51 protein-coding genes, 2 pseudogenes and 1 riboswitch (2 of these 54 cut by a window edge) are annotated in these 56,282 nt (G+C 72.0%); of the genes and pseudogenes, 31 read left to right on the top strand and 22 right to left on the bottom strand.

Annotated features, from left to right (window positions below; genetic code table 11):
- Together LWJ43_RS26030 and LWJ43_RS26025 are read right to left on the bottom strand one after the other, a co-directional pair.
- Positions 1-417: the 5' end (the start) of an alpha/beta hydrolase family protein gene (locus LWJ43_RS26030; protein ID WP_277334628.1), read on the bottom strand. 723 nt of this gene lie to the left of the window's left edge; 417 of the gene's 1,140 nt are visible here — the first part of the coding sequence; the start codon lies at positions 415-417; the stop codon falls past the left edge of the window.
- Between the two features lie 68 nt (positions 418-485).
- Entirely contained in the window at positions 486-1,145 is a 660-nt protein-coding gene (locus LWJ43_RS26025; RefSeq protein ID WP_277334627.1) for a class II aldolase/adducin family protein, read from the bottom strand.
- Between the two features lie 246 nt (positions 1,146-1,391).
- On the opposite strand from LWJ43_RS26025, the gene LWJ43_RS26020 reads away from it, so the two are divergent.
- The 7 genes from LWJ43_RS26020 (at position 1,392) to LWJ43_RS25990 (ending at position 9,876) form a co-directional block, all read left to right on the top strand.
- Positions 1,392-2,642, top strand: a complete 1,251-nt coding sequence (locus tag LWJ43_RS26020) for an inorganic phosphate transporter (protein WP_277334626.1) — start codon at positions 1,392-1,394, stop codon at positions 2,640-2,642.
- 12 nt (positions 2,643-2,654) lie between these two features.
- Entirely contained in the window at positions 2,655-2,876 is a 222-nt protein-coding gene (locus LWJ43_RS26015; protein WP_277334625.1) for a hypothetical protein, read from the top strand.
- A 186-nt stretch (positions 2,877-3,062) separates the two neighbouring features.
- A riboswitch (cobalamin riboswitch) is annotated at positions 3,063-3,191 on the top strand.
- Positions 3,192-3,319: 128 nt separating this feature from the next.
- Positions 3,320-4,264: a cobalamin biosynthesis protein gene (locus LWJ43_RS26010; RefSeq protein ID WP_277334624.1), complete on the top strand. Its 945-nt coding sequence runs from the start codon at positions 3,320-3,322 to the stop codon at positions 4,262-4,264.
- Complete coding sequence (locus LWJ43_RS26005) at positions 4,261-5,886, top strand: cobyric acid synthase (protein ID WP_277334623.1); 1,626 nt, start codon at positions 4,261-4,263, stop codon at positions 5,884-5,886. Before LWJ43_RS26010 ends, LWJ43_RS26005 begins: the two co-directional genes overlap by 4 nt.
- Positions 5,883-7,928, top strand: a complete 2,046-nt coding sequence (locus LWJ43_RS26000) for a putative cobaltochelatase (protein ID WP_277334622.1) — start codon at positions 5,883-5,885, stop codon at positions 7,926-7,928. Before LWJ43_RS26005 ends, LWJ43_RS26000 begins: the two co-directional genes overlap by 4 nt.
- Positions 7,928-8,536, top strand: coding sequence for a cob(I)yrinic acid a,c-diamide adenosyltransferase (gene cobO / locus LWJ43_RS25995; RefSeq protein ID WP_277334621.1), 609 nt, complete (start codon positions 7,928-7,930; stop codon positions 8,534-8,536). Before LWJ43_RS26000 ends, cobO begins: the two co-directional genes overlap by 1 nt.
- Positions 8,530-9,876: a cobyrinate a,c-diamide synthase gene (locus LWJ43_RS25990; protein ID WP_277334620.1), complete on the top strand. Its 1,347-nt coding sequence runs from the start codon at positions 8,530-8,532 to the stop codon at positions 9,874-9,876. Before cobO ends, LWJ43_RS25990 begins: the two co-directional genes overlap by 7 nt.
- Before the next feature lie 38 nt (positions 9,877-9,914).
- On the opposite strand, the gene LWJ43_RS25985 is transcribed toward LWJ43_RS25990, so the two are convergent.
- On the bottom strand, positions 9,915-10,637 hold the full coding sequence (locus LWJ43_RS25985; RefSeq protein WP_147964332.1) for a ZIP family metal transporter: 723 nt from the start codon (positions 10,635-10,637) through the stop codon (positions 9,915-9,917).
- 136 nt (positions 10,638-10,773) lie between these two features.
- On the opposite strand from LWJ43_RS25985, the gene cobC reads away from it, so the two are divergent.
- The gene (gene cobC, locus LWJ43_RS25980) at positions 10,774-12,285 is read left to right on the top strand and encodes an Rv2231c family pyridoxal phosphate-dependent protein CobC (protein ID WP_277334619.1); all 1,512 of its coding nucleotides are present in this window, start codon (positions 10,774-10,776) and stop codon (positions 12,283-12,285) included.
- Between the two features lie 17 nt (positions 12,286-12,302).
- On the opposite strand, the pseudogene LWJ43_RS33125 reads toward cobC, so the two are convergent.
- Both LWJ43_RS33125 and LWJ43_RS25970 read right to left on the bottom strand, forming a co-directional pair.
- Positions 12,303-12,701, bottom strand: a pseudogene (locus LWJ43_RS33125) (hypothetical protein); the annotation flags it as partial.
- A 62-nt stretch (positions 12,702-12,763) separates the two neighbouring features.
- The gene (locus LWJ43_RS25970; protein ID WP_277334618.1) at positions 12,764-13,864 is read right to left on the bottom strand and encodes an amidohydrolase family protein; all 1,101 of its coding nucleotides are present in this window, start codon (positions 13,862-13,864) and stop codon (positions 12,764-12,766) included.
- A 103-nt stretch (positions 13,865-13,967) separates the two neighbouring features.
- Between LWJ43_RS25970 and LWJ43_RS25965 the strand changes: the two genes are divergently transcribed.
- The 5 genes from LWJ43_RS25965 to thpD all read left to right on the top strand — a co-directional run bounded on the left by LWJ43_RS25965 (position 13,968) and on the right by thpD (position 18,674).
- A complete protein-coding gene (locus LWJ43_RS25965) occupies positions 13,968-15,074 on the top strand; it encodes a pyridoxal-phosphate-dependent aminotransferase family protein (RefSeq protein WP_277334617.1) in 1,107 nt (368 codons plus the stop codon).
- Positions 15,075-15,426: 352 nt separating this feature from the next.
- On the top strand, positions 15,427-15,951 hold the full coding sequence (gene ectA, locus LWJ43_RS25960) for a diaminobutyrate acetyltransferase (protein WP_277334616.1): 525 nt from the start codon (positions 15,427-15,429) through the stop codon (positions 15,949-15,951).
- A 98-nt stretch (positions 15,952-16,049) separates the two neighbouring features.
- Entirely contained in the window at positions 16,050-17,312 is a 1,263-nt protein-coding gene (gene ectB / locus LWJ43_RS25955; protein ID WP_277334615.1) for a diaminobutyrate--2-oxoglutarate transaminase, read from the top strand.
- Between the two features lie 66 nt (positions 17,313-17,378).
- Positions 17,379-17,777, top strand: coding sequence for an ectoine synthase (locus tag LWJ43_RS25950; RefSeq protein WP_099176037.1), 399 nt, complete (start codon positions 17,379-17,381; stop codon positions 17,775-17,777).
- A 3-nt stretch (positions 17,778-17,780) separates the two neighbouring features.
- Complete coding sequence (thpD, locus tag LWJ43_RS25945) at positions 17,781-18,674, top strand: ectoine hydroxylase (RefSeq protein ID WP_277334614.1); 894 nt, start codon at positions 17,781-17,783, stop codon at positions 18,672-18,674.
- A 260-nt stretch (positions 18,675-18,934) separates the two neighbouring features.
- Here thpD and LWJ43_RS25940 read toward each other — a convergent pair whose 3' ends face one another.
- Complete coding sequence (locus LWJ43_RS25940) at positions 18,935-19,195, bottom strand: hypothetical protein (RefSeq protein ID WP_277334613.1); 261 nt, start codon at positions 19,193-19,195, stop codon at positions 18,935-18,937.
- 106 nt (positions 19,196-19,301) lie between these two features.
- Between LWJ43_RS25940 and LWJ43_RS25935 the strand changes: the two genes are divergently transcribed.
- The 4 genes from LWJ43_RS25935 to LWJ43_RS25920 all read left to right on the top strand — a co-directional run bounded on the left by LWJ43_RS25935 (position 19,302) and on the right by LWJ43_RS25920 (position 22,050).
- On the top strand, positions 19,302-20,138 hold the full coding sequence (locus LWJ43_RS25935; protein WP_277334612.1) for a helix-turn-helix domain-containing protein: 837 nt from the start codon (positions 19,302-19,304) through the stop codon (positions 20,136-20,138).
- Positions 20,135-20,341, top strand: coding sequence for a DUF397 domain-containing protein (locus tag LWJ43_RS25930; RefSeq protein WP_277334611.1), 207 nt, complete (start codon positions 20,135-20,137; stop codon positions 20,339-20,341). The genes LWJ43_RS25935 and LWJ43_RS25930 overlap by 4 nt, the downstream gene beginning before the upstream one ends.
- 90 nt (positions 20,342-20,431) lie before the next feature.
- Positions 20,432-21,445 carry a VOC family protein gene (locus tag LWJ43_RS25925; RefSeq protein ID WP_277334610.1) on the top strand — a complete coding sequence of 338 codons (1,014 nt, stop codon included), beginning with the start codon at positions 20,432-20,434 and terminating at the stop codon, positions 21,443-21,445.
- Positions 21,446-21,555: 110 nt separating this feature from the next.
- Entirely contained in the window at positions 21,556-22,050 is a 495-nt protein-coding gene (locus LWJ43_RS25920; RefSeq protein ID WP_277334609.1) for a MarR family winged helix-turn-helix transcriptional regulator, read from the top strand.
- A gap of 70 nt (positions 22,051-22,120) precedes the next feature.
- Here the strand turns inward: LWJ43_RS25920 and LWJ43_RS25915 are convergent, their stop codons facing one another.
- Together LWJ43_RS25915 and LWJ43_RS25910 are read right to left on the bottom strand one after the other, a co-directional pair.
- The gene (locus LWJ43_RS25915; protein ID WP_277334608.1) at positions 22,121-23,680 is read right to left on the bottom strand and encodes a glycoside hydrolase family 53 protein; all 1,560 of its coding nucleotides are present in this window, start codon (positions 23,678-23,680) and stop codon (positions 22,121-22,123) included.
- A gap of 49 nt (positions 23,681-23,729) precedes the next feature.
- Positions 23,730-25,775, bottom strand: a complete 2,046-nt coding sequence (locus LWJ43_RS25910; RefSeq protein ID WP_277334607.1) for a beta-galactosidase — start codon at positions 25,773-25,775, stop codon at positions 23,730-23,732.
- A gap of 188 nt (positions 25,776-25,963) precedes the next feature.
- Between LWJ43_RS25910 and LWJ43_RS25905 the strand changes: the two genes are divergently transcribed.
- The 4 genes from LWJ43_RS25905 to LWJ43_RS25890 are packed head-to-tail and all read left to right on the top strand — an operon-like array spanning position 25,964 to position 30,134.
- Positions 25,964-27,277 carry an extracellular solute-binding protein gene (locus tag LWJ43_RS25905; protein WP_277334606.1) on the top strand — a complete coding sequence of 438 codons (1,314 nt, stop codon included), beginning with the start codon at positions 25,964-25,966 and terminating at the stop codon, positions 27,275-27,277.
- Positions 27,274-28,200 (top strand): carbohydrate ABC transporter permease, encoded by a 927-nt coding sequence (locus LWJ43_RS25900; RefSeq protein ID WP_277334605.1) that lies wholly within the window; start codon positions 27,274-27,276, stop codon positions 28,198-28,200. Before LWJ43_RS25905 ends, LWJ43_RS25900 begins: the two co-directional genes overlap by 4 nt.
- Positions 28,197-29,057 (top strand): carbohydrate ABC transporter permease, encoded by an 861-nt coding sequence (locus tag LWJ43_RS25895; RefSeq protein ID WP_277334604.1) that lies wholly within the window; start codon positions 28,197-28,199, stop codon positions 29,055-29,057. The genes LWJ43_RS25900 and LWJ43_RS25895 overlap by 4 nt, the downstream gene beginning before the upstream one ends.
- 42 nt (positions 29,058-29,099) lie before the next feature.
- A complete protein-coding gene (locus LWJ43_RS25890) occupies positions 29,100-30,134 on the top strand; it encodes a LacI family DNA-binding transcriptional regulator (protein ID WP_277334603.1) in 1,035 nt (344 codons plus the stop codon).
- Between the two features lie 49 nt (positions 30,135-30,183).
- Here the strand turns inward: LWJ43_RS25890 and LWJ43_RS25885 are convergent.
- Both LWJ43_RS25885 and LWJ43_RS25880 read right to left on the bottom strand, forming a co-directional pair.
- A pseudogene (locus LWJ43_RS25885) lies at positions 30,184-30,639 on the bottom strand (GNAT family N-acetyltransferase); the annotation flags it as partial.
- Between the two features lie 185 nt (positions 30,640-30,824).
- Positions 30,825-31,895: an alkene reductase gene (locus tag LWJ43_RS25880; protein ID WP_277334602.1), complete on the bottom strand. Its 1,071-nt coding sequence runs from the start codon at positions 31,893-31,895 to the stop codon at positions 30,825-30,827.
- Between the two features lie 146 nt (positions 31,896-32,041).
- Between LWJ43_RS25880 and LWJ43_RS25875 the strand changes: the two genes are divergently transcribed.
- Positions 32,042-32,545, top strand: coding sequence for a MarR family winged helix-turn-helix transcriptional regulator (locus tag LWJ43_RS25875; protein WP_277334601.1), 504 nt, complete (start codon positions 32,042-32,044; stop codon positions 32,543-32,545).
- A 38-nt stretch (positions 32,546-32,583) separates the two neighbouring features.
- Here LWJ43_RS25875 and LWJ43_RS25870 read toward each other — a convergent pair whose 3' ends face one another.
- Together LWJ43_RS25870 and LWJ43_RS25865 are read right to left on the bottom strand one after the other, a co-directional pair.
- Entirely contained in the window at positions 32,584-33,645 is a 1,062-nt protein-coding gene (locus tag LWJ43_RS25870) for an aminotransferase class V-fold PLP-dependent enzyme (protein ID WP_277334600.1), read from the bottom strand.
- A 70-nt stretch (positions 33,646-33,715) separates the two neighbouring features.
- Positions 33,716-34,453 (bottom strand): DsbA family oxidoreductase, encoded by a 738-nt coding sequence (locus tag LWJ43_RS25865; protein WP_277334599.1) that lies wholly within the window; start codon positions 34,451-34,453, stop codon positions 33,716-33,718.
- 530 nt (positions 34,454-34,983) lie between these two features.
- On the opposite strand from LWJ43_RS25865, the gene LWJ43_RS25860 reads away from it, so the two are divergent.
- Positions 34,984-36,615 carry a protein kinase domain-containing protein gene (locus LWJ43_RS25860; RefSeq protein WP_277334598.1) on the top strand — a complete coding sequence of 544 codons (1,632 nt, stop codon included), beginning with the start codon at positions 34,984-34,986 and terminating at the stop codon, positions 36,613-36,615.
- A gap of 223 nt (positions 36,616-36,838) precedes the next feature.
- Here LWJ43_RS25860 and LWJ43_RS25855 read toward each other — a convergent pair whose 3' ends face one another.
- Together LWJ43_RS25855 and LWJ43_RS25850 are read right to left on the bottom strand one after the other, a co-directional pair.
- Positions 36,839-37,453 (bottom strand): DUF1349 domain-containing protein, encoded by a 615-nt coding sequence (locus LWJ43_RS25855; protein WP_277334597.1) that lies wholly within the window; start codon positions 37,451-37,453, stop codon positions 36,839-36,841.
- Positions 37,450-38,970 carry an aldehyde dehydrogenase (NADP(+)) gene (locus LWJ43_RS25850; protein WP_277334596.1) on the bottom strand — a complete coding sequence of 507 codons (1,521 nt, stop codon included), beginning with the start codon at positions 38,968-38,970 and terminating at the stop codon, positions 37,450-37,452. Before LWJ43_RS25850 ends, LWJ43_RS25855 begins: the two co-directional genes overlap by 4 nt.
- A 154-nt stretch (positions 38,971-39,124) precedes the next feature.
- Between LWJ43_RS25850 and LWJ43_RS25845 the strand changes: the two genes are divergently transcribed.
- From LWJ43_RS25845 to LWJ43_RS25825, 5 genes are all read left to right on the top strand, one after another.
- A complete protein-coding gene (locus LWJ43_RS25845; RefSeq protein ID WP_277334595.1) occupies positions 39,125-39,895 on the top strand; it encodes an IclR family transcriptional regulator in 771 nt (256 codons plus the stop codon).
- Between the two features lie 110 nt (positions 39,896-40,005).
- Positions 40,006-41,025, top strand: coding sequence for a hypothetical protein (locus tag LWJ43_RS25840; protein WP_277334594.1), 1,020 nt, complete (start codon positions 40,006-40,008; stop codon positions 41,023-41,025).
- On the top strand, positions 41,022-42,281 hold the full coding sequence (locus tag LWJ43_RS25835; protein WP_277334593.1) for a sensor histidine kinase: 1,260 nt from the start codon (positions 41,022-41,024) through the stop codon (positions 42,279-42,281). Before LWJ43_RS25840 ends, LWJ43_RS25835 begins: the two co-directional genes overlap by 4 nt.
- Positions 42,278-42,937, top strand: coding sequence for a response regulator transcription factor (locus LWJ43_RS25830; protein WP_277334592.1), 660 nt, complete (start codon positions 42,278-42,280; stop codon positions 42,935-42,937). The genes LWJ43_RS25835 and LWJ43_RS25830 overlap by 4 nt, the downstream gene beginning before the upstream one ends.
- Before the next feature lie 104 nt (positions 42,938-43,041).
- The gene (locus tag LWJ43_RS25825; protein WP_277334591.1) at positions 43,042-44,493 is read left to right on the top strand and encodes a peptidoglycan D,D-transpeptidase FtsI family protein; all 1,452 of its coding nucleotides are present in this window, start codon (positions 43,042-43,044) and stop codon (positions 44,491-44,493) included.
- Positions 44,494-44,546: 53 nt separating this feature from the next.
- Here the strand turns inward: LWJ43_RS25825 and LWJ43_RS25820 are convergent, their stop codons facing one another.
- Positions 44,547-46,055, bottom strand: coding sequence for an NCS2 family permease (locus LWJ43_RS25820; protein ID WP_277334590.1), 1,509 nt, complete (start codon positions 46,053-46,055; stop codon positions 44,547-44,549).
- Positions 46,056-46,462: 407 nt separating this feature from the next.
- On the opposite strand from LWJ43_RS25820, the gene LWJ43_RS25815 reads away from it, so the two are divergent.
- The 3 genes from LWJ43_RS25815 (at position 46,463) to LWJ43_RS25805 (ending at position 48,728) form a co-directional block, all read left to right on the top strand.
- Complete coding sequence (locus LWJ43_RS25815) at positions 46,463-47,035, top strand: SigE family RNA polymerase sigma factor (RefSeq protein WP_277334589.1); 573 nt, start codon at positions 46,463-46,465, stop codon at positions 47,033-47,035.
- A complete protein-coding gene (locus LWJ43_RS25810) occupies positions 47,035-47,760 on the top strand; it encodes a hypothetical protein (RefSeq protein WP_277334588.1) in 726 nt (241 codons plus the stop codon). The genes LWJ43_RS25815 and LWJ43_RS25810 overlap by 1 nt, the downstream gene beginning before the upstream one ends.
- Positions 47,761-47,894: 134 nt before the next feature.
- Positions 47,895-48,728: a pectate lyase gene (locus LWJ43_RS25805; protein WP_277334587.1), complete on the top strand. Its 834-nt coding sequence runs from the start codon at positions 47,895-47,897 to the stop codon at positions 48,726-48,728.
- A 161-nt stretch (positions 48,729-48,889) separates the two neighbouring features.
- On the opposite strand, the gene LWJ43_RS25800 is transcribed toward LWJ43_RS25805, so the two are convergent.
- The 7 genes from LWJ43_RS25800 to LWJ43_RS25770 form a co-directional block, all read right to left on the bottom strand.
- Positions 48,890-49,180: a dienelactone hydrolase family protein gene (locus LWJ43_RS25800; protein WP_346771994.1), complete on the bottom strand. Its 291-nt coding sequence runs from the start codon at positions 49,178-49,180 to the stop codon at positions 48,890-48,892.
- Entirely contained in the window at positions 49,177-50,280 is a 1,104-nt protein-coding gene (locus tag LWJ43_RS25795; protein WP_277334586.1) for a pectinesterase family protein, read from the bottom strand. Before LWJ43_RS25795 ends, LWJ43_RS25800 begins: the two co-directional genes overlap by 4 nt.
- A gap of 95 nt (positions 50,281-50,375) precedes the next feature.
- Positions 50,376-51,704, bottom strand: a complete 1,329-nt coding sequence (locus LWJ43_RS25790; RefSeq protein WP_277334585.1) for a pectate lyase family protein — start codon at positions 51,702-51,704, stop codon at positions 50,376-50,378.
- Positions 51,705-51,781: 77 nt separating this feature from the next.
- Positions 51,782-52,606: a rhamnogalacturonan acetylesterase gene (locus LWJ43_RS25785; protein ID WP_277335993.1), complete on the bottom strand. Its 825-nt coding sequence runs from the start codon at positions 52,604-52,606 to the stop codon at positions 51,782-51,784.
- A gap of 126 nt (positions 52,607-52,732) precedes the next feature.
- Complete coding sequence (locus LWJ43_RS25780; protein ID WP_277334584.1) at positions 52,733-54,067, bottom strand: ABC transporter substrate-binding protein; 1,335 nt, start codon at positions 54,065-54,067, stop codon at positions 52,733-52,735.
- Between the two features lie 191 nt (positions 54,068-54,258).
- Positions 54,259-55,806 carry a glycoside hydrolase family 43 protein gene (locus tag LWJ43_RS25775; RefSeq protein ID WP_277334583.1) on the bottom strand — a complete coding sequence of 516 codons (1,548 nt, stop codon included), beginning with the start codon at positions 55,804-55,806 and terminating at the stop codon, positions 54,259-54,261.
- Positions 55,803-56,282, bottom strand: the 3' portion of a protein-coding gene (locus LWJ43_RS25770) for a DUF6807 domain-containing protein (RefSeq protein WP_277334582.1). The gene runs 345 nt beyond the window's last position; the window shows 480 of its 825 coding nt (coding positions 346-825); its start codon lies beyond the right edge, outside the window — the gene reads right to left on this strand; its stop codon occupies positions 55,803-55,805. The genes LWJ43_RS25775 and LWJ43_RS25770 overlap by 4 nt, the downstream gene beginning before the upstream one ends.

Here is a 56,282-nt window from a genome sequence, read left to right as displayed (position 1 = left end):
CTCCTTGTACGCGAGCCCGAGGGCGGCGAGCGGGTCGCCGCGGTGGAGCTCGGGGGTGAGGCGGACCCTGGTGCCCGGTTTCAGGCTTCCGAGGGTGACGCGCTCCAGCCGGCGCACGACGGTGTCGGCGGAGACCGCGGGGCCGTCGGGCGGCTGTTCGGCCACCGGGCCGACGACCGCGTGCACATCGCGGCCGGTCAGTCCGTACGTGCCGGGCCGCAGGGCCGAGAAGGAGCGGGTCAGGGTGACCTGCCCGGCCGCGGTGGCGTGCACGGTGAGACGGCGGTCGGCCGGGAAGGGACGTGGCGACGGCGCCCCGAGGGCGGCGTCGCTGGCGTAGCGTCCGGCGGCGACCGCTGCCGCGCCGACGCCGAGGACCGATGTGGCGGCCACTGCCGCCGCTGTTGCCGGGCGCACGGCTCCAGTCTCCCGGGCGGCGGCGCCGACGGCCAGTGGGCCTCGGCCGTACGGTGCGGGGGCCCCGCTCAGCCGGGCTGGCCGTACCCCTCCAGGGCGTCCTGCACGTCGCGCAGCTGGGCCGGGGTGAGGAGACTCGGGCGGTGGCCGGGCACGGAGCTCGCGGTGAGCCAGAGCCTGCACATCCACTCGAGCTGGGCGGTGCGGTCGTAGGCCTCGTCGAGGGTGCTCCCGTAGGTGACCGTGCCGTGGTTCCGCAGCAGGCAGCCGGTGCGGCCGCGCAGGGCGGTCAGCATGTTGCCGGCGAGCTCCCGCGTTCCGTAGCGCGCGTACGGAGCGGTGCGGACGGGGCCGCCGAGGACGGCGGCGGCGTAGTGGACGAGCGGCACCTCGGGGACGAGGGTGGAGACGGCCGTGGCGTGCACGGCGTGGGTGTGGACGACGGCCGCGGCGTCGGTGTGGCGGTAGACGGCCAGGTGCAGCGGGAGCTCGCTGGTGGGGACCATGTCGCCCAGGACCTGCCGTCCTTCGAGGTCGACGCCGACCGCGTCCCCGGGCCCGAGCCGGTCGTAGGACACCCCGCTGGGGGTGACCAGGACGACGTCACCCACCCGGGCCGACACGTTGCCCGAGGTCCCGACGACCAGACCCTCCGCCGCGGTCCGCCGGGCCGTCGCGACGACACCGTCCCACGCCTGCCCGATCGCGCCCTTGTCCACGTCACTCATGCGGGGATCCTAAGGCGACGTGACCGATGTCTCGCCAACGGGGCAAATCGGTCGCAGCACGGACGTTCCCGCCGGGCGGCAGCCGGGCCCCGCACCGCCCGCCGGGGCGCGGCCCACTCCTCGCGCACACAAGCGGAACCCGCCCACGCGATTGGGGTCACCGTGTCGCCCTGCCCAGTTCATCTTCCGTTCATCCAGGTTGCTTACGTTCCCCGTGCCAATGACGTCGAACGATTGCCTGGGTAAATGGAACACATCACGCTGCTGCTTGCGATTGTGGTCGTGACAGCTCTCGTGTTCGATTTCACGAACGGTTTCCACGACACCGCCAACGCGATGGCGACCACCATCTCGACCGGCGCTCTCAAGCCCAAGACAGCGGTGGCCATGTCCGCCGTCCTCAACCTCGTCGGCGCGTTCCTGTCGGTGGAGGTCGCCAAGACGATCTCCGGCGGGATCATCAACGAGGACGGCCTCAGAACCGAGGTCATCTTCGCCGCGCTCGTCGGCGCGATCCTGTGGAATCTGCTGACCTGGCTGGTCGGCCTGCCCTCCAGTTCCTCCCACGCACTCTTCGGCGGCCTCATCGGCGCCGCGGTGATGTCGGCCGGCTGGTCCTCGATCGACGGCGGCACCGTCGTCACGAAGGTCCTGCTGCCCGCGATCGCCGCGCCCCTGGTGGCCGGTGTCGCCGCGCTGCTGGCCACGAAGCTGACGTACCGCCTCAACCGGAAGATCACCGACGAGGCCCAGCTCAAGTCGACGGCCAAGGGATACCGCGCCGGCCAGATCGCCTCGGCCGGCCTGGTCTCGCTCGCCCACGGCACCAACGACGCGCAGAAGACCATGGGCATCATCACCCTGGCCCTGGTCACCGGTGGCGTCCTCGCCCCCGGCTCCAACCCTCCGGTCTGGGTCATCGCCTCCGCCGGTATCGCGATCGCCCTGGGCACCTACCTCGGCGGCTGGCGCATCATCCGCACCATGGGCAGCGGCCTCACCGACCTGCGTCCGCCGCAGGGCTTCGCGGCCCAGACGAGCGCGGCCACGGTCATCCTGGCCTCCTCGCACCTCGGCTTCTCCCTGTCGACCACGCAGTCCTGCTCCGGTGCCGTCATGGGCGCGGGCCTCGGACGCAAGGGGGGCGTGGTCCGCTGGTCCACCGCCACCCGGATGTTCGTCGCCTGGGGTCTGACCCTGCCGGCCGCCGGTCTGGTGGGCGCGGGCGCCGAGTTCCTGACCAAGCAGGGCCCCTGGGGCGTCGCTGTGGTCGCCGTCCTGCTCGTCGCGGGGTCCGGCGCCATCTGGCTGCTGTCGCGCCGCAAGCCGGTCGACCACACCAACGTGAACGCGGACGGGGGCGAGCCCGCGGGCGTCGTCACGACGGCCATGGCGGCCGTCAGCCCGCCGCCCGTCGGCGTGGCCGTCCCGGACCTCAAGACCACCATCCACGCCCCGGCGTCCGAGACCCCGGCCGACCGGCCGGCCACGGTGTAAGGACAGATCCGTATGAACATCGACTGGGCAGCTCTCGCGTCCGTCTTCGGCGTCAGCCTCGTGATCACCGTCGCGCTGGTCGGCCTCTTCACCCTCGGCGTCACGGGCCTCGCCAGGCAGACGGCGACGGCACAGGGCGGCGGTGGTGGCATCGTGGCGCGCACCGGCGCGTACGCCTGCTTCGCGCTGTGCGTGGCGGCGGTCGCCTACGGGATCTATCTGATCGTCGCCTGACCCACCGGACGGGCACCCGCGTCGGGCCGGACACACCTCGCGTGTGTCCGGCCCGATGTGCGTCTGAGCACACTGAAGCCTCGCAGGTCAACGGCAGGTTGACGGGCGTTCGCGCAGCGTGATGGACTGCCGGAGCCATTTAGGCCGACCGGCACCCCGTGTGCCGGCCGGTCCTACGGCGACAGAGAGGAAGCCGGTGCGAATCCGGCGCGGTCCCGCCACTGTCACCGGGGAGCAGCCTCCACACGGAAGTCACGGTCCGCCACCGCGGACTGGAAGGCCGGAGGAACTGCCGATCCGGGAGCCAGGAGACTCTCGTCGCCGGTCACGTCGAACCAGGGCGCGGACCCTGAGTGAGGACATACGCCATGTCTGGCTGCCCTGCGTCGGTCACCGCACCACCTTCCGAGAAGGCCCTTCGAGGCACGACGGCCGGCTGAGCGGTGCGAGCCGACCGCGTCTTCGCGTACGGCGCCACCGCCGGGCTGATCGGCGACCTGCTGCTCGGTGACCCCCGGCGGGGCCACCCCGTCGCCGCCTTCGGGCGTGCCGCGGCGGGCGTCGAGAGCCTGCTGTGGCGCGATCACCGCGGCTGGGGTGCCCTGCACACGCTCGTCTGCGCCGGGGGCGCCACGGGCGCCGCCGCGCTGGCCGCCCGTGCCGTGCGCCACCGTCCCGCCGCCGCGGTGGCGCTGACGGCCGCCGCCACCTGGTCCGTCGTCGGGGGCACGTCGCTGGGCCGCGAGGCGCGTGCCGTCGGCGGGGCACTGGCCGCCGGGGACATCGAGCTGGCCCGGGAGCGGCTGCCGCACCTGTGCGGCCGGGACCCCCAGGCACTGGACGGTCCTGGCATCGCCCGCGCGGTGGTGGAGTCCGTCGCCGAGAACACCTCCGACGCCGTCGTGGGGGCCCTGGTGTGGGGGGCGCTCGGCGGAGTGCCGGGGCTGGTCGGCTTCCGTGCCGTCAACACGCTCGACGCGATGGTCGGGCACAAGTCGTCCCGCCACCGGCGCTACGGCTGGGCCTCGGCCCGGCTCGACGACGTCGTCGGCTGGCCCGGGGCCCGGCTGACCGCCGCCCTGGCCGTGGCCGCCGGTGGACGCCCGTGCGAGGCCGTCCGGGCGTGGCGGGCCGACGCGCGCCGGCATCCCAGCCCCAACGCGGGCCCGGTGGAGGCCTCGTTCGCGGGGGCGCTCGGCGTACGGCTCGGCGGGACCCTCGCGTACGGCGGGCGGGTGGAGCACCGGCCGGTGCTCAACGGCGGGGCCGGCCGGGACGTGCGGGTCACGGACATCGAACGGGCGGTGCGGCTGTCGCGCCGGGTGAGTGTGCTGGCCCTCGCCGTGTGCGCGGCGGGGCGGCTGGCCAGGGGACGGAGAGCCACATGAGCGGCGGGTTGCTGGTCGCGGGTACCACGTCGGACGCGGGCAAGAGCGTGGTCACCGCGGGGATCTGCCGGTGGCTGGTGCGCCGGGGGGTGAAGGTCGCGCCGTTCAAGGCGCAGAACATGTCGCTGAACTCGTTCGTGACCCGGGAGGGGGCGGAGATCGGCCGGGCGCAGGCGATGCAGGCGCAGGCCGCCCGGGTGGAGCCGTCTGCCCTGATGAACCCGGTGCTGCTCAAGCCCGGTGGCGACCGCTCCAGCCAGGTCGTCCTGATGGGGAAGCCGGTCGGCGAGATGAGTGCGCGCGGCTACCACGGGGGGCGCCAGGAGGCGCTGCTGGGGACGGTCACGGACTGTCTGGAGCAGCTGCGGGGGACCTATGACGCGGTGATCTGCGAGGGCGCGGGCAGTCCGGCCGAGATCAATCTGCGGCGTACGGACATCGTGAACATGGGCATCGCGCGGGCCGCGCGCTTCCCGGTGCTGGTGGTCGGCGACATCGACCGGGGCGGGGTGTTCGCCTCGTTCTTCGGCACGACGGCGCTGCTGAGCCCGGAGGACCAGGCGCTGATCGCCGGGTACCTCGTCAACAAGTTCCGTGGTGACGTGTCGCTCCTGGAACCCGGTCTCGACATGCTGCTGGGGCTCACGGGCCGGCGGACGTACGGGGTGCTGCCGTACGCCCACGGTCTGGGCATCGACGAGGAGGACGGGCTGCGGGTGTCGATGCGCGGCGCCGTGCGGGAGTCGGTCGTCGCGCCGCCGCACGGCGAGGACGTCCTGCGGGTCGCGGTGTGCGCGGTGCCGCTGATGTCGAACTTCACCGACGTGGACGCGCTGGCGGCCGAGCCGGGTGTGGTGGTGCGGTTCGTGGACCGCGCGGAGGAGCTCGTCGACGCGGATCTGGTGATCGTGCCGGGGACGCGGGGCACCGTGAAGGCGCTGGCGTGGCTGCGGGAGCGCGGTCTGGCGGACGCCCTGCTGCGGCGGGCCGCCGAGGGGCGGCCGGTGCTGGGGATCTGCGGCGGGTTCCAGGTACTGGGCGAGCGCGTCGAGGACGACGTGGAGTCGCGGGCCGGGCTCGTCGAGGGCCTCGGGCTGCTGCCGGTGCGGGTCCGTTTCGGCCGCGAGAAGGTCCTGGCCCGGCCGGTCGGAGAGGCTCTCGGGGAGCCGGTGGAGGGGTACGAGATCCATCACGGGGTCGCCGAGGTGGGCGGCGGCGAGCCGTTCCTCGACGGCTGCCGGGTGGGCGCGGTGTGGGGGACGCACTGGCACGGGTCGCTGGAGAGCGACGCCTTCCGGCGGGCGTTCCTGACCGAGGTCGCGCGGGCCGCCGGGCGCCGGTTCACCCCGGCGCCGGACACGAGCTTCGGGGCCCTGCGGGAGGAACAGCTCGACCGGCTCGGGGACCTGATCGAGGAACACGCCGACACGGACGCGTTGTGGCGGCTGATCGAGACCGGCGCGCCGGAGGGGCTCCCGTTCCTCGCACCGGGCGCGCCGCCCATGCCCGGCCTCGCCCCTGGAGCGCCCGAGGAGCCCGGGAGACCCGCTCCGGACGGGCCGGGGCTCGCCGGGGCCGGACGTGAGAGTGCAGATGTGACCGTTACAGAGGAGGCTCCGTGAGTACGCCGTATCCCTTCACCGCCATCGTCGGGCAGGACGATCTGCGGCTCGGGCTGCTGCTCAACGCCGTCAGTCCCGCCGTGGGCGGGGTCCTTGTCCGGGGTGAGAAGGGCACCGCGAAGTCCACCGCGGTGCGGGCGCTGGCCGCCCTCATGCCCGAGGTCGCGGTCGTGGCGGGGTGCCGTTTCTCGTGCGACCCGGGGGCGCCCGACCCGGCGTGTCCCGACGGCCCCCATGACGCGGGGGCGGGCGTGTCGCGCGCGGCGCGGACCGTGGAGCTTCCGGTCGGCGCGTCGGAGGACCGGCTGGTGGGTGCGCTGGACATCGAGCGGGCCCTCTCGGAGGGCGTGAAGGCCTTCGAGCCGGGGCTCCTCGCCGACGCCCATCGCGGGATCCTGTATGTCGACGAGGTCAATCTGCTTCATGACCACCTGGTGGACCTGCTGCTCGATGCCTCAGCCATGGGTGCCTCGTACGTCGAGCGGGAGGGTGTCTCGGTCCGCCACGCGGCCCGGTTCCTGCTGGTCGGAACGATGAACCCGGAGGAGGGCGAACTCCGGCCGCAGTTGCTGGACCGCTTCGGGCTGACCGTCGAGGTGGCCGCCTCGCGGGAGACCGACCTGCGGGTGGAGGTCGTGCGGCGGAGGCTCGCGTACGACGACGATCCGGCCGGGTTCGCGGCACGGTGGGCGGACGAGGAGACGGCGCTGCGTGAGCGTATCGTCGCCGCGCGCGCCCTGCTCCCCCGTGTGGTGCTCGGTGACGGCGTGTTGCGGCAGATCGCGGCGACCTGTGCGGCGTTCGAGGTCGACGGGATGCGCGCCGACATCGTCATGGCGCGGACCGCGACGGCGCTCGCGGCGTGGGCGGGGCGCGAGGAGGTCGTCGCGGACGACGTGCGGCAGGCCGCGCTCCTGGCACTCCCCCACCGGCGCAGGCGCAATCCGTTCGACGCGCCCGGGCTGGACGAGGACAAGCTGGACGAGGCCCTCCAGGATGCCGCGGACGAGCGAGGCGGCGACGACGATCCCGGCCCCGACGGGCCCGGCGGCGGGGTGCCCCCGCAGGGCGACGGGCCCGAGAGCGACGGCGGCGGCCCGGATGGGGGCGGCGCCGACGACGGAAGTACAGATGACCCAGGCGCCGACGGGCCCGGCCGGGAGGACACCGGGAGCGGGGACGCGCCCGCGCCGGGCGGCGGCGGTGAGCAGCGGCCCGTGCGGGCCGGCGAACCGTTCCGGACGAAGACGCTCAACGTGCCGGGTCTGGGCGAGGGCGCGGCGGGGCGGCGGTCCAAGGCACGCACCGAGCACGGCCGGACCACCGGTTCACGGCGGCCCGAGGGGGCGCTGACGAAGCTGCACCTGGCGGCGACCGTGCAGGCGGCGGCGCCGCACCAGCGGGCACGCGGGCGGTCGGGCCGGGGTCTCGTCGTACGGCGTGACGATCTGCGGCAGGCGACGCGGGAGGGGCGCGAGGGCAATCTCGTGCTGTTCGTGGTGGACGCCTCCGGGTCGATGGCGGCCCGGCAGCGCATGAGCGCGGTGAAGGGGGCGGTGATGTCGCTGCTGCTGGACGCGTACCAGCGCAGGGACAAGGTCGGTCTGGTCACCTTCCGGGGGAAGGAAGCCGGGGTGGCGCTGCCCCCGACCTCGTCGGTGGACGCGGCCGCCGCCCGGCTGGAGTCGCTCCCGACAGGCGGGCGCACCCCGCTGGCCGCCGGACTGCTGAAGGCGCACGACGTACTGCGGGTGGAGCGGATGCGTGATCCGTCGCGACGGGCGCTGCTCGTCGTGGTGACGGACGGCCGGGCGACCGGGGGCGTGGATCCGGTGGCGCTGGCGGGGCGCGCCGGGCGGCTGCACGCCTCGGAGGGCACCGCGTCGGTCGTCGTGGACTGCGAGTCGGGGTTCGTGCGCCTCGGCCTCGCCGCACAGCTCGCCCGGGATCTGGGAGGCAGCGCGGTCACGCTCGACGAGCTGCGGGCCGACTCGATCGCCGGGCTGGTCAAGGACATCACTGCTGCCGGGAGGGCCGCGTAATGCCACAGGGACAGCCTGTATCGGTACCGGACGACGGGCTGACGACGCGTCAGCGCCGCAATCGTCCACTGCTGTTCGTCCACACGGGCGTCGGCAAGGGCAAGTCGACGGCGGCCTTCGGGCTGGCCCTGCGGGCCTGGAACCAGGGCTGGCCGATCGGGGTTTTCCAGTTCGTGAAGTCGGCGAAGTGGAAGGTCGGCGAGGAGAACGCGCTGAAGGTGCTCGGCGCGAGCGGCGAGGGCGGCAGCGTCGACTGGCACAAGATGGGCGAGGGCTGGTCGTGGGTCCAGAGGGGCATCCACGGTGACAACTCCGACAACGAGGAGAAGGCCCGCGAGGGGTGGGAGCAGGTCAAGCGTGACCTGGCCGCCGAGACGTACAAGCTGTACGTGCTCGACGAGTTCGCCTATCCGATGCACTGGGGCTGGATCGACACCGACGAGGTCGTCGAGGTGATGCGCGGCCGTCCGGGGACGCAGCACGTGGTGATCACGGGGCGGAACGCACCGCAGAAACTGATCGAGGCCGCCGACCTGGTGACGGACATGTCCAAGGTCAAGCACCCGATGGACGCCGGTCAGAAGGGCCAGAGAGGCATCGAGTGGTGAGTGTTCCTCGTCTGGTCATAGCCGCACCCGCTTCGGGCAGCGGCAAGACCACGGTCGCCACGGGCCTGATGGCGGCCTTCTCGGAGCGTGGCCTCGCGGTGTCCCCGCACAAGGTGGGGCCGGACTACATCGACCCGGGTTACCACGCGCTGGCCACCGGCCGGCCGGGGCGCAACCTCGACGCCTACATGTGCGGGCCCGATCTGGTCGCCCCGCTGTTCGCGCACGGGGCGAGCGGCTGCGACCTGGCCGTCGTCGAGGGCGTGATGGGGCTGTACGACGGGGCGTCGGGGCAGGGCGAACTGGCCTCGACCGCCCAGGTGTCCAAGCTGCTGCGGGCGCCCGTCGTCCTGGTCGTGGACGCGTCCTCGCAGTCGCGGTCGGTCGCGGCGCTCGTGCACGGCTTCGCCTCCTGGGACCCGGAGGTGCGGATCGGCGGCGTGATCCTGAACAAGGTGGCCTCCGACCGTCACGAGGCGTTGCTTCGGGAGGCGCTCGACGAGTCCGGGCTGCCGGTCCTCGGGGTGCTGCGGCGGGCCCCTCAGGTGGCGACCCCGTCACGTCATCTGGGCCTGGTCCCGGTGGCCGAGCGGCGGACCGACGCCCTCGACGCCGTGCGCGCGATGGGCGACCGTGTCCGCGAGGGCTGTGAGCTGGACGCCCTGATGGCGCTGGCCCGCTCCGCACCGGACCTGCCCGACGAGGCGTGGGAGCCGGAGCGGCATCCGGCACCGGGCACCCGGCCCGTGGTCGCCGTGGCGGGTGGCGCTGCGTTCACCTTCGCCTACGCGGAGCACGCCGAGCTCCTGGCGGCGGCGGGCGCGGAGGTGGTCGTCTTCGATCCGCTCCACGACGAGAAGCTGCCCGCGGGCACGGCGGGGCTCGTCATAGGCGGCGGCTTCCCGGAGATGTACGCCCCCGAACTGTCGGCCAACGAGCCGATGCGCGGGGCGGTGACCGGTCTCGCGCTGTCCGGTGCCCCGGTGGCGGCGGAGTGCGCCGGGCTGCTCTATCTGGCCCGTGAGCTGGACGGCCGCCCGATGTGCGGGGTGCTGGACGCCTCGGCACGGATGTCCGAGCGGCTGACCCTCGGCTACCGGCAGGCGGTGGCGGTCTCCGACAGCGTGCTGGCGGTTGCCGGGACGCGGCTGCGCGGGCACGAGTTCCACCGGACGGTGCTGGAGCCCGGGGCCGGACCGACGCCGGCCTGGGGTCTGCACCAGCCCGAGCGGCGGGTGGAGGGCTTCGTGCAGGGGGGCGTGCACGCGAGTTACCTGCATACGCACTGGGCGGCGGCGCCCGGGGTCGCGCGGCGTTTCGTGGAGCAGTGCCGGGGGTGACGCCGTTCCGTTCCGGTGGAGCGGCGCCGGGCGTGGCGTCACTCCGCGACGCCGACCACCAGCCAGATGAAGCCCACTCCCGCGACCGTGCACAGCAGCGTGGAGCGGGCCGGGTGGTCGTGGTGCGCCTCGGGAAGGATCTCGGCCGCGGCGAGGTAGAGGAGCGCCCCGCCGAAGAAGCCGAGATAGCAGCCGAGCAGTTCCTCCGGAAGGGTGAACAGCAGGGTGGTCGCAGCGCCCACGATCGGGGCCAGGGCGTCCGCGTACAGCATGAGGAGCGCCTTGCGGCGGGCGTTCCCGTAGAGGCTGGTGATCGTGTACGTGTTGAACCCGTCGGCGAAGTCGTGGGTGATGACGGCGAGCGCGACGGCGGCTCCCATGCCTCCGCCGACCTGGAACGCGGCGCCGAGGGCCACGCCGTCCATCAGGCTGTGGCCCACCATCGCGGCCGCCGCCGTCAGCCCGACCTGCGGGACACGTTCCTCGCCCGCCCCGTGCGCCGCCTGGCGCACGGCCAGCGAACGTTCGACGAGATGCGCCGTCAGGAAGCCGCCCACGAACAGCAGCAGGGCGGCGGGGACGCCGAAGACCAGGCCGCCCGCGGCCTCCACCGCCTCGGGCAGCAGGTCGAGACCCACGACGCCCAGCATCAGTCCGCCGGCGAAGCCGAGCACGAGGTGACGGCGGTCGCTGACGCGCTGCGCGACCCAGCCGCCCGCCAGGGTCATCAGGAACGCGCCGAGCGCGACGAATACCGCCATGCGCCCTTGCTAGCGGATCGACCCCGCTCCCCGCACCTCAGGACGCCCTTACCGGTCCTTCTCCGCGTCCCCCGTCCGTCCCCCGTCCGTCCCCCGTCCGTGGCCCGCTTCCCCGTCCCCGAGAGGACTGCTCCCCATGACCCGAGCCGAGCTCGTCGTCGGCGTCGGCGCCCGTCACGGCGTCCCGGCCGAGGAGGTGCTCCGGCTCATCCGCACGACCCTTCAGGAGGCCGGGGCGGCGGCCGGCGACGTGGTCGAACTGGCGACGCTCGACGCCCGGGCCGACGAGCCGGGGATCACCGGTGCGGCGGAGCGCCTGGGGGTGCCCGTCCGGTCCTACCCGGCGGAGGCGCTGGCGAAGGTCTCCGTGCCCCATCCTTCGTCGGTTTCCCTCACCGCTGTGGCCACCGGGTCGGTCGCGGAGGCGGCCGCGTCGATGGGCGGCTGTGAACTGCTGGTTCCCAAGCGGAAGTCGGCGTCGGCGACCTGTGCGGTGGCGCGCCGAAGACCCCCGGCCGTCACCCGGGCATCGACGAATGGCGCCGAGCCGTTCACCATGGCTGCCATGCTGCCCCCCACGAAGCACATCGAGAGCGCCGGGCCCGATCTGCGGCACCACGGCGACGCGGAAGTACGCGGCCTGGATCTGACCGACCTCGCCGTCAACGTACGGACCGGCACACCCCCGGAGTGGCTGCGCAGGCGGATAGTGGCGTCGCTCGGTTCGCTGGCGGCCTATCCGGACGGGCGGCCGGCGCGGACGGCGGTCGCCGGACGGCACGGTCTGCCCGAGGAGAGGGTCCTGCTCACGGCGGGTGCGGCCGAGGCGTTCGTGCTGATCGCGCGGGCTCTGCCGGCCGCCCGGCCGGTCGTCGTGCACCCGCAGTTCACCGAGCCGGAGGCCGCTCTGCGTGCCGCGGGCCACGAGGTGGGCCGTGTTCTGCTGCGCCCGGAGGACGGCTTCCGGCTGAATCCGGCGGCGGTGCCCGAGGACGCGGATCTGGTGGTGGTCGGCAATCCGACCAACCCGACGTCCGTGCTCCATCCGGCGGACGTGCTGGAGCAACTGGCGCGGCCCGGGAGAACGCTGGTGGTCGACGAGGCGTTCATGGACGCCGTGCCGGGCGAGCGCGAGGCTCTCTGCGCACGCCAGGACGTCCCCGGGCTCGTCGTCCTGCGCAGCCTGACCAAGACCTGGGGTCTCGCGGGCCTGCGGATCGGCTATGTGCTCGCCGATCCGGCGACGATCGGCCTGCTCCAGGAGGCGCAGCCGCTGTGGCCGGTCTCCTCCCCCGCCCTGGCCGCGGCGGAGGCGTGCATGGAACCACGCGCGCTGGTCGAGGCGGCGGACGCCGCGGACCGGATCGCGGTGGACCGCGCGCATCTGCTGGCCGGGCTCGCGGAGTTCAGTGAGTTGCGGGTGGTGGAGCCGGCCGCCGGGCCGTTCGTGCTGCTGCGGCTGGAGCGCGCGGACGAGGTGCGGGAGCTGCTGCGCGCACGCGGGTTCGCGGCGCGGCGCGGGGACACCTTCCCCGGGCTGGGCAGCGAGTGGCTGCGGATCGCCGTACGCGACCGCGTGACGACCAACCGGTTCCTGCAGGCACTGGACCTGGCCCTGCAGGGGCTGCCGCGGAGAGCCGTCGGCTGACGGCTCCCCGGGTCGGGAGAGCGGTGTTCCGCCGCGCGGGCACCGCTCTCCGAGGGAGGGTCAGCCGTGGCGACGTCGGCCTTCAGTACGTGGACGGGGCGGCCCTTCTCGACTCCGTCGAGCTTCACGCCGAGCGCCGTCCTCGCCGGCGCGTGCACCTTGTTGAGCGTGGCCGTGAGCGGCACCTGGACCGACTTGTTCAGGAGGGAGACGTCGAGTCCGGCGCGGAGCACGACCGTGCTCGCCTTTCCGTGGCCCCCGGCCGGGGTGGCCGGCGTCGTCGCGGTGGCTGCCTGCGCGGGGACGGCGACGAGCAGGGCGACGGGAGCGGCGGCGAGCGCCAGGACGGCCGGACGGAAGGTGTTGCTGTTCGAGCGCCCGTCGGCCGCTCCGGGCCGCGCGCAGAGGTGCTTCAACGACAGCCGTGCCCCGAAGTCACCGCCGGTCAACACAGCACCCCTCCGGGGGTCAACGAAAGTCAGCCCATCACCCGCCCATTGAGCACCACCGCCCGAGGGGACGCCAGCGCCCTCACGTCCGCCCTCGGGTCCTCGTCGTACACCACGAGGTCCGCCGGGGCCCCCTCCTCCAGCACCGGCCTGCCGAGCCACCGCCGTGCGCCCCAGGCCGTCGCGGAGAGCGCGTCGCGGGCGGGGATGCCCGCCTTCACCAGTTCGGCGACCTCGTCGGCGATCAGGCCGTGCGCCAGCGATCCTCCCGCGTCCGTGCCGGTGAAGACCGGGATCCCTGCGTCGTAGGCCGCGCGCACCGTGTCGTACCGGCGCTCGTGGAGCCGTCGCATGTGGGCGGACCAGCGGGGGAACTTGGCCTCGCCGCCCGCCGCGAGGGCGGGGAAGGTGGCGATGTTGACCAGGGTCGGGACGATCGCCACGCCACGCTCCGCGAAGAGCGGGATGGTGTCCTCGGTCAGCCCCGTCGCGTGTTCGACGCAGTCGATCCCGGCCTCCACCAGGTCCCGCAGCGAGTCCTCGGCAAAGCAGTGCGCGGTGACCCGGGCCCCGAGCCGGTGCGCCTCGGCGATCGCGGCCTCGACCTCACCGCGCGGCCAGCAGGCGGTGAGGTCCCCGGCGTCGCGGTCGATCCAGTCACCCACCAGCTTCACCCAGCCGTCGCCGCGCCGTGCCTCCCGCGCGACGTAGGCGACGAGGTCGCCGGGCTCGATCTCATGGGCGAAGTTGCGGATGTAGCGACGGGTCCTGGCGATGTGCCGCCCCGCCCTGATGATCTTCGGCAGGTCCTCTCGCTCGTCCACCCACCGGGTGTCGGAGGGCGATCCGGCGTCCCGGATGAGCAGCGTGCCCGCTTCCCGGTCGGTGAGGGCCTGCTTCTCACTGGTCGCGGCGTCCACGGGCCCCTGGTGGTCGAGGCCGACATGGCAGTGCGCGTCGACGAGACCGGGCAGTACCCAGCCGGTGAGCGTCACGGCGTCGTCCGCGTGAGGCGGCCTCTCGTAGGTGATCCGCCCGCCCACCGCCCAGAGTCCGTCCCTGGCCTCGTCGGGGCCGACGAGCACCCGCCCCTTGATCCGCAGCACCGGCGCCGCCTCGTGATCGCTCATGGACAGCACTGTACGAGGCGGTCCTCCTGGGGGTCCGGGAGGTGCTGGGTACCCTCGACGCAGGCGCTGACCGCGCACCGGCCGACCCGAAGAGAGCACCACCGTGACGCACCCATTCCTCGACCTCGCCCCGCTCACCGCCGCGCGTTTCGCAGCGATCGAGCGGCGGGTGGCCGGCCTCCTCGCCACCGAGCAGGACGTCGTCATCATGCAGGGCGAGGCACTGCTGCCCCTCGAAGGCTGCATCCGGGGCGGCGCCCGGCCAGGTTCGACCGCGCTGAACATCGTGACCGGACCGTACGGACAGACCTTCGGCGACTGGCTGCGTGACTGCGGTGCCGAGGTCGTCGACCTCTCGGTGCCGTTCCACTCGGCGGTCACCGCCGAGCAGGTCGAGCGCGCGCTGGCCGAGCACCCGGAGATCGACTTCGTGTCGCTGGTGCACGCCGAGGCGGCGACCGGCAACACCAATCCGGTCGCCGAGATCGGCGAGGCGGTCCGGGCGCACGGCGCGCTGTTCATGGTGGACGCCGTCGCGTCGGTCGGCGCGGAGCCGCTGCTGCCGGACGCCTGGGGGGTGGACCTGTGCGTCATCGGCGCGCAGAAGGCCATGGGCGGCCCGGCCGGGGTGTCCATGGTGTCGGTGAGCCCGCGGGCCTGGGAGCGGATGGAGGACAACCCGCGGGCCCCGCGTCGGTCCTACCTCTCGCTGCTGGACTGGAAGGCCCGCTGGATCGACGGGGGCCGCAGGGCGCTGCCGCACGCTCCCGCCCAGCTGGAGATGCTGGCGCTCGACGCGTGTCTGGAGCGGATCGAGGCGGACGGCCTGGACACGGTCATGGCGCGGCACGCCTCGGCAGCCGCCGCGACCCGCGCGGGTGCCACGGCGCTCGGCGGGGGGCTGGAGCCGTACGTCCACGACGCCCGTGACGCGGCGCCGGTCGCCACGACGCTGCGCACCCCGGCGGGTGTCGACGCCTCGGAGCTGGTCGCGCACGCCTTGGCGGCGGACCCGTCGCTGCCGCTGATCGCAGGAGGCGGGCCGCTCTCCAAGGAGATGATCCGCGTCAACCACTACGGCGTGGACGCGTCCCGGGAGGCGGTGCTGTCCTCGCTGGACGCCCTGGGCTCCGCGCTGACGGCCGCGGGCCGGACGCCCGACCACGATGCTGCCCGCGCAGCCGTGGCGGAAACCTGGCCGAACAGCTGAATTGAATTCGACAGCCGCCGCACTGACGACAGCTGCGCCGATTTAATAGGCACATAAAGGGGAGCTGCTTTACCGGAAGCAGCTCCCCGCATTCTTCTTCCCCGGTTCTCCGGACCTAAACGCCACCCTTCCGGCTTGCCTGATCCACGCAATCCGAACGGGTGTCACGAGAGTTACAGCGATGTGACCGAACCCACACCGGGGCCGTTATGACCGATTAATTCCGGACAAATTTACCCGAATCGCCGCCCCTCCGAGGCGAGTCCGCGCTCGCGTGATAACACAGCGCGCCTCTCCACCCAACCCCTTGCGGCGATGCAATTTTGATTTTTGCTGGGTAAATTCAATTCGCATGACCGCCGCACCAGCAGATTTTGCACGTGCCCGAAGCGAATTCCTCAGAATCGACACCCCGCGAGTGGAGGACGGAGCCGCGCTCTGGCGCATCGCCCGCGACTCCGAGGTCCTCGACCTCAACTCCTCGTACAGCTACCTGCTGTGGTGTCGTGACTTCGCGGCGACCTCCGTGGTCGCCCGCGACGAGAACGGCGACCCGATCGCCTTCGTGACCGGATACATCCGCCCCGACCGTCCCGAGACGCTCGTCGTCTGGCAGGTGGCCGTCGACCAGGCCCACCGCGGGAAGGGACTGGCGGCCACGCTGCTGGACGCGTTGACCACGCGGGTCGCCTCCGACCAGGGCCTGACATCGGTCGAGACGACCATCACCCCGGACAACACCGCCTCCGACCGGCTGTTCACGTCCTTCGCCCAGCGGCACGACGTGCCGCTGGAGCACGAGGTGCTCTTCGACGGGGATCTGTTCCCCGAGGGGACGCACCTGCCGGAGGTCCTGTACCGCATCGGCCCCTTCTAGGACCTCCCAGCGCCCCTCCGCGCCCCGCCCGGGCGCGGTTCTCCCGGGCATGCCTGACCCGCCGCCCGTCACAACCCCCCTCGAGCAGGAGATCAGCTGTGACCATCACCCCGCCCGCCCTGAGTGTCTTCGAGAGTCTTGAGTCGGAAGTACGCAGCTACTGCCGCAGCTGGCCCGCGGTCTTCGACCGTGCGCAGGGTGCCCGGCTCACGGACGAGGACGGCCATTCGTACCTGGACTTCTTCGCCGGTGCCGGTTCGCTGAACTACGGCCACAACAACCCGGTGCTGAAACGCGCGTTGATCGACTACATCGAGCGTGACGGCATCACCCACGGCCTGGACATGGCCACGACGGCGAAGCGGGCGTTCCTGGAGACGTTCGAGAACGTCATCCTGCGTCCGCGTGACCTGCCGTACAAGGTGATGTTCCCGGGCCCGACGGGTACGAACGCGGTGGAGTCGGCGCTGAAGCTGGCGCGCAAGGTCAAGGGCCGTGAGTCGGTGGTCTCCTTCACCAACGCGTTCCACGGGATGTCGCTGGGTTCGCTCGCGGTGACCGGTAACGCGTTCAAGCGGGCCGGTGCCGGTATCCCGCTGGTGCACGGCACCCCGATGCCGTTCGACAACTACTTCGACGGTCAGGTCCCCGACTTCCTGTGGTTCGAGCGGCTGCTGGAGGACCAGGGGTCGGGGCTGAACAAGCCGGCCGCGGTGATCGTGGAGACGGTCCAGGGTGAGGGCGGCATCAACGTCGCCCGCGCCGAGTGGCTGCGCGCGCTGCAGGAGCTGTGCCACCGCCAGGACATGCTCCTGATCGTCGACGACATCCAGATGGGCTGTGGCCGGACCGGCGGGTTCTTCTCGTTCGAGGAGGCCGGCATCGTCCCGGACATCGTGACCCTGTCGAAGTCGATCAGTGGGTACGGTCTGCCGATGTCGCTGTGCCTGTTCAAGGGTGAGCTGGACGTGTGGGAGCCCGGGGAGCACAACGGCACCTTCCGCGGCAACAACCCGGCCTTCGTCACCGCCGCCGCCACGCTGGACGCCTACTGGGCCGACGGCCAGATGGAGAAGCAGACCCTGGCCCGCGGCGAACAGGTCGAACAGACACTGCTGGCCATCTGCGCCGAGGAGGAGACCGCGCACTTCCGCGGCCGCGGCCTGGTCTGGGGCCTGGAGTTCACCGACCCCGAGCGCGCGTCCGCCGTCTGCAAGCGCGCCTTCGAGCTGGGACTGCTGCTGGAGACCTCCGGCCCGCAGTCCGAGGTCGTGAAGCTGCTCCCGCCGCTGACCGTCACCCCCGAAGAGCTGGACGAGGGCCTGCGCACGCTGGCCCGGTCCGTCCGCGAGACCGCCTGAGCGGGGGCAACACCCCCGCACAGGCACAACTGAGCAGGACACAGAAGAGAAAGGCACCACCCCACCGTGATCGTCCGATCTTTCAGTGACATCGAGAACACCGACCGGCACATCAAGTCCGCTTCAGGTACCTGGGAGAGCAAGCGCATCGTGCTCGCCAAGGAGAAGGTGGGCTTCTCGCTCCACGAGACCGTGCTGTACGCGGGCACGGAGACGTCGATGTGGTACGCCAACCACATCGAGGCCGTTCTGTGCACCGAGGGCGAGGCCGAGCTCACCAACGACGAGACCGGCGAGAAGCACTGGATCTCCCCCGGCACGATGTACCTGCTGAACGGGCACGAGCACCACACGCTGCGCCCGAAGACCGACTTCCGCTGCGTGTGCGTGTTCAATCCTCCCGTCACCGGACGGGAGGACCACGACGAGAACGGTGTATACCCACTGCTGACAGAGGAGGGCTGAACCATGACCACCGATGTACGCGCCGACCTGTACCCCTCGCGCGGCGCCGCCGAGATGACCACTCCCCGCCAGGACCCGGTCATCTGGTCCGCGCCGGGCGCGCCGGGACCGGTCTCCGCGAAGGACCTCCAGGGCTTCGAGCACGACGGCTTCCTCACCGTCGACCAGCTCGTCGCCCCCGATGAGGTGGCCGAGTACCGGGCGGAGCTGGACCGGCTGATCGCCGATCCCGCCGTCCGCGCGGACGAGCGCTCGATCATCGAGCCGAAGTCGCAGAGCGTGCGCTCGGTCTTCGAGGTCCACAAGCTCAGCGAGGTCTTCGCGAAGCTGGTGCGGGACGAGCGTGTGGTGGGCCGCGCCCGCCAGATCCTCGGCTCCGACGTGTACGTCCACCAGTCCCGGATCAACGTCAAGCCCGGCTTCGGAGCCTCCGGCTTCTACTGGCACTCCGACTTCGAGACCTGGCACGCCGAGGACGGCCTGCCGAACATGCGCGCCGTGTCCGTCTCGATCGCCCTGACCGAGAACTTCGACACCAACGGCGGGCTCATGATCATGCCCGGCTCCCACAAGTCGTTCGTCGGCTGCGCGGGCGAGACGCCCAAGGACAACTACAAGAGGTCCTTGCAGATGCAGGACGCCGGCATCCCCTCCGACGAGGTGCTGACCAAGCTCGCCGACCGGCACGGCATCAAGCTCTTCACCGGCAAGGCCGGCTCGGCGACCTGGTTCGACTGCAACGCCATGCACGGCTCCGGGGACAACATCACCCCCTACGCCCGGTCGAACGTCTTCATCGTCTTCAACAGCGTCGACAACACGGCGGAAGAACCCTTCGCGGCCCCCATCCGCCGGCCCGACTTCATCGGCGCCCGCGACTTCACCCCGGTGAAGTAGCACGTACGACGGTCACAAGGGGCGGGACGCACCACGCGTCCCGCCCCTTCCGCGTCCGGTGCACCCGGCACGGGACGGAACGCGGTGCGCGACTTCCAGGTGCGTGCGGAGCCTGACCCGCTCGTCCGTCGCCCCGGACAGGTCGGCCCGTACTCGGGCCGACTTCTCGGAGCGTACGAGACGGTCGCACTCGGGGCACCCGGGTACGGGCTCCGGGGCCCTCAGCGGGAACGAGTCGAACGGGTCGTCGTCCCGGCGGCTCACAGGAAGCGTCCTTCGCTCCGGGCGTTGCACCGCGCGTTCTCCGCGCGAAGGCGTTCCATGGGCGTCGCGAGTCGTACGGACGCCGGGTCCACCTCCCATTCGGCCCCGCCCCGGACCGGGCGCAGTGACCAGTAAGGGCCGGCGACTCCTCGGAACTCCCCCACCCGGTCATCACGTCCTGTGTCCACGACGAGGGTGCCGGGGACCGGAGGGTGCGGGGGGTTCTGTCCACTTACAGCGCCGTATGCCCCAGCCATCGTGACTCCACTCCGTAGTCGCATCGCTACCAAGGCGGCTCAGCGTGGCCTAGAGTCAGGCTCTCTTCAACGTGTCATCCGTGAGCGGAAAGTTGGTAGCAGCCGGTTGAACGTCAAGGAGTTGAACCCCGGGAGCAGCCCACAGGCCGCCTATGGTGCACGGCTACGCAGGTCACGCGAGGCCCGCGGGTGGAAGCAGGAAGACCTCGCAGCACTCGTTGAGTATTCGAGTACACACATCTCGGCGGTGGAAACCGGCCGCAAGGTTCCGACTCTGCGTTTCTCGCGGAGTGCCGACCGCGCCTTCGGTGTCGGAGGCACGAAGGACAGCTTCGAACGCGAGTGGGCCGAGATCCGGAACGGCTCCCTGCTCGAAGGGTTCCCTGAGTACGTGGGGTACGAAGGACGCGCGGTCGAGATCCGCCTGTTCGAGATCGGCCTCGTTCCGGGGCTTCTGCAAACACCGCAGTACGCACGGGCGCTGGCGCAGGGAGAGGTTCAGCGTGGCGCCATCACTCCTGAACAGGCTGACGAACGAGTCTCGTTCCTCGCGGAGCGTCAGGCAGCACTGACACGACGCAAGCCGCCGATGATGCTTGTGGTGATGGACGAGAGCTGCATCCGGCACCAGGTCGGCGGCGCCGAGGTCATGGCCACGCAGCTTCAGCGGCTGGCCGACTTCGCTGCCCTGCCCAACACGGTGCTACAGGTGTCACCGTTCGACGTGGGTGCGAGGCGGGCGTTCAACCTGCCGGTCAACTTGCTCACCATGGCTGACCGCAGCATGGTCGGCTACGCCGAGTCCCAGGCGCAGGGGCACATGGACCGCGAAACCACGTACGTCCTCTCCATGTTGACGGCCTACCATCACCTACAGGCCGAAGCGTTGTCGCAAGCGGCTTCCGTGGCCATGATCCAGGTGATGAAAGGGACAGTTCCGTGACTGACGAGCCTCGCTGGCACAAGTCCTCCTACAGCTCGAACGGCGGCAACTGCGTCGAGGTCGCCGCCGACCTCGCCCGCTCCCACGGCGTGGTCCCCGTCCGTGACTCCAAGAACCCGGGCGGCGCCGTCCTGCACCTGCCCGCCGCCTCCTTCGCCTCCTTCGTGGACGGCGTCAGGGCAGGAGCGTTCGGCACGGCGTGATCGGCAGTCGGCCGCCGAAGGCCGTGCACGAGCGGGCCCGGCTGTTCAACTCGCTGGCCCCGGCACGGATCAGCGGCGACAGTGGCGTCCATGACCTCACTCGTACAGCACATCACCATCGACTGCGCCGACGCCTACGAGCTCGCCGGCTTCTGGGCCGAGGTGCTCGGTTCCTCCGTGTCCGACGACGACGGGCCCGGTGACCCCGAGGCCCTCGTCGAGTCGCCCCAGGGCACGCTGCTCTTCGTCACGGTGCCGGAGTCCAAGACCGTCAAGAACCGGATCCATCTCGATCTGCGCCCCGACGGCCGCACCCGCGACGAGGAGGTCGAGCGGCTGCTCGCGCTGGGAGCCACGCCGGTGGCCGACCACCGCAAGCCGAACGGCCGGGGCTGGGTGACGCTCGCCGACCCGGAGGGCAACGAGTTCTGCGTGGAGTGCGGTGCGGGGGAACGCGCCGCACTGACCGGCACGCGGCTGCCCGTCACGGCCGACGACGTGTCGCTGGCTGTCCGGCTCGCAGTCGACACCCTCGCCGAGTCCCCCGCCCAGGACTGGCGGGTGCCGGCCGGTGGTCTGACGTGGGACTGCTGGGAGACCGTCGAGCACCTGAGCGACGACCTCTTCGCGTACGCCGTCCAACTGGGCCCGCGCAGGCCGCCGCAGGACCGTGAGGTGCCCTACCGCTTCGCGGCCGAACGCGAGGGCGGGCCCGCGAGCTCGATCTTCGCGAACCCGGAGGCGGGCGTCCCCGGGCTGCTCCAGACGCTGGAGGCGAGCGGCGCCCTCCTGACGGCGATGGTGCGTACGACCCCCTCGGACGTGCGCTCCCACCATGTGTTCGGGCTCTCCGACCCCGAGGGCTTCGCCGCGATGGGCATCGTGGAGACCCTCGTGCACACCTATGACGTGGCCGCCGGGCTGTCTCTGTCCTGGGCTCCGCCCCGGGACCTCTGCGACCGGGTGCTGGCCCGGCTCTTCCCCCACGCCCCGGACGACGAGGACCGGTGGACCGTGCTGCTCTGGTCCACCGGCCGCGCCGACCTGCCGGGCCGCGACCGTGTCACCTCGTGGAGGTGGCACGGTGCGCCACTGGGCCGCTGAGCTGCGCACACGCCCGTGAGCTGCCCCCGCCACGACGGGTACCGGCCAAATAGCGGCCGATTGCCACGGCCCGGGAAGCCCGGCCGGGGTCCGCCGGTAGCGTCGGCGCCATGGAACAGCAGACCAGCACCACCCTCACCGACCAGGCCCCGGCAGACCCGGCGGCCACGGACGACGCACTGGCCACACAGCCCGTCGGGTACTGGAGCGGCCTGGCCCACACGGCCGTCACCCGCCACCTGCGGGACGCCATGGCCAGGATCGACGTGACCCAGCCGGAGTACTGGGTGCTCAACCGGGTGCACGGCGGGACTGCCGCACCCACCCGCGAGGAGGTCGTCGCCCAGCTCACCCCTCTCGCCGACGGACCGCAGGACATCTCCCGGGTCGTCGACCAGCTGCTCCACCGCGGCTGGCTCAGGAGCGGGAACGGGCAGACGCTCCACCTCACCGCCGAGGGGGAGGCCGCCCGTGTGCGGCTGCGTGAGCTCGTGACCGGTGTCCGCGCCGAGGTCCACCGGGGCGTCAGCGACACGGAGTACGTCGCCGCGCTCAAGGTGCTCCGCACGATGGTGGCCAACGTCGAAGGCCTACGCACTCCCTGACGGCTCCCCGCCGCGACGGGTGCCGCCGGTCCGGCCCGCCGCGAGCGGTCCGGACCGGCGGCCGCGGGGCCTACCGGTGCGAGAACCAGGCGGCGGCCGGCAGCAGCTTGCCGTCGTAGTCGAACACCGCCTGGTTCTCCCACGCGTTGCCCGACGCCGGGTCGGCCGGGTCCCAGCCGCTGCCGGTGACGGCGGTCCAGGCCGGCTCCCAGTACACCGCGCCGAGCCCCCTGCCGTCCGGGACGGCCTCGACGACGTTCATGACGTCGCGGAGGTTCGCCGCCTGGCCGGCCGGGGTCGCCGGGTAGCCGTTGACCAGCTGGCTCGCGGTGGCCACGTTGTTCTCGAGGCCGTCGTCGTCGGCGAGCGTGTGGGCGTAGGCCGTCTCGGCGACCAGCACCGGCTTCCCGTAACGGGAGGCGGCGTCGTCGAGGTTGGTCTGGAGCTCGGACAGCGAGCCGTGCCAGTAGCCGTAGTAGGAGAGGGCGATGACGTCGAAGGGCACCTTCCGCGCCACGGCGTTGTCGAACCACCAGCGCGTGCCCGCGTTGTCACCGCCCTCGGCGAGGTGCAGCGCCACCTTCGTGCCGGAGGAGACCGCCTTGGCCGCGTTCGCCCCCGAGGTGATCAGGCCCGCCAGCTGGGACCAGTTGTCGGTGGAGCCCTCGGGCCAGAGCATCCCGCCGTTGATCTCGTTGCCGATCTGCACCATGTCGGCCGTGGTGCCCTGGGCCTTGAGGGCTTTCAGCACGTCGTAGGTGTGGTTGTAGACGTCGGTGCGGAGCTGGGCGTGGCTGTGCCCCGCCCAGGCGGCGGGCTTGTTCTGCTTGCCGGGGTCGGCCCAGGCGTCGGAGTAGTGGAAGTCGATCAGGGTCTTCATGCCGAGGGCCTTGGCACGCTTGGCCATGGCGAGGACCCGGGCCTTGTCGTTGTAGCCGTCGGCCGGGTTCACCCACACCTTGAGGCGTACGTAGTTCATCCCGGAGCTCTTGAGGATGCGTATGGCGTCCCCCGCCGTGCCGCTCGCGTCGCGGTACGTGGCGCCGTGTGCCTCGTTCTTCGGGAGGGTGGAGAGGTCCCCGCCCCTGACGCTCAGCCCGGTGCTCCCGGGAGTGAAGGTGATGTCGTCGAAGTTCGCCCACTCCCCCGCGTGCGCGTCGGAGTTGAGGCTGATCGTGCAGGCCCCGCCGGTCACCTTGACGGAGGTGACGAGCCGGATCCACGCGCCGTCCGCGGTCGGGGGCAGGTCGGTGCGCTGCTCGGCGGAGCCGCAGTTGCGCAGGGCGATGTAGGCGGACTTCTGGCCGCCGCCCGAGCGCACCCAGGCGCTGAGGGTGTACGTGCCGTCGGCCAGGCCGTTCAGGTACTGGTAGGTCTCGACCTTGTACGCCGAGGCCGACCAGTGGCTGAGCCGGGTGCTGCCGCCGTGGCCGCCCGCCTCGGTGAAGGAGGCGGCGTCATGGCCTCCGGCCGAGTACGTCGACCAGCCGGTGGCCCCGGACTCGAAACCGGTGTCGACCGGGGTGGTGGCGGCGTGGGCGGCCTGAGCGGGGAGTGCGGCGAACACGAGACCGGAGAGGGCGGCCACCGCCCCGGCCGCTCTCGCGCGGATGTGCGTCGTTCCGTACATCGTCGATGTCCCTTCGACAGTTGTGCGGGATTCCCTGTGGGTGTGCGCCTCAGCCGTCGAGCCGTACGACACGGACCGCGCCCGCCGGAACGGCGAGCTTGTCCACGGCCGGCTCGCCGGTGAGGAGTTCGGTGCCGGGGGCGTCGAGCGCCACCACCGCCTCGGCCTCGGTGTGGTTGATCACGAAGAGGTAGCTGCCGGTGTCGCCGACCCGGCGCACGACCTCGACGTCGTGGGGCAGGCTCGTGCGGGGCTCGATGCGGGCGTCGGCGGCGGCACGGTCCAGGACGGCGTCCAGGTCGGCGCCGGAGAGCCGGGTGGAGATGTACCAGGCGGTGCCCTCGCCGAGCCTGTTGCGGGTGACGGCGGGCCGGCCTGCCGGGATCCCGTCGGCGTACGACCAGAGTGTCTCGGCGCCGCGCGGGATCACCACGTCCGACCAGAGGTCGCCGGTCAGCTCCGGGCCCTCGGGCGCACCTTCGGGGGTGATCAGGCGGACGGTGCCGCCCTCGTCGAGCGGTGCGAACTCCTCGACGTTCAGGCCGAGTACGTCCCGGAGCGGGCCCGGATAGGCCCCGGGGTGCACGGCGTCGTCGGTGTCGACGATGCCGGAGAAGTAGGAGACGACGAGGGTGCCACCCCCCTCGACGTAGCGGCGCAGGTTGCGGCCGGTCTCCTCGGTGGCCAGGTAGAGGGCCGGGACGACGACCAGGGGGTAGGCGCTGAGGTCGGCGTCCGGGTGGGCGAAGTCGACGGTGAGGTGGCGGTCGAAGAGCGAGGCGTAGAAGGTGTCGGCGCGCTCGCGGGCGTCGTGCTGCTCGCTGGGACGCCACTCCAGGCTCTGCGCCCACCAGGACTGCCAGTCCCAGAGCATCGCCACGTCGGCGACGGTCCGGGTGCCCCGGATGCCCTCCAGGAGGCCGAGTCCGGCGCCGAGCGCGCTGACCTCGCGCCAGATCCGTGAGTCGGTGCCGGCGTGCGGGACCATCGCGGAGTGGAACTTCTCGGCGCCGCGCCTGGACTGCCGCCACTGGAAGAACATCGCGCCCTCCGATCCGCGGGCGACGTGGGCGAGGCTGTTGCGGGCCATCTCGCCGGGACGCTTCGCGGGGTTGCGGGGCTGCCAGTTGACGCCGCTGGTGGAGTGCTCCAGCAGCAGCCAGGGAGCACCGCCCGCCACGGAGCGGGTGAGGTCGGCGGCCATGGCGAGGTTGACGTGGGTGCGGCGGCCGTCGGTGATCAGGTAGTGGTCGTTGGAGACGATGTCGACCTCGCGGCCCCAGGCCCAGTAGTCGACGGACTCGCACTGGCTGAGCGCGGTCATGAAGTTGGTGGTGACCGGGATGCCGGGGGCGAGCCGGTGCAGGATGTCGCGTTCCGCGGTGAAGTTCTCCCGCATCGTGGCGTCGGCGAAGCGGGCGTAGTCCAGCTGCTGGGCCGGGTTGCCCACCGTCGGGGTGGCGCGGGGCGGGTCGATGTCGTCGAGGGTCCGGTAGCGCTGGCCCCAGAAGGCGGTTCCCCAGGCCTCGTTGACCGCGTCGGCCGAGCCGTGCCGGGCGAGGAGCCAGCGGCGGAAGTGCGCGCCGCAGCTGTCGCAGTAGCAGGCGCTGACCGGGACGCCGTACTCGTTGTGGACGTGCCACATGGCGAGCGCGGGGTGGCTCGCGTAACGGCGGGCGAGCTGTTCGGTGATGTTCGCGGCCGCCGCGCGGTAGGGGGCGGAGCTGTGGCAGATGGCTCCGCGCGACCCGAAGGCGTAGCGGACGCCGTCCCGGCTGACGGGCAGGGCCTCGGGGTGGGCGCGGTAGAACCAGGCGGGCGGGGCGACGGTGGGGGTGCCGAGGTCGGCGCGGATGCCGTTGACGTGCAGCAGGTCCAGGAGGCGGTCGAGCCAGCCGAAGTCGTAGGTGCCCGGCTCGGGTTCCAGCAGCGCCCAGGAGAAGATCCCGACGCTGACCATGGTCACGCCCGCCTCCCGCATCAGGCGTACGTCCTCGTGCCAGACCTCTTCGGGCCACTGCTCGGGGTTGTAGTCGCCGCCGAAGGCCAGTTTGTGCAGGCCGACCGGGTAGGGCGCGGATTCTGAGTGCGGCATGGACGACTCCTGGCTCTTCGGGTCAACTTCTGGGAACGTGCACACACACTCTCGGCGGCGCAGGGCCAACATAACCGCACAGCAACAACCATTGACAAGTGTCGGTTTCGTTTCTCTACTGTGAACGCTCACAGCGCAGTTCCGGCCAGTCCGCCGATGCGTCTGTTCGTCTCGTCAGGGGAGAAACCATGAAATACCGCATTGTCGCGGTGTCCACCGCCGCAGCTCTCGCCGCAACCGCCCTGCTCTCGGGGTGCGGCTCGGACGACGGCGGCGACGAACCGGCCGCTTCCGGGCCCGCCTCGCTGACGTACTGGGCTTGGGCCCCCGGCCTGGACAAGGTCGCCGACATCTGGAACAAGGGCCCCGGCAAGGAGGCCGGCATCACCGTCACGGTGAAGAAGCAGGCCTCGGGTGACGACCTGGTCACCAAGATCATCACGGCGGCCAAGGCCCACAAGGCCCCCGACCTGGTCCAGGCGGAGTACCAGGCACTCCCCACCCTGGTCTCCAACGACGTCCTCGCGGACATATCCGATGAGGCGGGCGACGCGAAGGGCGAGTTCGCCGACGGGATCTGGCAGCAGGCCACCCTCGGCTCGGACGCCCTGTACGCCCTTCCGCAGGACTCCGGCCCGCTGATGTTCTACTACCGCCAGGACCTGTTCGAGCAGTACGGCCTGACCGTGCCGACCACCTGGGACGAGTTCGCCGAGACCGCCCGCGCGCTGAAGAAGAAGGCGCCGGACAAGGACCTCACCACCTTCTCCTCCAACGACTCGGGCCTCTTCGCCGGTCTCGCCCAGCAGGCGGGCGCGAAGTGGTGGACCACGGGCGGCGACAAGTGGAAGGTCGCGATCGACGACCCGGCCACGCAGAAGGTCGCGGACTTCTGGGGCGGCCTCGTCAAGGAGGGGGCCATCGACAACCAGCCGATGTACACCCCGGCCTGGAACAAGGCGCTCAACACCGGCAAGCAGGTCGCCTGGGTCAGCGCCGTCTGGGCGCCGGGCACCCTGACCACCGCGGCGCCCGAGACGAAGGGCAAGTGGGCGATGGCCCCGCTCCCCCAGTGGACCGCCGGTGAGAACGTCACCGGCAGCTGGGGCGGCTCCTCCACCGCCGTCACCAACGACTCCAAGAACAAGAAGGCCGCCGCCACCTTCGCGAAGTGGCTGAACACGGACCCGACGGCACTCGCCGCGCTGGTGAAGGAGGGCGGCATCTACCCCGCGGCCACGGCAGCCCAGACCGGTGGCGCCCTGTCGAAGGCTCCGGACTACTTCTCCAACCAGCCCGCCTTCTACACCGAGGCCGCCGAGATCGCCCAGGGCACCGCCCCCGCGGCCTGGGGACCGAACGTCAACGTCGCGTACAGCGCCTTCAAGGACAACTTCGCCGCGGCCGCCAAGAACAGGTCGGACTTCGGCCCCGCGCTGACCGCCATGCAGGACGCCACCGTCGCGGACCTGGAGAAGCAGGGCTTCGGGGTCTCGGAGTGACACGCACACCGCGCCGGAAGGCGTACGGGGTCAAGAGCGCCCCGTACGCCTTCCTGGTCCCCGCCACCCTCCTGTTCCTGCTCTTCTTCGCCCTGCCCATCGGCTACGCGGTCCACCTCAGCTTCCGCAGGACCGAGGTCAGGGGACTCGGCCTCGGCAAGGGCGCACGGGACGAGGTCTGGGCCGGCCTGTCCAACTACACCGACGCGCTCTCCGACCCGGAGCTGCTGGACGGAGCGCTGCGCATCCTCGGCTACGGCGCGATCGTCGTCCCGGTGATGCTCGGCCTCGCCCTGCTCTTCGCCCTGCTGCTCGACACCGACGGGCTCCGGGCGCGCGGCTTCAGCAGGCTGGCGATCTTCCTGCCGTACGGGATCCCGGGCGTCATCGCGGCGCTGATGTGGGGCTTCCTGTACCTGCCGGACGTGAGCCCGTTCCTGTACCTGCTCGACGCCATGGGGCTCCCGCAGCCCGATCTGCTGGACGGCGGGCCGCTGTACCTCTCGCTCGCCAACATCGCCGTGTGGGGCGGTACCGGCTTCAACATGATCGTGATCTACACCTCGCTGCGGGCCATCCCCGTCGAGGTCTTCGAGGCCGCGCGGATCGACGGCTGCTCGCAGCTGCAGATCGCGCTGCGCATCAAGATCCCGATGGTGGCGCCGTCCCTGATCCTGACCTTCTTCTTCTCGATCATCGCGACGCTCCAGGTCTTCAGTGAGCCCACCACGCTGAAGCCGCTGACCAACTCGCTCTCCACCACCTGGAGTCCGCTGATGAAGGTCTACCAGGACGCCTTCGTCAACAACGACATCCATGCGGCCGCCGCCCAGGCGGTCGTCATCGCCGTGGCCACCCTCGCCCTGTCGTTCGGCTTCCTCAAGGCGGCCAACTCCCGTACGAAGCAGGGAGACTCCCGATGAGCACCCCGTCCCTCGCCACCCCCGGCCGGCGAGGCCTCCCGCTCGTGCCGACCGCCGCGCTGCTCCTCGGCGCGCTGTACTGCCTGCTGCCCGTCGTCTGGGTCCTGGTCGCCTCGACGAAGTCCGGCAGCGAGCTGTTCTCCACCTTCACCTTCCTGCCCGGTTCCGGCTTCACGGACAACGTCGCCGATCTGACGGAGTACCGCGACGGGGTGTACTGGAGGTGGATGGCCAACTCGGCCTTCTACGCCGGGGTGGGCGCCCTGCTCTCCACCGCGGTGTCCGCGGTCTCCGGGTACGCGCTGGCCGTGTACCGCTTCCGCGGCAGGGAGACCGTCTTCAACATCCTGCTCGCCGGGGTGCTGATGCCTCCGGTGATCCTGGCCGTGCCGCAGTACCTGCTGATGGCCGAGGCGGACATGACCGACTCCTACCTGTCGGTGCTGCTGCCGCTGATCCTCTCCCCGTACGGCGTGTACCTCGCCCGGATCTACGCGGCGGCCGCCGTGCCGGCCGATGTGATCGAGGCCGGGCGGATGGACGGCGGCGGCGAGTGGCGGATCTTCCGGACCATCGCCCTGCCGATGATGCTGCCGGGGCTGGTCACGGTGTTCCTGTTCCAGTTCGTGGCGGTATGGAACAACTTCCTCCTGCCCTACATCATGCTCGGCGACGACGAGAAGTTCCCGGTCACCCTGGGGCTCTACACGCTGCTCCAGCAGGGCTCGAACACCCCGGCGCTCTACACGCTGGTGATCACGGGCGCACTCCTGGCGATCCTCCCGCTGATCGCCCTGTTCCTCGTGATCCAGCGGTTCTGGAGCCTCGACCTGCTCTCCGGCGCCGTAAAGTCCTGACAGCTCCTCAACAGGGCACCCCTTCATGAAAGATCGAGCACCATGAGCCGCACAGAACACAACGGCGCCGGACGCCGCAGGCCGCCGACGATCCACGACGTCGCCCGGGAGGCCGGGGTCTCCCGGGGCACGGTCTCGCGGGTGCTCAACGGCGGTCACAACGTCAGCCCGGCGGCGCTCGAAGCGGTTCAGTCCGCCATCCGCCGGACCGGCTACACCGTGAACCGGCACGCCCGGTCGCTGATCACCGGACGCTCCGACTCGGTGGCGTTCCTGCTGACGGAACCCCAGGAACGCTTCTTCGAGGACCCGAACTTCAACGTGCTGCTGCGCGGCTGCACCGCCGCGCTCGCCGCGCACGACGTCCCCTTGCTGCTGATGATCGCGGGCACCGAGGCCGAACGCCGCCGCAACATGCGGTACATCGCCGGGCACGTGGACGGGGTACTGCTGGTCTCCAGCCACTCCGGCGACCCGGTGGCCGCGCAGCTGCACGAGGCGGGAGTACCCCTGGTGGCCTGCGGGAAGCCGCTCGGGCAGGGGTCGCGGGTCAGCTACGTCGCGGCGGACGACCGCAACGGCGCCCGGGACATGGTCCGCTTCCTGCACCAGTCGGGGCGCCGCCGGATCGCCACGGTCACGGGGCCGCTGGACACCCCGGGCGGCGTGGACCGGCTCGCCGGGTACCGCGAGACGCTCGCCGAGTGCGGGCTGCCGGCCGACGAGAGCCTGGTCGTGCCGGGCGACTACAGCCGGGCGGGCGGTGAGGCCGCGGCGGCGCTGCTGCTGGAACGGGCGCCCGACGTGGACGCGGTGTTCGTCGCGTCCGACCTGATGGCGCAGGGAGTACTGAGCACGCTGGAGCGGGCGGGCCGGCGGGTACCGCAGGACATCGCGGTGGGCGGTTTCGACGACTCCCCCGCGGCACTCGCGGCCCGCCCGGAGCTGACGACGGTCCGCCAGCCGTGGGACCGGATCAGCGCGGAGATGGTGCGGGTGCTGCTGGCGCAGATCGGCGGGGAGGACCCGGCCGCGGTCATACTCCCCACGGAGCTGGTGCGCCGGGAATCCGCGTAGAGCCGGGGCGCCGCGGTCCGTACGGGGACGACACGGCCGGGGCTCGGCCCAGGCGGCGGGCGAGCACCTGTCCCGGCCAGGTCCCGGACAGGAACGGGTCCGTGGGGACGAAGCCGTTGCGCTCGTAGTAGGCGACCAGTTCGCCTCCGCCGCCCGCCCAGCAGTCGACCCTCAGCAGGTCCACGCCCGCCTGCCGGGTCTCCTCGGCGGCGTGGGCCAGCAGCGCGGCCCCGATACCCAGACCGGCGTGCTTCCGGTCGGACACCAGCAGGCGCACGTAGCGCTCCGGTTCCCCGGCCGGGGCGATCGGCATCTGCGGGCTGGGGCCGGTGTCGAGCACCAGCGCTCCGGCGGGTGTGCCGTCCAGCTCGGCGACGTACGGGGTGTTCCGCGTGGTGTACCGCTCGACACGCTCGACGCCGCCGGAGGTCTGCGAGTACGGGACGGTGCCCCACTGCTGGGTGTTGCCGCGGGCGTTCATCCAGGCGACCGCGGAGTCGAGCATGTCCAGGATGGCCGGTGCGTCGGCCGGACCGCCCGGCCTGATGCGTATGCGCTGAGCCGCTTCGTCGTTGGTCACGGCGGCAGTCTGCCACGGGGGCCGTGGCGGAGACCGTGAGCCCGTACGCCACCGTCACGGGTCGTGCGGGACGGCGGCGTACGGGACAGGGGTGGCGCACCACCCCGGGGTCAGACGGTGTCGAGCGCCGGGTAGTCGGTGTAGCCCTTCGCGTCGCCGCCGAAGAAGGTCGACGGGTCCGGGGTGTTGAAGGGCCCGCCGGCCTTCAGCCGGGCCGGCAGGTCCGGGTTGGCGAGGAACAGGGCGCCGTAGGCGATGATGTCGGCCACTCCGTCGTCGATCACCGTGTGGTGCTCGGGGCCGGTCGGCCCCTCGGAGAACACGTTGATGACGAGGGTTCCGGTGAACTGCTTGCGCAGCGCGAGCGTCAGCTCCCGGGTGTCGGCCTGCTCCAGCACGTGCAGGTAGGCCAGCCCGAGCGGTTCGAGCTCGGCGACGAGCGCGGTGTAGACGGCGTCCGGGTCGGTCTCCTCGATGCCGTTGTAGGGGTTGCCGGGCGAGATGCGCAGGGCGGTCCGCTCGGGGCCGATCTCGGCGGCGACCGCCTTGACCACCTCGACCGCGAAGCAGATGCGGGCCTGGTCGGAGCCGCCCCACCCGTCGGTGCGCAGGTTGGTGTTGGGAGCCAGGAACTGCTGGATCAGGTAGCCGTTGGCACCGTGCAGTTCGACCCCGTCGAAACCGGCTTCGATCGCGTTGCGGGAGGCCGTGACGAAGTCGCCGACGGTCGCCCGGATCTCCGCGTCGGTCAGCTCGCGCGGCTCCACGAAGTCCTTCGGCCCCACGTGGGTGTGGACCTGGCCGGGCGCCGCCACCGGGGAGGGTGCCACCGGGACCAGTCCGTCGGGCAGCAGGACGGGGTGTCCGATCCGGCCCGCGTGCATGACCTGGGCGAAGATGCGTCCGCCGGCCGCGTGGACCGAGTCGGTGACCTTGCGCCAGGAGGCGACCTGCTCGGCGCTGTGCAGGCCGGGGGTCGACGGATATCCCTGGCCGACCACGGAGGGCTGTATGCCCTCGGTGATGATCAGCCCGGCCGAGGCGCGCTGGGTGTAGTACTCGGCGGTGAGGTCGGTGGCCGTGCCCCCTTCACCGGCCCGGCTGCGGGTCATCGGTGCGAGGGCTATGCGGTTGGAGAGCTGCGTCCCGGAGAGGTCGACGGGATCGAACACGCTGGTCATGAAAGCCTCCGAGGCATTTATATGGTCGGCCAAGTAATCAGCCGTGAGTCACTGTAACGCATTACTTGGCCGACCAAGGTAAAGTTCACGGTGACGTCATGAACCCGGCAGCGGAACGGGTCACGACACCGCCCCGAGGAGCCCCGATGCAGGCCGACGACAACGCCCCCGCCGACTCCGCCTGCACCGGCGGGCTGCCGAGCGCGGCCCTCGGCGGCCCCGTCAGCCACGCCGTCTCACGGGTCGCCAGGCTGCACAGGATCACGGCGGGCCGGATGCTCAAGGGGCTCGGGCTCTACCCGGGGCAGGAGTTCCTGATGATGCACCTCTGGGACACCGGGGCGGTGCGCCAGGCCGATCTGATCAGGGCGATGGACCTCGACCCGTCCACCGTGACCAAGATGCTCCAACGCCTCGAGCAGGCCGGGCACGTGCACCGCCGCCCCGACCCCGACGACCGGCGGGCCGTCCTGGTCGAGGCGACGGAGAAGAGCTGCGCACTGCGCACGGAGGTGCGCGACGCCTGGTCGGGGCTGGAGGACCACACCCTCGCCGGTCTGCGGCCCGCCGAGCGCGCGGAGCTGATCCGGCTGCTCGCCAAGGTGGAGGAGAACCTCTGCCACGAGGCCGGGGACTGCCCCGGGGGGTAACCCCGCCAGGTCGGCACGCCAGGCCCGGAGGCCCCGGGTCAGCCCGCCAGCACGTCCAGGGCGCGGTCGACGTCGGCCTCGGTGTTGTACAGGTGGAACGCCGCCCTCAGGTTGCCCGCGCGGGCCGACACGACCACCCCGGCCGCCGCCAGGTCGGGCTCCCGGCCGCCCAGCCCGGGGACGGCGACGACAGCGGAGGCACCGGGCACCGCCTCGTGGCCGAGCGACGCCAGCCCTTCCCGGAAGCGGGCGGCGAGACCGGTTGCGTGTGCGTGCACGGCGGCGATCCCGACCTCGGCCAGCAGGCGGAGCGACTGCTCGGCCCCGTGGTAGGAGAGGAAGGAGACCGGCTCGTCGAAGCGCCGGGCCTCGGCGGCGAGGCGTTCGACCGGACCGTAGACACTGCCCCAGGAGTCCTCCGCCGCCGCCATCCCCGGGAACAGGACGGGCAGGGTCTCCTGCGCCTCCTCGGTCACGGTCAGGAAGGACGTGCCCCGGGGGCACATCAGGAACTTGAAGCCGCCGGTGACCGTGTAGTCGTAGGCGCCGGCGTCCAGCGGGAGCCAGCCGGCGGACTGGCTGGCGTCGAGCAGCGTGCGGGCCCCGTGCGCGGCGGCGGCCGCGCGGATCGCGTCCAGGTCGGCGACGCGCCCGTCGGCGGACTGGACGGCCGAGAGGGCGACGACCGCGGTCCCGGGCCGGACGGCATCGGCGAGTTCGGTCAGCGGGACGTAGCGCGTCCTCAGGTCGCCGCGAACGGCGAAGGGACTGACGACCGAGCTGAACTCCCCCGTGGGCGCGAGCACTTCGGCGCCCGACGGGAGTGAGGCAGCCACCAGCCCGACATGGGAGGCGACGGAACCGCCCACGGCGACCCGGCCGGGGCCGACTCCGACGAGCCGGGCGAACTCGCCCCTCGCCGCCACCACCGTCGCGTGGTCACCCGCGCCCTGTCGGCGTCCCGTCGCGTTGTCGTCGACCAGCGCCTTGACGGCGTCGGCCGCCCTGCGGGGCAGCAGCCCGCAGGTCGAGGTGTTGAGGTAGGTGGTTTCGGATGCGAATTCGCTGGCCCTGACCCGGTCGATCGCAGAAGTCTCCATGCGGGACAGCGTGACTGCCGCTCAACCTCACGTCAATCACGTAAGTTTGAGCGGCACGCCCAAGAATTCCTTATACGCGCTGGTCGCGCGAGCTCGCCTCGGGCACTTCGCAGGAGCCGTCCGCGTCGCAGGCCGCCGCGTCGCCACCCACCTGCGTGAGGCCGGGGACCTCGCGGTCCTTCCACGCCTGCTCCAGGGCCTGGGCGAAGACCTCCGCGGGCTGCCCGCCGGAGATGCCGTAGCGCCGGTCGAGCACGAAGAACGGCACGGCGTTGGCACCCAGCTCGGCGGCCTCGCGCTCGTCGGCCCGCACGTCGGCGGCGTACGCCTCGGGGTCGGCCAGCACCGCACGCGCCTCGTCGGCGTCGAGGCCCGCCTCGACGGCCAGGTCGGCCAGCACCGCGTCGTCGAAGACGGAGCGCTCCTCGGCGAAGTTCGCCCGGTAGACGAGGGTCAGCAGCTCCTCCTGGAGCCCGCGGGCCTTGGCGAGGTGGAGCAGCCGGTGGATGTCGAAGGTGTTGCCGTGGTCGCGCCCCTCGGTGCGGTAACCGAGCCCTTCGGCCCGCGCGTTCGCCGCGACGTTGGCCTCCATCCCCCGGGCCTCCTCGGTGGTGCGGCCGTACCTCAGCGCCAGCATGTCGATGACCTGCTCGGTGTCGCCCTTGGCGCGGCCCGGGTCGAGCTCGAAGGAACGGTGGACCACCTCGATCTCGTCGCGGTGGGCGAACCCGGCCAGCCCCTTCTGGAAGCGGGCCTTTCCGACATAGCACCACGGGCAGGCGATGTCGCTCCATATCTCGACGCGCATGACTCTTCTACTCTCCCACTCCGGTTCGCACGGGACGGAGGAACCCTCCGTGCGTCACTCAACCTTCCGCTGCCGTTCAGGATTCCCGAGGCCGGGGCGGGGCCACACACGCGTGTCCTTACGAGGCTGCCCGGGGACGGCAGCCCGTCGTGACGAGCATAAGGGAACGGCGCACGCGCGGTGTGGACGAAGATCATCAGGAAGGTGAACGGCGCGCCGGAACGTCACCGGGGCCTCGGCGCAGGCCTCGTACCGAGTGCCGGTGCGCAGGCAAAGCTGTCCGCGCCGGCACGGGCCCTGTCGGGGCGCCACGCACCCAGGGCCCGCGCCACCGCCCCCCATGCGGTGGGGACTTCGGGTACCGAACGCTGTCGTATGATCCGTTGAATGGCCGCTCCGCGATGGTGCGGCCTGACGGCCACGCAGCTTGCAGCGCGGGTGGCCCGCTCTCCACGAAGACACCCCGGCCCCGTCCGAGAACCGGGCGGTAGCAGTGCGTTCCGGCAGGGTACCCAGGAGGAATCCGCTCAGTGCAACCCCTCACCGACTCAGATCCGGCCCGGATCAGTCGCTACCGTCTCGCCGGCCGCCTCGGGGCGGGAGGTATGGGCTCCGTCTACCTCGGCAGCACACCCGGGGGCCGACCGGTCGCCATCAAGGTCATCGGTGACCAGTTCCAGTACGAGGAACAGGCGCTGGAGCGGTTCCGCCGCGAAGTGGGCACCTTGCGCACCATGCGCAGCGCCTACAGCGCTTCGCTCATCGACTCCGGTCTGGACGCCCCGCCGTACTGGTTCGCCACCGAGTACGTGCCCGGCCGGACCCTGCACTCCGCCGTGCGTGCGTCCGGCGCGCTGCCCGCCCAGCTCTGCCTCGGTCTCATGGCCGCGCTGGCCGAGGGGCTGTCGGACATCCACGTCCACGGAATCCTGCACCGGGATGTGAAGCCGCAGAACATCATCCTCTCTCCGGTCGGCCCGCAGCTCATCGATTTCGGCATCGCCCGGGAAACCGGGCAGGCCGCTCTGACCCAGGTCGGCCACACTGCCGGGAGTCCGGGGTTCACCTCCCCCGAGGCGCTGCAGGGAGAGGAAGTCGGCGTCGCCGCCGACGTCTTCGCGCTGGGTGCCACCCTGGCCTTCGCCGCCACCGGCCGCCCCCCGTACGGTGACGGATCCTTCCCGGCAATCGCCTACCGCACCGTGCACGGCGACATCGACCTGGGCGGGGTCGACGCCGGACTGGCCGAAATCATCACGGCCTGCGCACAGCGGGACCCGGCCCGGCGGCCGGCGCCTGAGGAGATCGTGGAGATGTGCCAGTCGCACACCTCCCTGGCGAATGATCCGGCCTACCGACGGATCGCCGCCGCCGACCCGACGGACGGCCTGCCTGTTCTCCCCCCTGCCCCCACGGTCCTGGACTCCCCTTCGGATTCCCCGGGCGTCACACTCGCGGTGGCTCCGACACACCCGGCCACCGCCCGTACGGCACCTACCCCTCCTCCGGGGCCGACGGCAGTGCAGCCGACCGACATCGTGGCGGCGTCCCCCCGGCCAGCGCCCCCCGTCGTGCCGTCCGGCGAGGCCGGCGGAAACCGTCGGCGGCGACGCAGGATCGCCGGGGCCGTGGCCGCTGTCGCGGTGGTGTGCGCGGTCGGCGCGACCCTGCAGGTGCTCCAGCCCTGGCATGGCACGGAGGGGACCGACGGGACGAAGGCAGGGGCGAAGGCAGGGGCGACGCCGTCGGAGACGGCGGCCGCAGCCCCGGGCGACAACGCGGAGGCGCCGGCTGGCAGCGTTCCGGAGGCCGAGAAGGAAGAGGAACTGCCCGAGGAACGGGTGATCGACTCGCCGATGAGACTGCAGCCCGGTGAGGAGATCTCCGCGGCCAGGATCCGGCTGGTCTTCCAGCGCGACGGCGGTCTTGTCGCCTACGACGAGGCGAACCAGGCGCGCTGGGACACCTGGGCCAGCGGCCCCGGCACACGAGCCGACTTCCAGCCCGACGGAAACTTCGTCCTCTACGACGCGGAGGACCAGGCCGTGTGGGCGAGCCAGACCGATGGGCACGAGAACGCGGTGCTGAAACTCCAGAGCGACGGGAACATCACCGTCGTCGACGGTGATGTCGTCCTCTGGGCCGCGGGAACGAATCACTGACGCGAGGGACGCCCGGGCCGCGGCACTCCTCGGAGTCCTCGCCGGCGGACCGGAGCACGTGGGACGGCCGCGCGCCCCGCTCCGCGTGGTTCGCGCCGCCGGGAACCGACCCGCGACGGCGTACACGGGCGCACCGAGGACAGGCGGGTGCAGCTCGCTCATGACCTCCGAGCGGGGGCGCGGATCCGGGAGGGTCCGCGCGCCCCGCGGGTGGATGGCTCCGTCAGCTGCCGTCGCGCAGGTCACCGGGCGCAGAGGGCCGGAAGGCGATCCGGTCGAACGAGGCCGTGCAGCCCTCGCCCGTCGGCGACTGGACGAGGAAGCCGATACGGGCGGCCGCCCGCTCCTCCTCCGTGCCGAGGGTGAACACGCGGACGAACGTCCATCGTTCGCCGTCCGCCGAGGCGTGGAAGGCGAAGGCACCGCCGGTGCGGCTGATCCGCAGCCAGCAGCTGTCCCCCTCCACCACGGCCGAGTTCACGTCGTCGGACTGCCCGCGAGTGACCACGGTGCAGACGGTCGGGCGTTCGGGGGAGAGCTCCAGGCAGAGTTTCGCCCACTCCCGCTCGCCGACATGGAGGTAGAGCACCCCCGCGTCGAAGGCGGCGGCGAAGCCGACCTTCACCCGTGCGATCAGCTGGAAGTCGCCCTCGGGCGCCGCGCCCAGCAGACGCGGCGCGTCGGAGGCGGGCTCCTGCGCGTCGCCCCCCGGCGGGACGAAACGGTCCTGCTTCGGGCCCGCCGTGCCTCTCAGCGCGCCGTCCTCGTACACCCATCCGCCCTCGGGCCCGAGGGGCTCCAGGGGGAAGGGGAGCTCGTCGATCCGCAGCGCCGTCATACCGGGCGCCCGTCGACCCGGCGCGGCAGGTTCTGCGGGTTGTCCTCGCGGAGCTCCGCCGGCAGCAGCGCCTCGGGCGTCGACTGGTAGCTGACGGGACGCAGCCAGCGCTCGATCGCGGTGGCACCGACCGAGGTGGAGGTGGACGTGGTGGCCGGGTAGGGGCCGCCGTGGTGCTGGGCGGGAGCGACGGCGACGCCGGTCGGCCAGCCGTTGACCAGGACGCGTCCGGCCACCGGGGTGAGTTCGGCCAGCAGTCCGGCGGCGCTGCCGTCGGCCTCCTCCGTGGCGATGTGGAGGGTGGCGGTGAGGTTCCCGGGCAGGCGGGAGAGCACGGCGGTGACCTCGTCGGCGGAGTCGTAGCGGGCCACGACGGTGACCGGGCCGAAGCACTCCTCCAGGAGCGCGTCGTGCGGCCCCTCCTGGGCCAGCCGCCGGGCCGGCACCGTGAGGAAGCCCGCGGAGACCGTGTGCTCGCCGCCCGCACCGGGGGTGACGGGGGCCTCCACGTCGGGGAGCGCCGCCCGTTCGGCCACTCCGTGGACGAAGGCGTCACGCATCCGGTGGTCGAGCATGACCCCGGCGCCCGTGCCGCTCACCGTCTCGGTGAGCGACTTCAGCAGCTGGTCGCCCGCCTCGCCGGAGGGGGCGAACACGAAGCCCGGCTTGGTGCAGAACTGCCCCGCGCCCATGGTCATCGAGCCGCCGAGCCCGGAACCGATCTGCTCGCCGCGTTCGGCGGCGGCCGCCTCGGTGACGACGACGGGGTTGAGCGAACCGAGCTCACCGTGGAAGGGGATCGGCGTGGGCCGGGCTGCCGCCGCGTCGAACAGGGCGCGGCCGCCGCGGACCGAGCCGGTGAATCCGGCGGCGGAGACGAGCGGGTGCTTCACCAGCTCGACACCCGCCTCGAAGCCGTGGACCACGGTCAGGACGTCCTCGGGCAGCCCGTGCCGGGCAGCGGCCCTGCGCAGGAGCGAGGCGCAGATCTCCGAGGTCGCGGGGTGGTCGGGGTGCGCCTTGACGACGACCGGGCAGCCCGCGGCCAGCGCGCTCGCGGTGTCGCCGCCGGGGACGGAGAACGCGAGCGGGAAGTTGCTGGCGGCGTAGACGGCGACGACGCCGAGGGGGATCTTGTAGCGGCGCAGGTCCGGCCAGGGCGGGGTCCGGCTGCCGTCCTCGTGGTCGATGTGGATGTCGAGGTAGGCGCCCTCGTCGACGACCTCCGCGAAGGCCCGCAGCTGGGCGGCCGTGCGGGCGAGCTCACCGGTGAGCCGGGCGGGGCCGAGCGCGGTCTCCGCGTCGGCGGCCTCGATGACGTGGTCCCGGGCCTCGGCGAGCAGGTCGGCCGCGGTGCGGAGGAACGCGGCGCGCACGGTGCGGTCGGCCAGCGCCCCGCGGACGGCGTGCGCCGCCCGGACCGCACGGTCGACCTCCTCCGCTGTAGCCTCCACCGCAACCTGCTCACGCGGGTTCCCCGTTCGGGGGTCGACGCTCCAGACTGGTGCTGCTGCCACCGTGTTTCCTTCCGGTCCACTGCCACACAGGAGAAGTTGTTCGGTATTCTGAACAGCGTTCCTGAACGTGAATACACGGGAACTCTATTTCCGGGCGCTCAGTGTTGGCAAGAAGTCACAGGGTCGTACAAGAAGGTCGGAAGGGGCATCAGGGATGTCGGTTGGCGAGTCCGGTGGGGCACAGGTCAAGTCCGCTGTAAGGACGGTGGAGCTCCTCGAATACTTCGCGGGGCGCCCCGGCATGCACTCGCTGGCCGCCGTGCAGGAGGCCGTCGGCTACCCGAAGTCCAGCCTCTACATGCTGCTGCGCACCCTGGTGGAGCTCGGCTGGGTGGAGACCGACGCCACGGGCACGCGCTACGGGATCGGCGTGCGGGCCCTGCTCGTCGGCACCTCGTACATCGACGGCGACGAGGTCGTCGCCGCCGCCCGGCCCACTCTGGACCGGCTCTCCGACGACACCACGGAGACCATCCACCTGGCCCGGCTCGACGGGACGAACGTGGTGTACCTCGCCACCCGGCAGTCCCAGCACTACCTGCGCCCCTTCACCCGCGTCGGCCGCCGGCTGCCCGCGCACTCGACCTCGCTCGGCAAGGCGCTGCTGGCGACCCACAGCGACGAACAGGTCCGCGCGATGCTGCCCGAGACCCTCCCGGCGCTGACGGAGCACACCCTCACCGACCGCGAGGAGCTCATCGAGGAGCTGCACGTCATCCGCGAGCAGGGGTACGCCGTGGACCGCGAGGAGAACACCCTCGGGCTGCGCTGCTTCGGGGTCGCGATCCCGTACCGCACCCCCTCGCGCGACGCGATCAGCTGCTCGGTGCCGGTCGCCCGGCTCACGCCGGCTCACGAGCAGATGGTCAAGGACGCCCTGTTCGACGCCCGTGACCGGCTCACGCTCGCCACCCGCAGGCTCTGAGCACCCATCGGCGGTAGCCCGGCGGACCGAGGGCCTCTCCGCCGTGCGGCGGAGGCGGATCGTCACGGCGCAGGAGGTGCGGGCGGGCGCCGCGCGGCAGCGTGGTCGGCATGACACAGACACCGCTCGCATCCCCCGTCCATGACACCCTGCCTTCCGTACGCACGCGGCGGACCCGGGCGCTCCTCCGCCTCCTCGCGATCGTCTCCTGCCTGCCCTACCTGTCGCTCAAGGTCGCCTGGCTCGCGGGGAGTCAGGTCGGTATCCCGGACAGCAGCCCTCTGCTGGACGACCGCACCACGATGGCCGTGGCGAACGGCGCGACGGTACTGATGGACGGCAGCGTGATCGTCCTCGCCCTGCTGCTCACGCAGGCCTGGGGCCGTCGCGTCCCCGCCTGGCTCCTCGTCCTGCCCCTGTGGACCGCGAGCGGACTGCTCCTGCCGATCATGACCGGCTTCCCCCTGCAGCTGCTGGTCGGCGCCCTCGCCGGGCGGGCTCCGGGCGCCGCGGACTCGCGTTCCTTCCTGGACGACTGGGTGTTCGCCGTCGTCTACCCCGGTTTCATCGTCCAGGGACTGGCGCTCGGCACCTTGTCCGCCCTGTACGCGCGGGACCGCTGGGGCCACCTCTGGCAGGGCACCCTGCGCGATCTGCCCCCGAGCCCCACCGGGCCCGCCCTGCGTGTCGCCGCCGTCGTCTCCTCGCTGCTCGCCGTCGTACCCGTCGCGATGCATCTGGTCTGGGCCTCGGGTTCGACGGCAGGGCTCGACAGGACCCGGATCGCGGAGCGCACCGAGGACTTCTACGCGCTCCAGGCGCTCGACGCCCTCTTCGTCGTCGCCGCCACCGCGGGGGTGCTTCTGCTCGCCTTCCGCCGCACCGGTGGGCTCTCCCTCAAGGTGCCGCTCGCGCTGGCCTGGGCCGGTTCCGGGGCGGTGGGCTGCTCGGGAGCCTGGCTGAGCCTCGCTTCACTGGCCCGCGTCGACGACCTCGCGGACCGGCCCACGGCCGCCATGGGCCTGACCTACGCTGTGCAGATGCTGATCGGGATGCTCGTCGTCACCCTGGGCGCGTACTTCTTCTCGGAACGTGCGGCGGCGGCGAGGACGACCGGCGTCCGCGCGTGACCGTGCTCCTCGGACGCCGGGCACGGCTGCGCTGGCTGCACCTGATCATCGGTGGCGCACTGCTGATGCCGTACTTCCTGGTCGGCGTGGTGCTCGTCGGTTCGTACCACCACGGAACGGACGTCTTCTCCTCGCCCGCCGACCAGCTCACCGCGTTCGCGTTCGCGCTCCCGACGGCAGCGGTCACCGGCCTCTTCCCGCTCGTGCGCCCGTTGTCCGCGGCCGCGGCCCGCTCCCTGTGCGGGGTCCCGGCGCGGGCGCTCGCCGACGGTCCCGCCAGGACCCGGCAGGCGCGGGTCAGGGCCGCCGGCTGGTTCACCCTGCACGTGGCGCTCGGCGGTGTCGTCAGCGGGCTGACGCTCGCGCTGCCCCCGTTCGCGGTGGGCGTCATGATGCTGCCGTTCTCCCGGGCGGTCCGGGAATCGCGGACACTCGCCCTGCCCGAAGCGCTGGACCGGCCCTGGTTCCTCGCCCTCGCACCGTTCGCCGGGCTCGCGATGCTGGTGGCCCTGGCCGGCTGCGCGGCCGCGGCCGGGGCGGTGCTGGCCGGGCGGGCACCGGTGCTGCTGGGGCCCACGCCGGACGACCGGCTGGCCGCCGCGGAGCGCAGGGCGGCCGGTCTGGCGGTACGCAACCGGATCGCCCGGGAGCTGCACGACTCGGTCGGCCATGCGCTGAGCGCGGTCACGCTCCAGGCGGGTGCGGCCCGCAGGGTGCTGGAAAGCGACCCCGCGTTCGTCCGGGAGGCCCTGACGGCCATCGAGGCGACGACCCGTCGCACGGTCGGCGAACTCGACGCGGTGCTGGGCCTGTTGCGGGAGACCGAGGACCAGGGGTACGACGAGGAGGGCCCTCACCGCCCTACCCTCGACGCCCTGGACGGGCTGCTCGCGCACTGCGGGATTCCCGTGGAGTGCACGCGGCGGGGCGAACCCGGGTCGGTACCGCCGGCCGTGTCGAGGGAGGCCTACCGGATCGTGCAGGAGGGCCTGAGCAACGCGCTGCGGCACGGTGACAGCGGTACGCGGGTGGATCTCCGGATCACGGCGGACACTCGCGGAGTGGAGATCACGATGGACAGTCCGCTGCCCGGCCGGGCAGCGGTGGCCCGCCCCGGGGGCGGGCGCGGACTGCGCGGCATCGCGGAACGGGCCGCGCTCCTGGGCGGCACCGCCCACTGGGGGCCGGACACCGGCGGCGTGTGGCGGCTCGCCGTCCGCCTCCCCGCGCACCGCCCCGGACAGGAGCACCGATGAGCGACGGCACGGTCCGTATCGTCATCGCAGACGACGAACGTATGGTCCGCACGGCACTGCGCGTGATCCTGGACGCGGAGAGCGGTCTGGAGGTCGTCGGCGAGGCCGCCACGGGCGCCGAGGCGGTGTCCGTGGTGCGTGAGCTGCGGCCCGATGTGGTGCTGATGGACGTGCGCATGCCGGAGACCGACGGGATCCGCGCCACCGAACGGATCCTCGCCACCATGGACGCTCTCCCGCGGATCGTCGTCGTCACCACCTTCGAGAACGACTCCTACGTGTACGACGCCCTGCGCGCCGGGGCGGCCGGCTTCCTGCTGAAACGCGCGGCGGCCGAGGACCTGGTGCAGGCGGTGCGGCTGGTCGCCCGCAGCGACTCGCTTCTCTTCCCCGCCGCGGTGCGCGGTCTGGCCGCCGAGTGCGGCAGACGGGCCGCGCCGGCGCCGGCCTGGGTGAACCGGCTGACCGGGCGGGAGGCGGACGTGCTCCGGCTGATGGCGGCGGGCCTGACCAACGCGGAGATCGCCGGACGGCTGGCGGTGGGGCCGGCCACGGCGAAGACGCACGTGGCGGCGGTGCTCGCCAAGACCGGCGCCCGGGACCGTACGCAGGCGGTGATCGCGGCGTACGAGTCGGGGTTCATCACTCCCGGGTGAGCCCGCCCCGCGCGTGGGGACGAGCCGGGCCCGCGCGTGAGAAACCGGTGAGAAGGAACACGAACGGGAACGTCGCCGCCGTCCCCGTTCGTCCCTCCAGCGGGATGAACAAGACGATCAGGCGCGCTTCGGTCTTCTGTCTGCTCATGGTGCTCGCCCTGCTGGTGCGGGCGACGTGGGTCCAGGCGTACGAGGCACGGGCGCTCGCAGACGACGAACACAACCGGCGGAACACCATCGCGCAGTACGCGCGGCCGCTCGGTGACATCATCGTGGCCGGTTCCCCGGTCACCGGTTCGAAGGAGACGGACGGCGACGACCTCCGCTACAAACGCACCTACACCCGGGGCGATCTGTACGCGGCGGTCACCGGCTACAGCTCGCAGGCCTACGGAGCCACCCAGCTCGAAGGCATCTACAGCGATGTCCTCGACGGCACCGACGACCGGCTGAAGGCCCCGGCCGATCTGCTCACCGGCGAGCAGACGGACCCCGGCGACGTGCTGACGACCATCGACCCGGACGTGCAGAAGGCGGCCTACGAGGCGCTCGGCGACGACCGGGGGGCGGCGGTCGCGATGGACCCGGAGTCCGGGCGGATCCTGGGGATGGTCTCCTCCCCCTCGTACGATCCCTCCGACATCAGCGGGACCGGGGACGGCGACGCCTGGCAGAAGCTTCTCGCCGACACGAGCAAACCGCTGGTCAACAGGGCGCTGCGGCAGCCGCTGCCGCCAGGCTCGACGTTCAAGCTGGTGGTGGCCTCGGCGGCGCTGGAGAACGGCCTGTACGGCTCGGTCGACGAGCCCACCGACAGCCCCGACCCGTACACCCTGCCGGACACGAGCACGGTCCTGTCGAACGAGAACCCCTCGGCGCCCTGCGAGAACGCCACACTGCGCACAGCCCTCCAGTACTCCTGCAACAACGTCTTCGCGAAGGTCGCGGCCGATCTGGGCCAGGACAAGCTGAAGGCGATGGCGGACGCCTTCGGCTTCGACACGGAGGAGCTGGACGTGCCGGTGCGGGCGTCGCAGAGCGTGTACCCGACCGGGATGGACAAGGCGCAGACCGCGCTGACCGGCATCGGGCAGTTCGAGGTGACCGCGACCCCGATGCAGATGGCCATGGTGTCGTCGGCCCTCGCCAACGGCGGTGAGCTGGCCTCACCGCACATGGTCTCGAAGGTGACGGACTCCGAGGGGTCCACGCTGCAGGAGTTCCCGGACGGCGACACCGAGCGGGTCGTGAAGGCCTCGACGGCCAAGCAGCTGCGGAGCGCCATGGTCACCGTCGTGGACGAGGGGACCGGCAGCAACGCGAGGATCGACGGCGCCGAGGTGGGCGGCAAGACGGGGACCGCGCAGAACGGTGTGGACAACAGCAACACCCCGTACGCCTGGTTCACCTCGTACGCGAAGGACGACTCGACCGGCAAGCAGGTCGCGGTCGCGGTGGTCGTCGAGGACTCGGGGGCGGCCCGTTCGGAGGTCAGCGGGAACGGCCTGGCGGCGCCGATCGCGCAGAAGATGATGAAGGCGGCCCTGAAGCGGTGAGACCGCACCGCTGCCACCGGCCGGCGGGTCCGGTGGCAGTGGGGCGGGTGCGCCTACCTCACTCCGAGCAGCTGCTCGATCGGATCGATGGCGAAGTACACGGCGAACAGGGCCGCGGCGCCCCAGAGCAGCCAGTGGACCTCCCTGGCCCTGCCGAGGACGGTCTTGAGCACCACGTAGGCGACGAAGCCCGCGCCGATGCCGTTGGTGATCGAGTAGGTGAACGGCATCACGGCGATCGTGAGGAAGGCCGGGACGGCGATCTCGTACTTCTCCCAGTCGATGTGCCGCACCTGTGCCATCAGCATGAAGCCGACCGCGACCAGGGCCGGCGCCGCCGCCTGCGCGGGGACGATCGTGGCCAGCGGGGTGAGGAACAGCGCCACCGCGAAGAGGCCGCCGGTGACGAGCGAGGCGAAGCCCGTACGGGCGCCCTCGCCGACGCCCGCGGCGGACTCGACGTAGGAGGTGGCGGACGACGCGGAGGCCGCGCCGCCCGCGACGGCCGCCGCACCGTCGATGAGCAGCACCCGGCCCAGGTGCGGCACCTTGCCGTCCTCGTCGAGGAGTCCCGCCTCGTGGGAGACGCCGACGACGGTGCCCATGGTGTCGAAGAAGTCGCTCAGCAGCAGGGTGAAGACCAGCAGCATGATGGTGAGGACACCGACGTGCTGGAACGCCCCGAAGAGGCTGAAGGAGCCGATCAGCCCGAAGTCGGGGGCCGCCAGCAGGTCGTCGGGGACGGCGGGCACGGTCAGGCCCCACGCGGTGGGGGCGATGTCGGCGACCGCGTCGATGACGATCGCCGCGACGGTCGTCACGACGATGCTGATGAGGATGGCGCCCTTGGTCCTGCGGGCGAGCAGCGCGACGGTGAGCAGGACGCCGAGACAGAAGACCAGGACCGGCCAGCCGGAGAGGTGCCCGGTGGCGCCGAGCTGGACGGGGACGGATCCGGTGTCACCGGGGATGCGGGTGGCGAATCCGGCGTCGATGAAGCCGATGAACGCGATGAAGAGGCCGATGCCGACGCTGATGGCCTGTTTGAGGGCCGCCGGGATCGCGTACATGATCGCCTCGCGGAGCCCGGTGACCACCAGCACGCAGATCAGCAGGCCTTCGATGACGATGAGGCCCATCGCGTCGGGCCAGCTCATCAGCGGGGCGAGTTGGAACGCGGTGACGGCGTTGATGCCGAGGCCGGCCGCGAGGGCGAGCGGGAGATTGCCGCCCAGCCCCATGACGACGGTCGTCACGGCGGCCACCAGAGCGGTTGCGGTGACGAGTTGGGGTGCGGAGAGGTGGTTGCCGAACTTGTCCTCGGCCGAGCCGAGGATGATCGGGTTGAGCACCAGGATGTAGGCCATCGTGAAGAAGGTGGCGAAGCCGCCGCGTATCTCGCGTCCGAAGTCGGAGCCGCGGGCGCTGACCGAGAAGAAGCGGTCGACCGCACCCGGGCGGCCGGGCTTCGGGGGCGCGCCCTCCGGGGACACCGCGGGCGCGGGGACCACGGCGTCCTCGGTCCCGCGCACGGGCGCGGTGGGGTCAGGTCTGTCCGGCATGACACTCCTCCTGGTGTAGGGATCTCGGTGTACGGATCTCGGTGTGCGGATCACGCGGTGGTCAGCCGGATTGTTCACCGGCCACGGGGATTTCGGGTTCTCGCCGTGTCGAGTCCGGGACGGCGCACGGCCTTGCCTGAAATGCCCAGGGGCGCCGCCGGCCCTCCGGCAGTGGCGCGAAAGGAACGTACACAGGGATGCGCGTGCCGTCACTCCCCCGGGCGTCCGGTCCTTCACCCGGCGCAAGGGGGTTCAGGTTTTCGCCGTGTTACGCCTTACTGGGAGGCGCACACGCGTCGAAGCGCTTCCGGGGTGCTCATTGGTACGCTCGCGCCCCGCGAACGGAGTTGGGAACGTACACAGCCCGTTCGAGCGCGCAGGGATCCCCGTGCAGAGAAGAGGTACCCGTGGGCACAGTCGTGGATGATGCTGCTGCCGCCGAGTTCCGTGCGTTCTTCGAGGCGCACTACGCCGAACTCGCGCGGCTCGCCCATCTGCTGACGGGCGAGGCCGATGCGGCGGACGACCTGGCGGCCGACGCGCTCATGGCGCTCTGGCACCGCTGGGACCGGGTCAGGGGGGCCGATCACCCGGCGGCGTACGCCAGGGGGGTCGTCGCCAACCTGGCCCGTACACGCATCCGCAGCGCGGTGCGTGAGCGCCGGAGGATCGCCCTGTTCTGGGCGCCCCGGGGGGCCGGGGACGGCTATGCGGCCGACGGGCCCGACGTGTCGGCCGTGGTGGACGTCCAAGGGGCCCTGCGCCGACTGCCGTTCCGCAAGCGCGCGTGCGTCGTGCTGCGGCACGCCTTCGACCTGTCCGAACGGGACACCGCTCTGGTCCTCGGGGTCTCGGTGGGTACGGTGAAGAGCCAGACCTCGCGCGGTGTGGCGGAACTCCAGCGGCTGCTCGGACCCGGGACCACGGCGGCACAGGTACAGGTGGCGGCCGCCGGGCAGCGCACCGGAGGAAGGCAGTGATGGACGAGGACCTGCGGGAGCGCCTGCGCGCGGCCGCCGCTTCGCACCGCCCCGACCGGGCGCGGATGCTGGCCCGGCTCGAGCGCGGCATGGCGGAGGAACCGCCGGCCCGCGCCGCGCGCGCGCCTCGGACGGCGATGCCGTGGCTGCGGGTGGCCGGTGCGACCGTGGCGGTGTGCGGGGTGCTGACGGCCGGTGCGTTCGCGGTGACGTCCGCCGGCCGGGAGGAGCCGGAGGGCGGGCAGCAGGTGGCCGCGGGCCCCGCGTCGCCGGGCCCCGCGTCCCCCGGCACCGTGCCGTCGTCCCCGGACAGGGGCGGCGCGCTGCCCGCGGGGAAGGGCCCCCTGTGGTCGGACGGTTCGCTGGACCCGGACAGCAACAGCTACTGGGCGCAGAGCGAGGTGACGGTGAAGACGACCGCGCCGCTGTCCACGCTCACCGTCGAGCTCCGGATCGCGCTCAACGGCGGGGTGAACACCACCGGATCCTGGCGCTCCCTGCCGGAGGGGGAGTTCGCGTCCTCGGCACGCGAGGAGGACGGCTTCCTCGTCTACCGCTGGTCCCTGAAGCCGGGACGGAGCGTGCCGGCGGGTACGCACACCTTCGCGGGGCAGTACAACCACACGGAGGGCGACCGCGACACCGGGCGGGACGACTACACGGCACGCGCGCGTGCGGCGGGTGAACAGGTCGCGGTGGGCGGGGACTTCACGCGGACGCGTTGAGCGCACGGCGGCGGTGGCAGGCCGGCGGGCCCGCGCGGAAAAAAGAGACCGCGGACACGGCAACCCTTTCCGGGGCGGCGGCGACCCAAGAGCGCGACACACTCCCCCACCCCCTAGGAAACGGGACCACAGACATGAGCGAACGAGCGCACACCCACCGGCGCAGGCCCGGCAAGCGCCGTATGGCCGCCGCCCTCACCGCGGCCCTGGGTCTCACCGGCGCCGCTCTGGCCACCAACGTGATGCTGCAGCCGGCGGGCGCGGCGACGGCCGCGGTACCCGCCTGGCCCAGTGCCACCGGCAAGCAGGCCGTCTCGAAGACCATCGAGGTCTCGGGGACGTACGACGGATCGCTGAAGCGCTTCTACGGGAGCGGCGACCTCGGCGGGGACGGCCAGGACGAGGGCCAGGACCCGATCTTCAAGCTGGCCGACGGAGCCACCCTCAAGAACGTCATCCTGGGCTCGCCCGCCGCCGACGGCGTGCACTGCTCCGGCAGCTGCACCATCCAGAACGTCTGGTGGGAGGACGTCGGCGAGGACGCCGCGTCCTTCAAGGGCACGTCGACCGGATCCGTCTACACGGTGTACGGCGGCGGCGCCAAGAAGGCCTCCGACAAGGTCTTCCAGTTCAACGGCGCGGGCAAGCTGGTCGTCACGAAGTTCCAGGTGGCGGACTTCGGCAAGCTCGTCCGGTCCTGCGGCAACTGCTCCAAGCAGTACAAGCGCGAGATCATCGTGAACGACGTCGACATCACGGCGCCGGGCAAGTCCCTGGTCGGCATCAACACCAACTACGGGGACACGGCCGCGCTGCGGTCGGTGCGGATCCACGGTGACAGCAGCAAGAAGATCAAGCCGTGCGTCCGCTACACCGGCAACAACACCGGTGCGGAGCCGAAGGAGACGGGCAGCGGCCCGGACGGCACGTACTGCCGCTACACCGCGTCGGACCTCAGCTACGACTAGGAGGTAGCGGTGCGGGGGCGCGGACACCGTGGTGTCCGCGCCCCCGCGTCATGTCCGCCGCGCCCCGGTCAGCCGGTCCGCGCCCTCGGGGAGCGTGCGGAGCCGCATGGTGCCGGCGCTGCTCCGGGCCCGGCCGGTCGCGTCCCGGGCCCCGTCCGGTCTCAGCCGAGCCAGACGTCCAGCCAGGTGTACACCTCGGCCTGCATCGCCGAGGTGAAGGCGTGGCCGGTGTCGGGCCACACGCGGGTGGTCAGCCGGTCGCCCGCTCCCTGCGACTCCCAGACCGCGCGCAGCGTGGCGTACGCCGACTCCACCCCCGCCTCCGGGAAGAGGTGGTCCCTGCCGCCGGCGTGGAACAGCGCGGGCTTGGGGGCGGCGAGCGACGCCACGTCCGGGATGTCGAGCCGGCGGTGGAAGGCGGGGAGCACCCGCCGGGTGATCCCCAGGTTCACGCGCGGGGGTGCCAGTCGCCGAGCCAGTCGGCCGGGGTGTGCGCGCGGGCCTCGGACGCGGTGAGCTGCGGGCGGTTGCCGGGGACGGTGACGCGCGCGCCGGGACCGGTGTTGCGGTACTCGGCGAAGCGCTGGTCCTGCCAGGGGAAGCCCGCGGACATCGTGCCGTACGGCGTGACCGCGTCGACGCCGGCGCCGAGGTGGCTGTCGCGGACGGTCAGCATCGGGTGTGCGGTCAGGTCGGAGGAGGGCACCCAGGGGCGGGCCAGCTTGTAGTACGCGTCGGGGGCGGTGCTGGTGACCCGGGAGCGCAGGACCAGGTAGCCGCGCGGGTTGGCTCCGGCGGTGCTGGGCGCGAAGACGAAGCCGTAGGGGGCGGAGGCGAGGTCGGTGCGGTTCAGGGCGCGGAAGTGGCAGCCGTCGAAGACGGCGGTGGCGCGGCCGAAGACGAAGTCGACGTCGCCCTCCACGTAGCAGTCGCGGTAGTACTGGCGGGCGAAGGCGGTGAGGGCGGAGGAGTCGGCGTACAGGGTGTCCTGGTGGCCGAGGAAGCGGCAGCCGTAGAAGGCCGAGCGGTCGCCCTGCACCTTGATCGCGACGGCCTGGGTGCCGGTGTACTCCGGGTTGTCGGAGCGCAGCCAGTCGTTGGCGAAGGTCACGTCGCGGGCGGTGAAGTCGGCGGCCTGCACGGTGACCGTGGCCGATCCGCTGGTGCCGTGGGTGCCGGAGCCGTCGGGCTTGGGCGTACCGGCCGCGTTGTCGTGGACGATGACGGTGTCGCGGGGGTCGCCGCTCGCGCCGATCAGCGTGAGCCCGGCCCGGTCCGCGGTGACGAGGACCGTGCCGCGGTAGGTGCCGGGGGCGAGGACCAGGGTGTGGCCGGTTCCTGACGCGGCCTCGACGGCGGACCGCACGTCGGTGTGGTCGCCCCTGCCGTGGGGGTCGACGTACAGCGTCAGGGCGTCGAGCCGGCGGGAGGGCGAGCCGTAGCGGCCGAAGGGGCGGGCGCGGGCGGGCCGTGCGTGGGCGGCGGGTGTGCCGAGGGCGAGGGCGGCGCCCGCCCCCGCGAGCAGGGTCAGCGCGCTGCGTCTGCTGGGCATGGCGGTACTCCTTCTGCGGGGATGGTGGGGCCGGAGCGGCGCTCTCCGGGGTGTGGGAGAGCGTGCGGTGCCGCTCCGGCCGGTACGGGGGTGGGTCAGCGGACCAGCGGCTTGCCGGCGCCCGCTCCGAGGCCCACCAGGAGCGGGACGACGAGGGGGTGGCTGACCTCGGTGCGCAGCGTCGGGGTCCAGCCGGCGCCCTCGGTGAGCTGTTCGGCGGGCACGCCCGCGTTGTGGACGGCGATCAGGTCGGTCTTGCGCCCGTTGACGTAGTTGTTCCCCGCCGTGAGGGAGGACTCGGACCACTTCTTCAGGATCTTCGCCCGGTCGAAACCGGATCCGAGCGTGAACGCGTTGGACTCGGCGACGAGCTTGGACTCGGCACCGATGCCGTAGGTGTAGCCGTAGGCGGCGCCCGTCGTGGCGACGAAGTGGTTGTTGTACGAGTCGACCTGCCCGAAGCGGACTCGGGGCGCGCGCTCCTTCACGTCCTTGAAGAGGTTGTGGTGCAGCGTGACGCGGAGCTTGCCCCGGTCGCTCGCGCCGGCGCCGTCGCTGTTGCCGATGAGCATCGTCTTGTCGTGGTCCTTGAGGACGTTCCACGAGACGGTGACGAGGTCGGCGCCGCGCACGATGTCGAAGAGGCCGTCGTGCTGCTGGTAGATCTGGCCGAAGTAGGAGGGCTGCCCGGCGTCGGGCCGGTCGCCGTCGCTGAACGTGTTGTGGTCGACCCAGACGTGCCTGGAGCCGTACACGACGAGGTTGTCGTACTCGGAGTTCCAGGCGCCCTGGTCACCGTCGGTGGGGTCCCACTGGGGGAAGCAGTCGTAGGTGTCCTCGAACGCGATGTTGCGGACGATGACGTTGGAGACGTTCTTCACCTGGAGGCTGGCGCCGACGATCGTGGCGTCCCTGCCGACGCCTACGAGCGTGGTGTTGGAGGGGACGTTGACGTTGACCGCCGCCGCCTGCAGCTTCGCGGACGCGGCCCGTGCGTCCTCCAGCGGGCCCGCCGGGACCTCGTCCGTGCCCCATACGGCCGGGTCGTAGGCGGCGAGGTACTTCTCCAGGGTGTAGCCGTCCTGCTGGTACGCCTCACAGCCGATCGGAGTGCCGGCGGCGTCGGAGTTGCCGTGGACGGTACCGGCGATCCTGACGATCTTGGGCGCGTCCCCCGCGTCCTCGAAGGCGGCGATGAGCTCGGCCCGGTTGGTGACGGTGTACACGTGCTCCGGGGTGGCGGCCGCGCCGCCGGTGGTGGAGCCGTCGGCGGAGGCCCAGCCGTCACCGGCGGGGAGGACGGAGCGCTCGATGCCCCTGCCGTGGTGGGTGGCGGCCTGGGCGGGGACGCTCACGGCGAGGGCGAGCGAGGTGACGCCCGTCACCACGGCGATGGCGCGGACGTGTCTCATGCGTGCGGGCATGGCTGATCCTTGTCTGTCGTACGCGGAAGGTGCTCGGGTGAGCGGGGGAAGGCGGCGCCCGGGAGGTGCGGAGGGGATCAGGCCTGCGGCCAGGTGATCCACGAGCCGGGCACCGGCTCGTCGAGGCGGCGCAGGTCGCGCGGGGCGAGCGTGCGCGCGTCCCGCAGGGCGCGGGCCGTGGTCCTGGCCACCTCGACGGCTCCGTCGGGCCGGAAGTGGGTGTTGTCCTGCTTGCCGTCGGGGTAGTTCGGCGACTCGCCGGGCTCCAGCCAGTTGAAGTACGCCAGGGTCCCGTCGGGGCCGAGCTCCTGCCAGCGGGCGAGGGAGAGCGCCTGCAGGTCGAGCAGGGTGACGCCCTCCTCGGAGGCCAGCGCGCGCATGGCGGCGGGGTACTCGCCGTGGGTGGGCTTCGCGGTGCCGTCGTCGGCGAAGCGGCGGCGCTCGACCGGGGTGAGCAGGACGGGCTCCGCGCTCCGGGACCGGGCGCCCTCGACGTACTGGCGCAGGTACTCCTGGTAGGTGGTGTACGGGTCGGTGCCCCGGGCGGGGTCCTCGGTCTTCTCGTCGTTGTGGCCGAACTGGATGAGGACGAGATCGCCCGGGCGGACGCCGTCCAGCAGGGCGGTGAGGCGGCCCTCGTCGATGAAGCTCTTGGAACTCCGTCCGTTCACCGCGTGGTTGGCCACGGTGAGGGAGCGGCCGAGGAAGAAGGGCAGGGCCATGCCCCAGCCGGTCTCGGGCGCGGCGCCGGCGTACTTCTGCGCAGCCGTGGAGTCGCCCGCGATGTGGAGCGTCCGGGGCCGGGGCCTGCCCCCGCCACCGTGGGCGAGTGCGGGGGTGGCGCTGAGGGCGAGGGGCAGCGCGAGGAGCGCGGCTGCCGTCCGTCTGCGGGTGAGTGACACAGGATGACTGCCTCTCTCGGAGGACACGCGGGAGGTGGTGCGTGGGAGGGGGACCGGCGGCGGGGTGCGACCCGGACCGCCGCCGGCCCCCCGGTCATCGGGGTGTCGGCCGTGGTGACGACCGGGTCAGCCGTTGCCCAGTTCCTTCCACTCCTTCTGGGCGGCGTTCAGCTCGTCGGCCATCTTGTCAAGGAAGGCCTTGGCCGTGACCTTGCCGAGGAGCAGCTTCTGGAACTCGGGCTCGTTGTCGGCCTTGCTGATGTTGTTCCAGTCGGGCAGGTAGTACGGCAGGTCGACGATCTTGGTGGAGCCGTCGGTGAGTGCCTTCGCGGCGAGCGCGGTCGGCTCGGACTCGGAGATCCACGGGTCCTTGGCCGCCTCGGTGTTGGCCGGGATGGCTCCCGCGGACTCGTTCCACTTGCTGTTCGACTCGTGGGAGGCGGCGAACTCGATGAACTTCCAGGCCGCGTTCTTGTTCTTGCTGGACCGGAACAGGCCGAGGCCGTCGACGGGGTTGGAGACCTGGACACGTGTGCCGCCCTCGCCGATGGGCGCGGGTATGCCGGCGAACTTGTCCTCGCCCAGCGCCTTCAGGTGGTCCTGGTAGGAGCCGAGGTTGTGGCTGAGCATCCCGATGGTGCCGGTGTCCCACTGGGCGACCATCTTGGTGAAGTCGTTGTTGACGTCGGCGGCCGGTGTCGTCTTCTTGAAGAGGGCGGCGTACTTCTCCAGCGCGGCGACGTTCTTCGGGTCGTTGAGGGTGGTCTTCTCGCCGTCCCAGAACTCCGTCAGCCCGGTCTGGCCGTAGATCGCGTCCAGGGCCTGGGCGATGGAGCCCGCGCCGCCGCGGATCGTGTAGCCGAACTTGTTGCTCTTCGCGTCGGTGAGCTTGTCGGCGGCCTCGTAGAACTTGGGCCAGGTGGTCGGCGCCTCGAGGCCGGCCTGCTCGAACAGGTCGGTGCGGTACCAGAGCGCTCCGTTGTTCGCGGAGGTCGGCACGGTGTACATGTCGTCCCCCCGGCCGGCCGCGGATCTGACGCTCTCGACCATGCTCTCGACGAGTTTGCCCTTCAGCGGTGACTTGTCCAGCCGCTTGCTGATCGGCGCCAGGGCTTCCTGGGACACCATGTTGGCGAGGTACGCGGTGCCGACACCGCCCACGTCGGGCAGGCCGCCGCCGGCGATGGCCGTGTCGTACTTGGACTGGACGTCGGCGATCGGGATCGGGACGTACTTGACCTTGATGTCCGGGTTCTTCTTCTCGAAGTCCTTGATGATCTCGGTCCATATGGCGGTGCGCGGGCCACCGTTGTTGTCCCAGAAGGTGATCTCGCCCTTCCCGCTGCCCTCCGTGCCCGAGCTGCTGCCGTCGTCACCGCAGGCGGTGGCACCGAGCGCCAGGACCGCGGTGAGGGACACCGCGGTCGCGGCGCGCCCCCGGAGCGTCTTCGAGATGTTCATGTCGGCTCTTCTCTCTCGGAATCTGTGCGCGAACGTGGGGGGAGGTCAGTGGTGTGCGCGGTGCGGGCCGGCCGCCCGGCGATGCGGTGGGCATGACAAAGACGGCGGCGAGTGGGCCGTGGACGGTGTTCTCGCTCTGGTGCGCTCGGTACGGAGGTGCGTCATTGCGGCTCCCATACAGCGGTGCGGGGTCAGACGGTGCGAGGTCTTCCGGTGGTGCGGAAAGCGGTGAAGCCGGCTGTTCCCGAGGGCCCGTCGCCGGCCGGGGCGGTGGCGAAGAGGCCGAGCAGCGCGCCGACCCAGCGCCACGGGGTGGCGGCGAAGACCTGGCCGGACGCGCGGAAGCCGGTCCCGTCGCCGGTGTCGGCGTAGAAGCGGCAGCGGGCGCCGCGGGTGACCTCGATCCGGACGCGGACCGACGCCCCGGGCGCGGGGCGGGGGTGTCCGGCGTCCCGCTCGTGCTCGGCGACGGACTCGGCGTACCGGTGCACGAGCCTGGCCTCACCGTCTGCGCCGGCCTCCAGGCCGATCCACGAGAAGGCGTCACCGAGCACGGCGAGGCCGGCCTTGGCCCCCGGTTCGGCGGTGTCCAGCGTGATGCCCACCTCGACGGTGAACTCCTCGGCGGGCAGGCGCTGCACGAGGACGTTGGGCAGGGCGCGCAGGTCGTGGGCGTACGCGGTCCGTACGCAGCTGAGGCGGAGCCCGTCGCCCGCGTGACCGACCGTCCAGCCGGTCCGCGGGTTGGCCGTCCACTGCCACTGCCGGCCGTGGCGCCCGCCGGGGAAGTCGTCGCTGGAGGCCGGTGCCTCCGCGGGCTGCTCGGGGGCTTCCGGGCGCCGGTGCCTCAGGACGGGCTCGCCCTCGTCGCCGATGACCGGCCAGCCCCCCTCCCAGCGCATCGGCTGGAGGTGCACCACACGGCCGTACGCCCCGCGTGCCTGGAAGTGCAGGAACCAGTCCTCACCCGCGGCGGTACGGACCCAGCCGCCCTGGTGGGGACCGTTGACGTCGGTGCTGCCCTGGGCGAGGACGACCCGCTCCTCGTAGGGACCTTCGAACGTCCGCGAGCGGAAGGCGCCCTGCCAGCCGGTCTCCACTCCCCCGGCGGGGGCGAAGATCCAGAACCAGCCGTCGTGCCGGTAGAGCTTGGGGCCCTCCAGGGTGAACCAGCCCGGGATCGTGTCGGCGTCGACGAGGGTCGTGCCCTCGTCGAGCAGCTCGCGTCCGTCGGGGCTCATCCGGTGGCCGGTGAGGCGGTTCTTGACGCCGGAGCGGGACTTGGCCCAGGCGTGCACCAGATAGGCCTCGCCCGTCTCCTCGTCCCACAGGGGGCAGGCGTCGATCAGCCCCTTGCCCGCCTTGACCAGGTGCGGCGCGCTCCAGGGGCCGCGGATGTCCTCGGCGTTGATCTGCTGGATGCCGTGGTCGGGGTCGCCCCAGAAGATCCAGAAACGGCCGGCGTGATGACGCAGGGAGGGTGCCCACACCCCGCAGTCGTGGCGGGGCACCGCGAAGTCGGCGTCCGGACCCGGCCGTTCGAGGGCGTGGCCGAGGAGGGTCCAGTTGACGAGGTCGCGGGAGTGCAGCAGGGGCAGCCCGGGGGCGCGGCCGAAGCTGGACGCGGTGAGGTAGTGGTCGTCCCCGACGCGGACCACGTCCGGGTCGGACCAGTCGGCGTTCAGGACCGGGTTGCGGTAGGTGCCGTCCCCGAGGTCGGCCAGCCAGGGCGCCGTCATGCGGCGACCGCCTTGCGGACGTGGGCCGCGGCGGCGTCCCGGTCGAGGCGCCCGTCGGCGACGACGGTGACGACCCGGCGCACGACGGTGGCCCCGGCGGCGACGGGAAGACGGCTCTCGGCGGCGAGGGAGGAGCCGACCCCCGGGTACTCGGTGGTCCGTACGAACCAGGGGTCGCGCCGGGTCTCGTCGGTCGCGCCGGCGAAGACGAGCGTCCAGCCGTCCCCGGCGAGCGCCAGCCAGTCGGCGGTCCTGCCGTGCACGGCCTCCTCGCCGTCGAGCGTTCCGCTGAACACGGCGGGCGGTGCCGCCTCCTTGGGTGCGCGCCAGAAGAAACCGCCGTACCCGGCACCGGGGCGGCCGTTGGTGGCGGGGCTGCCGATGGACAGGTCCGTACGGCCGCGGTTGGTGAGGGAGAAGGAGAAGTCCAGCGCCCACGCGCGGTCGGACAGCCCGGTGACGGCGACGGTGCGGTG

This window comes from Streptomyces sp. JH34 (assembly GCF_029428875.1).
Lineage (GTDB): Bacteria > Actinomycetota > Actinomycetes > Streptomycetales > Streptomycetaceae > Streptomyces.
Note: the sequence above shows the minus strand (reverse complement) of the source record. Positions and strands in the feature narration are given on the sequence as shown.

Coding starts and splice junctions, on each gene's coding strand:
- LWJ43_RS25940 (WP_277334613.1), bottom strand. CDS start 19,195: ATGGCTGGGGCATACGGCGCTGTAAGTGGACAGAACCCCCCGCACCCT.
- LWJ43_RS25925 (WP_277334610.1), top strand. CDS start 20,432: ATGACCTCACTCGTACAGCACATCACCATCGACTGCGCCGACGCCTAC.
- LWJ43_RS25880 (WP_277334602.1), bottom strand. CDS start 31,895: ATGACCAGCGTGTTCGATCCCGTCGACCTCTCCGGGACGCAGCTCTCC.
- LWJ43_RS26015 (WP_277334625.1), top strand. CDS start 2,655: ATGAACATCGACTGGGCAGCTCTCGCGTCCGTCTTCGGCGTCAGCCTC.
- LWJ43_RS25915 (WP_277334608.1), bottom strand. CDS start 23,680: ATGTACGGAACGACGCACATCCGCGCGAGAGCGGCCGGGGCGGTGGCC.
- cobO (WP_277334621.1), top strand. CDS start 7,928: ATGCCACAGGGACAGCCTGTATCGGTACCGGACGACGGGCTGACGACG.
- LWJ43_RS25870 (WP_277334600.1), bottom strand. CDS start 33,645: ATGGAGACTTCTGCGATCGACCGGGTCAGGGCCAGCGAATTCGCATCC.
- LWJ43_RS25875 (WP_277334601.1), top strand. CDS start 32,042: ATGCAGGCCGACGACAACGCCCCCGCCGACTCCGCCTGCACCGGCGGG.
- LWJ43_RS25895 (WP_277334604.1), top strand. CDS start 28,197: ATGAGCACCCCGTCCCTCGCCACCCCCGGCCGGCGAGGCCTCCCGCTC.
- LWJ43_RS25845 (WP_277334595.1), top strand. CDS start 39,125: ATGTCGGTTGGCGAGTCCGGTGGGGCACAGGTCAAGTCCGCTGTAAGG.
- LWJ43_RS25855 (WP_277334597.1), bottom strand. CDS start 37,453: ATGACGGCGCTGCGGATCGACGAGCTCCCCTTCCCCCTGGAGCCCCTC.
- LWJ43_RS25825 (WP_277334591.1), top strand. CDS start 43,042: ATGAACAAGACGATCAGGCGCGCTTCGGTCTTCTGTCTGCTCATGGTG.
- thpD (WP_277334614.1), top strand. CDS start 17,781: ATGACCACCGATGTACGCGCCGACCTGTACCCCTCGCGCGGCGCCGCC.
- LWJ43_RS25920 (WP_277334609.1), top strand. CDS start 21,556: ATGGAACAGCAGACCAGCACCACCCTCACCGACCAGGCCCCGGCAGAC.
- LWJ43_RS25890 (WP_277334603.1), top strand. CDS start 29,100: ATGAGCCGCACAGAACACAACGGCGCCGGACGCCGCAGGCCGCCGACG.
- cobC (WP_277334619.1), top strand. CDS start 10,774: ATGACCCGAGCCGAGCTCGTCGTCGGCGTCGGCGCCCGTCACGGCGTC.
- LWJ43_RS26025 (WP_277334627.1), bottom strand. CDS start 1,145: ATGAGTGACGTGGACAAGGGCGCGATCGGGCAGGCGTGGGACGGTGTC.
- LWJ43_RS25865 (WP_277334599.1), bottom strand. CDS start 34,453: ATGCGCGTCGAGATATGGAGCGACATCGCCTGCCCGTGGTGCTATGTC.
- LWJ43_RS25820 (WP_277334590.1), bottom strand. CDS start 46,055: ATGCCGGACAGACCTGACCCCACCGCGCCCGTGCGCGGGACCGAGGAC.
- LWJ43_RS25830 (WP_277334592.1), top strand. CDS start 42,278: ATGAGCGACGGCACGGTCCGTATCGTCATCGCAGACGACGAACGTATG.
- LWJ43_RS25810 (WP_277334588.1), top strand. CDS start 47,035: ATGGACGAGGACCTGCGGGAGCGCCTGCGCGCGGCCGCCGCTTCGCAC.
- LWJ43_RS25840 (WP_277334594.1), top strand. CDS start 40,006: ATGACACAGACACCGCTCGCATCCCCCGTCCATGACACCCTGCCTTCC.
- LWJ43_RS25790 (WP_277334585.1), bottom strand. CDS start 51,704: ATGCCCGCACGCATGAGACACGTCCGCGCCATCGCCGTGGTGACGGGC.
- LWJ43_RS25985 (WP_147964332.1), bottom strand. CDS start 10,637: ATGGCGGTATTCGTCGCGCTCGGCGCGTTCCTGATGACCCTGGCGGGC.
- LWJ43_RS25775 (WP_277334583.1), bottom strand. CDS start 55,806: ATGACGGCGCCCTGGCTGGCCGACCTCGGGGACGGCACCTACCGCAAC.
- LWJ43_RS25795 (WP_277334586.1), bottom strand. CDS start 50,280: ATGCCCAGCAGACGCAGCGCGCTGACCCTGCTCGCGGGGGCGGGCGCC.
- ectA (WP_277334616.1), top strand. CDS start 15,427: ATGACCGCCGCACCAGCAGATTTTGCACGTGCCCGAAGCGAATTCCTC.
- LWJ43_RS26020 (WP_277334626.1), top strand. CDS start 1,392: ATGGAACACATCACGCTGCTGCTTGCGATTGTGGTCGTGACAGCTCTC.
- LWJ43_RS25905 (WP_277334606.1), top strand. CDS start 25,964: ATGAAATACCGCATTGTCGCGGTGTCCACCGCCGCAGCTCTCGCCGCA.
- LWJ43_RS25910 (WP_277334607.1), bottom strand. CDS start 25,775: ATGCCGCACTCAGAATCCGCGCCCTACCCGGTCGGCCTGCACAAACTG.
- LWJ43_RS25805 (WP_277334587.1), top strand. CDS start 47,895: ATGAGCGAACGAGCGCACACCCACCGGCGCAGGCCCGGCAAGCGCCGT.
- LWJ43_RS26005 (WP_277334623.1), top strand. CDS start 4,261: ATGAGCGGCGGGTTGCTGGTCGCGGGTACCACGTCGGACGCGGGCAAG.
- LWJ43_RS25780 (WP_277334584.1), bottom strand. CDS start 54,067: ATGAACATCTCGAAGACGCTCCGGGGGCGCGCCGCGACCGCGGTGTCC.
- LWJ43_RS25970 (WP_277334618.1), bottom strand. CDS start 13,864: ATGAGCGATCACGAGGCGGCGCCGGTGCTGCGGATCAAGGGGCGGGTG.